Raw genomic sequence first — 57,671 nt, forward strand, 5'->3', positions numbered from 1 at the left:
CGTCTTTCTCGTCTTTCTTGTCCTTGTCATCTACTTCCTCGTCTTTCTCGTCTTTCTCGTCCTTGTCATCTACTTCCTCGTCTTTCTCATCTTTCTCGTCCTTGTCATCTACTTCCTCGTCTTTCTCATCTTTCTCGTCCTTGTCATCTACTTCCTCGTCTTTCTCATCTTTCTCGTCCTTGTCATCTTCTTCCTCGTCTTTCTCATCTTTCTCGTCCTTGTCATCTACTTCCTCGTCTTTCTCGTCCTTCTCGTCCTCTATGTCATCCGCTTTTGGTGCATCCTGTTTCTCATCTTCGTCGTCTTTCTCCTCGTCCTCAACGGCATCTTTGTCGTCTGCAACCACTTGCTTCGCGTCAGTCTCTGTCAGGTCCGCACTAGCATCAGAAACAACTTCCTCAGCAGCCTTCGGTTCGTCATCGTCCGCTGGCTCTTCGGGTTGCTCATCATCCTTTGGTGCCGTCTCCTCGTCTTCGCACTCGAGGGTGACTTCGGATTCGTTGAGCGGCACGTCGTAGTCGTACTCGTCCGTCGCGTTGAGCTCGTACGTGCCGTCTGCGAGCCCGAGCAGCGAGACGGTGTCAGTTGCCTCGATCGACGTCGAAAGCGTCGTGACAGTTTCGGTTTCGCCATCAGCTGTCGTCTCGACAGCGGTCGATGTCGAGAACTGCGTCTGTTGGGTCTGGGCGTCTCCGTCATCGCCGTGGGCTTCGATTTGGATCGAAGACTGCGCAATGTCATCGGTCCAGTTGAGCCCAAGGAAGACGGTCTCATCGTTTGGGTTCTCGACAGTAAGGACGTTTGTGTCGGCCTCACAGGTCGTCGAGACGAGCAGTTCCTCGTAGTCGTGTTCGTCGTGTGCGTCGTCCGGTCCAGTCACAGCGACTGCGCCCCCCGCGGCCGCAACGGTGAGCCCAATGGTAACCGCAAGCGCTACGAAAAGTATCAATCCCGATTTCGCTGACGGTACAGCGTCGGTACCCCGCATCGACGGTAGTATTCCCTGTTGTCTCATGGATAGTAAACTGCGATCGGTATCAAGCGGAGTCACGCCTTTGTTATGGGTTCCAGACATTCGGCACAGATCGAGCGGTATACTCGCAGAAACCATCGTTATATACGGGATAATCTAATTGTATAAAACAACAGCCAAATCTCGAGTTGTCCTGTCTGAAACAATGGTGACAACGATAGGAAACGACGGCTAATCGTGTCGTTCAACTGGTCAACGCACTGTTTGAACCACGAGAGTAGACCAATACTGGCCCGACCAGTGACGAGCCATGTAACAGACGATATTGATCATTACTCTACCATCATGAGAGTCGAACTGACACGAAACAGTGTGTCATCGCGCGAGTAGTGAACTCGAAGAGGGTTGCGATCGACTGACGGTTCAGTCGTCGTCTTCGTCGCCGAAGCTGAATATGCCCTCAAAGAACGAGCCGACCGGGTCGAAGAGGCCATCGTCATCGTCATCACCGTCCGCGGCCTCCTCATCGTCGGACTCTGGGGGAGCGTCTGTCTCGTCGGGTACCGTGTCGTCTGCGTCGCCGTCAGTATCGGTTGTGTCATCCGTCGCTACGTCGTCACTGTCGTCTGCGTCACCGTCCGTATTGCCGTCGTCATCCGACGTCGTCGCCGCTTCATCGTCGTCAGTTCCAGCGTCATCATCATCTGCCTCAGCATCGTCATCGGACCCCGAATCGTCATCATCCGCCGTGTCGACCTCACTCGCGGTTGTCGTCTCGTTATCCGACTCGAGCGCCTCATCGCTCGAATTGGACTCGTTCGAGATTGTTGTGTTCTCTGCTGTCGTCGCGTTATCTGCCTCGAGGGTTTCGTTCGCTTCGACCGAATCGTTCGCCGCGATATCATCGCTCGTGGTGTTATCCTCGAGCGATTCGTTTGTCGCTGTGCTCTCGTTTGCCGATTCGGAGACAGAGTCGTTCGAAGCGTTCAATTCGCTCGAGGCGTTGGCAGCCGATTCGTTTTCGAACACTGACTCGTTGAGGTCGGCTGATTCGTTCGAAGCGTTTTCTGCGACACGTTCGTTCTCGAGGGTGGTTTCGTTATCCTCGAGGATGTCTTCGGCGCTCTCGTTCACATGGTCGTCACTGCTTTCGTTTGTACTTTCGTTGTCGCTATCCGTCGTCTCATCGGTCGTGTTGCTCTCGTTGTCCGGTCCTGACTCGAGGACGGTATCATTACCGAGTGCGCCAGTGGTGTCGCTTTCGTCGGTTTCAGCCTCATCGTTCGGATCCAGTTCGTCGGTGACGAATTCGGAGCCGACGACGGCGACGGTCGTTCCAAACGCAACGAGGACGATTAGAATCGTCACGAGAAGGATGCCGACCGGGTCGCTGTTGTCGTCGGTTGTACCACTCATACACGGCGGTACCAAGTCTCCACGTTTTGTTAAGCGCAGCAATTGAGGTATTCGGCCCGGTACTGTCCGGGTACACGGGTACCGACAGGAGACGTCGGACTGAGTGAGCAGTCTGTACGGTCGACCTATATTGACAGAAATATATAAGACACTACAGAGATCAAAACTGACGGCACACCCCTGCTGTGTCCCTGTCCAATCCAGCCACAGACTGTCGCGGTGCACTGGAACTGGGTGCTACTGGTCTATCACCACCTCCGTGCTGGCCTCGAGTCCATCCAGTCACAATCACCTGCCTGCGTGCTGTTGGCACCCATTTACGCGTGAAACAATCGAGACATTCATACCGATCCGTTGGTCTCGCCTTGAGTGGCTCTCCGGAACCCAAACGCCTACCGCCTCGAATCGAGACAGGGCTCGTATGAGCTACGACATCGAACGCTATCTCAACATCCGAAGCGCCTACGGCGCGTCGTTCGGCCCCGACGGCGAACAGCTGGCGTTTCTGATGGATACAACCGGCACGGGACAGGTCTGGACGCTCGAAGAGCCCCAATCCTGGCCCGAGCAGCGAACGTTTTACGACGAACGGGTCACGTTCGCCTCGTGGTCGCCCGAACGGCCCGAACTGATCTTCGGGATGGACGAGGGTGGCAACGAACGCGCACAGCTGTTCCGACTCGAGACCGAGACGGGCGAAATCGAGAATCTCACTGCAAAGCCGGATGCCAAACACCGCTGGGGTGGCTGGAGCCACGACGGCGACCGGTTCGCGTTTGCCTCGAACCGTCGCGACGAGTCGGTTTTTGACATTTACGTTCAGGGACGAGAAGAGACGGGAGACGATGCAACCCTGGTCTACGAGGGCGACGGCTGGCTCTCACTGTCTGGCTGGAGTCCCGACGATTCTCGAGTGCTCGTCTCGCAAGCGTACTCCAACTTCGACCAGGACCTCTACGTGCTCGATCTCGAGGCAGAAGAGCCCGAACTCGAGCACCTCACACCCCACGAGGGCGACGTGCGCTACCAGAGCGCGAGTTGGGCACCTGATGGTGAGGGGATCTATCTCGTGACCGACGAGGGAGATGCAGACACGTTGTATCTGGCGTATCTCGATGTAGAGAGCCAGGAATTCGATCCCGTTGTCGACGGAGATGGATGGAACGTCGACGGCATCGCACTGGACGACGAAACGGGGCGGTTCGTCTACTCGCGTAATGTCGAGGGCTACACCGACCTAACGGTCGGCGAGTTCGATGCGGACGATCCGACGGCGTTCGAGACGTTCCCCGAACCCGACTTGCCGGGTGGAATCTCCGGCGGCGTGAGCTTCGACCCCGACGCAGAGCGGTTTGCGCTGTCGACCTCCGGAGACGCGGTCAATACGAACGTTTTCGTCGTCGACGTGAAAACCGGGGAGAGCGAACAGTGGACGAACGCACCCACAGCGGGTATTCCACGGGAGACGTTCGACGAATCTGACCTCGTCCACGTCGAGAGTTTCGACGGGTTGGAAGTCCCCGGTTTCCTCACCCTCCCGAGCGAGGACGAAATGAGCGCATCGGCGAGCAACGGCGGCGCACCCGTCATCGTCGACATCCACGGCGGCCCAGAGAGCCAGCGTCGGCCCTCGTTCTCGAGCGTGAAACAGTACTTCCTCGACCGAGGCTACGCCTACTTCGAGCCGAACGTCCGCGGGTCGGCGGGCTACGGTGCCGACTACGCCGCACTTGACGACGTGGAAAAGCGAATGGACTCCGTCGCCGATATCGAGGCCTGTGTCGAGTGGTTGCAGGACCACCCTGCAATCGATTCTGACCAAATCATCGCCAAGGGAGGCTCCTACGGCGGGTTCATGGTGCTCGCTGCACTGACCGAGTACCCCGACCTCTGGGCGGCCGGCATCGATATCGTCGGCATCGCGAACTTCGTCACCTTCCTCGAGAACACGGGCGACTGGCGTCGAGAGCTGCGAGAGGCCGAATACGGCTCACTCGCTGCGGATCGCGAGTTCTTAGAGGAAATTTCGCCGACGAACAACATCGAGCACATCGAGGCCCCACTGTTCGTCTTGCACGGCGAAAACGATCCTCGAGTGCCAGTCGGCGAAGCCGAACAGATCGCCGAGAAAGCCGAACAGCAGGGCGTTCCCGTCCGCAAACTCATCTTCGAGGACGAGGGGCATGGCTTCTCGAAACTCGAGAACCGCATCGAAGCCTACTCTGCGATTGCGGACTTCCTCGACGAGCACGTCTGAGGAGTCTGCAGACAGTGACGCAAGACGCTGACGCGATCAGGAGATGACGCCAGTCTTTTTCGCCACATCTCGAGCCGCCCGTTCGTTCATTCCGTCGCCGAGAATTGTATACCGGTCGCGGATCTCGTGGCAGGTTGTCAACGCCTCCACCACAGTCTCGTCGTCGATCCCGAGTTCGTCCGCCGTCGTTGGCGCGTCGATGCTCGAGAGCGCATCACGAATATCCGTCCAGAAGCCGCGGTCGCCGCCGTGGAGGTACGCCGTCATGATCGAGCCGACGCCGACCTGATGGCCGTGCAGTGCCGCGTCGGGTGCGAGCCGGTCGAGTTGGTGCGAAAAGAGGTGCTCGGCTCCACTGGCTGGGCGCGAGGAATCAGCGATACTCATCGCGACGCCCGAGGACATGAGCGCCTTGGTGACGACCCAGGCTGACTCCTCCAAGCCAGGGCGGATGAGATCGGCGTTATCGACGAGGATTTCGGCGGTCATCTCCGCGAGCGCGGCCGCGTATTCGGAGTACTCGACGTCTTTGAGTCGCTTTGCGAGTCGCCAATCCATCACCGCGGTGTAGTTCGAAATGATATCGGCACAGCCCGCGGTGGTCAGCTCCCACGGCGCTTCGGCGAGGATACCAGTGTCCGCGACGACTGCAAGCGGCGGTTCCGCGGCGACGCTGTGGCGCGTATCGCCGTCCGGAACCGAGCCACGATTGCTCACGATGCCATCGTGACTGGCCGCCGTCGGAACGGAGAGAAAGCCCATCTCGAGGTGGTCACTGGCCATTTTGGCAATATCGATGGCTTTGCCGCCGCCGATGCCGACGAGATAGGAGGCGTCGGCAGCGTTGGCGGTTTCAATGACCTCCTCAACAGCATCGAAACTCGCGGTATCGACGGAGACGATAGCGGGGTCGATATCGCGGGCTTCGAAATCCGCAGCGATTGGATCAGCAGCGACTTTCCGCGGTGTCGGACTGGTGACGAACAGCGGCCGCCCCTGAAGGTGAAGATCGTCGACGACCTCGACGACCGACGAGCGGACGTCGTGGCCGACGATGACGTTTCGCGGCAGTCGAATCCACGTCGACTTCTCGAACATATCTACCCAGTCACACCCATCGACCATACGTGTTGTTCCTCGAGTACGCACGCTCAATACACCAGCCCAAACAGCGCCAGTTGTAGCGGGAGCAAGAACACGATTGTCGCAAGCGAACACAGAATTAGGGCTTTGATCAACTCGCCGGCGTCGACGACGCCCTGTGCGAGGATCACGACGAGCACCGCCGACTGATACGGGAAGAAGAACGTGGTCAACGCCATCGTTTCGGTCAGCAACACGGGCTCGAGGGGCAGTCCGGCGGCCTCGGTATAGGAGATCAGGATGGGCGTAAAGACACTGGCGATGGCGAGTCCCTCCATCGAAACGGCAAGCAAGAGCGTACAGAGGAACACAAACGCAAGCATGATTGGAAGCGGTGCATCCATCGGGGCGAGTGCCAGCAGCGACTCGGCTGCGGTGTCCGTAAATCCTGTTTCCGCGAGGCCGTCACCAATCGCGAACACGGCTGCGATGAAAAACAGGATCGAGAAGTCCGTCTCGGTGCCGACGGTTTCGAAGTCGACGACGCCAATGCCTGGCAAGAACGCCAGCGCGACGACGGCAACCGCGCCGACGACTGGATGGAATCCGTGGACGAAATCGGTCGCCCAGACGAGTGCGCCAACGAGCAAGAACGCACCCATTCGGCGCTCGGCGCTGCCGGCAGTGTGTTCTCCACCGTCGAAGGCGATGGCAGACGCTGTCTGTCCAGTGGGTGGCCGAAACAGGAGATAGACGATACCAACGACGAGCAGGACCCGCGCCAGTCCCATGATCGGATACAGTTGCACCGCCCACTCGGCCCAGCCGATTCGGTGGCCTGCAATCGATTGGCCGAACTCCACGACGATGATGTTCGCCAGATCGGCCGTCAAAATGCCAGACGAGCCATAGAACGAGGCAAGCAGCGGCCCAAGAAAGAGTCCCGCCTGTGCCTCCCGCGAGTCGAATCGAGAGCCGATTTCGATCAGCACAGGAGCGAGAATCAGCACGCGAACGAGCGACGACGGAATAAACAGTGCGAGCGCGTGCGCACCGAGAGCAAGCGCAAGGAGAAGTCGGCGATACGCCTGCAGCGGCGACGCCTTGGACGCACTCGAGAGCGTCACGGCTGCGAGTCGGTGGCCGGCACAGATCGCCAGCCCGCTTCGTCGCGTAGCCTCACCCATCAACAGGCCAAAGCCGATGAGCCACGTTGCGGGCTGTTGAAAGCCGGTCAGCGCGGCCGCCGGTGAGAACACAACTGCGAGCAGCCCGATGCCGAGGACGCCAGTGTAGGCCGGTGGAATCGGCGTTAGAATCCAGAGCCCGATACAGAAGACCGTTATCGCGACCATCGCCGCCGTCTCGAGCGAGCCAGTTGCCGACTCGAGAGCGAGGCAGGTTGCGAGTGCAGCCACCAGCGAGAGGGGAAACGCGACGACAGGACTCTGTAGCCGCTCGAGGAGTCGTCGGTGGCCCATTGTGTCCCAGTCTCGAGTGTGGTGTTAAATCTGTCTCGGCTCCCGGCTCGAGTATCGCGGGGTGATGCCGGGACTCGACGGAGACGCTGCGCAGCGAGCAGTCAGTCCGACGTGCTCGCGGCGTCGGGGCGGTAGCCCTCGCTGATCTTCTTCCACTTGTTCGTTCGGAACCGCCAGTAGTTGATAGCCGCGGGAACGGACGTCTCGGCGACGAATGCGAGGTACAGTCCCCAGTAGCCAAGACTCGTCGTCGCGCCGAGGAACGCAAGCGGGATCGCGACGAAGAACATCCCGATCACCTGGCTGACGAACGGAATGCGCGTATCACCACTGGCATCTAACGGCCCTGCAGCAGCGCCGGAGACGCCCTGGAACAGCGTCGCGAAACAGGCGGCATAGACGAGGCTCACGGCAATCGGAATCACTGGCCCCGTCGGGTCTTCCGCGAACAGCATGACGATCTGTTCAGCGAAGATGGCGATGAGAACTGCAGAGACGGCGTACGTCGCGACAGCGAAGCGGATAATATCGCGACCATAGGCCTCCGCGACTCCCTCGTTGTTCTGCCCAAGCGACTGGCCGACCAGACTCGAGGATGCGAGTCCGAAGCCCCAGCCAGGCGTGTTCATCAGTCCCCAGATGCGCCGGGCGATGACGAACGCGGCGAGGGTCGTCTCGCCGAAGGAGCCAACGATCCAGAGCATTGGGAACTCGGCAACGGTCCAGACCAGGTTTCGTGCGCCGATTGGGGTGCCGATGCTCACGATGTCGGCGACCATGTTAGAATCGATGTATGTGCCGAACGGGTCGACCTTGACCGGGAACTCGCCGATACCGAAGACGCGGCCACGGGCGATCCCGAGAGCGAACACGGATGCAACGGCGAGGTTCGAAAAGACCGTCCCGAGTGCCGCGCCGGCGACGCCCCAGTCGAGGCCGAAAATGAAGACGGCATTGAGTCCGATGTTCATCACAGCGCCGCCAGCACGGACTTGCATCGCCGTGTAGGCGTCGTCAGCACCGACGAGCACTCGGCTGCCGACGAGATTCAGCGCCGCGAACGGAATGCCGAGTGCTACGACCTGGAGGTACGTCGCGCCGTGGTCGATCACCGGCGCTTCGTTGGTAAGCAACGAGACCAGTTCGACGGAGTACACCCAAAAAATGGCCGTCACCGGGAGCGTCAAGATAATGGCGAGCAGCGTGCTCGAGCGAACAGCTCGGCCGAGTTCCTCGTGGGCGCCAGCACCGAATCGCTGTGAGACGAGCGCAATCGTTCCGCCGGCGACACCGCCGCCGATAGCGAACGCGAGTCCCCAGTAGGGGCCAGCGAGACCGACACCCGCGATTGCCGATGAGCCGACGGCGACGCCAACCATTGCGACGTCGACGGCGTTTTTCGACATTCGGGCGATACCGGTTACGATACGCGGCCAGGCGAGATCCGTCGTCTCGATTGCACGGTCGCGGTCGATGAGACCGACCCGTGCGAGTAGGAGTCCGATCCAGAGTATTGTCAGGCGAAGGGGGTTTGGATACCGAGACACGTCGAAGTACGCGGGCACTTTCGATGCGACAAGTATGGCTGTTCGTTACCCGGCAAGGAATTCCGTTACGTTTCGAAACATTGCTTGCTCGCAGTGGACGAACGTGAACATCTGTCACGGCAGTTGCTCCCGCGGGACGACTCGACTAGATATATTTGTCTGCCCACCATATGCCAGCACAGATGACGGACCCAACACGCTACGAGGGGGCTGTCGACGACGGTACACTCTATCTCGTCGAGGGCGACCACTGGATCAAAATCGGACAGATGGACGCTGTCGTTGACCTCATCGGCGGCGAAACGTACACCCTCGAGTACGACGAGAAACAGAGTTCAGTCGCTTGGCTCTCGACGGACGACGATAACACAATCACGTTCGATGTCCGCGAGGAGTTAGTTGACTGGGTCTACACCGAGGATCTGGTTCGAAACGTCGCTGAGGCCTCTCTCGAGCAAACTGGCGACAGCGGTCACCCAATCCGAACCGAAGTATTTGTCGATATGGTCACCTCAATCTGGGACTCGAAAGGCAATCTCGAGGCGTAACTGGTAGATACCATCCCAACTGGGCCACTGTTGTCCTGATCGTCCAGTTTTCGTGTGAATCGAAATGTGCTGGCGTGTAGTGACAATATTCTGTGAATTCGATCTTGGGTACAGACTCGAGAAACGCCTGCTATCTGCTCACCTATATTTGACTTTTGCATGTTTGAAGGAAAGTCTATCGTCGGTAACCCATAGTACTGACAGCTACTATTGTAAATAGATCCAGTTCCGAAACGGTGTTTTCACCCCCAGTGGCTGCTATTCGCTTCTAATTACACAGTCAATTATAACGCACTCGACCAAGATAGAAAGCGTATATGATTTTCGAGTTATACGCTATTCTGAGAGGTCGACACGCTCGTCGCGGTCTGCGGCTTCGTGAATCGCTTCGATTGTTCGCAGATCTGCGAGTCCGTGGTGGCCATCAGGGAGAATTGCGTTGTCATTGAGGACACGATCTGCGAAGTAATCGAACTCCTCGCGCATCTCTTCGACGGCCGTGTACTCTGCATCCTCGATCGTCGCGCGCGTACTTCCTCGCGCCAGATGCAAAGTCGCCTCGCCGTGGAACGCTGGCTGGAGTTCAATAGTGCCCTCCGTGCCGATGATCTTGAGTTGGGTATCTTGCTGGGCGTGCTGGCTCGTCGTACAGACAAGCGGCAGGTCGCCCTCAAGCGTCAGCGTCACTGTTGCGTACTGGTCTGGCACGTCATCAAAGGCCTCGTCAGGCGAGGACATGCGCGCCTCCGCGGCAATCGGATCACGCTCGAGAAGGAAGCGAGCAGTGTTAATTGGGTAGATTCCCAGATCCATCACAGAGGTCCCGTAACCGGTTACATCGCTGTCAAGACGCCACTGATCAGGATCCGGGATCATCTCGAGAATTGGCTGGGTGTTGTTGCCGTAGACGTGGGTCGGCTCCCCGATGAAGCCGTCCTCGATGAGTTCTTTGGCACGCCGGACGGCTGGTTCGGTGTGCATCCGGTAGGCCGTCATCAGCGGAATGTCGGCCTCGTCGGCCGCTTCGACCAACTGCTCGGCGCGCTCGACGGTCGCCTCGAGTGGCTTCTCACAGAGAACCGCCTTCTCGAGGTCGGCGGCAGTCTCGACGTAATCGAGGTGGTAGGCGTTTGGCGTGCCGATGTAGACGGCATCGTACTTTTCGACCGCCGCACCGTCGTGGAATTCGTCGTAGGTAATGCCAGATTCGACGTTGTTCTCGTCGGCAAGTCGCTCAGCTTTTTCAGTCGAGGAACTGACCAGTACTGTCGTCTCACAGTAATCTGATTGCTCGATTGCGGGAACGACGACATCCATCGTCCACCAGCCAAGCCCAACTAATGCGAATCGAATGGAGCCATCGGTTTCGTCTGTTTCCCAGTCACGCTCTGTAAACCGCGTTATCATCGGGCGAGTGTCCATACGAACGATTACTGAGGGAAGTAAATAAAATCGTTCGGTCACGGGCGGCCACAATCGCCTGTGGACGTATACACTGCGGAGGAAGTTATGCTCGAGGTGAGTAGTGTTAGCCCGCAATTCACTCAGAACCTAGTTCTGAGTAAGAGAATATATCTAGTCCTTCAAAGAATGGAAAATGCCAGCTATCGGCCACGGACAGCGAGGGCGATTACCAACTCAATACAAGAGTACGACTGTAATTCGGTGTTTTGGTATTCGATCGGCAATTGCCGATCACAGCCAATGACCGCCGTAAACCACGGATTTGGGTGTGTTAGAAGGACGATCAGCAATCAGATTGTAGGTTGATGAGATGAGAGCAAATCATAAACCGTTCTCCAAGCGTATTCTGTAGAACTGAAGAGATACAGACCCTATTTCTCTATTATAGAACAAGATTCTGTAGAGTGAAATGGCGTTTTGCACGAGTTTGCAACCATCCTGCTTGGGACACATCCACCCCACTTGCGGAGTCAATCTGCCACCAGAAACACCAGAGCGCAAGGTGTTGGACGAGGATCGTATCGACAGATCGAGGGTGAAGAGAAAGGAAAGAGTCTGTTTGCATCTCGTCGAACAACTTGGAGCAAAGCTCCGTGAGTTCGACGTCGGCTTACGCCTCGTCGAACTTCGTGAATCAAAGATTCACGTGCTCGACGAAGCTTCACTTCGTTACGCTTCGTCGAACAACGCAGCGCAAGCGCTGCGAGTTTGACGTCAGCTTATGCTTCGTCAAACAACGTCTCGCCTTCGACCATGTGCTCTTCGACGGCGTCGAAGTTGAGCGTCAGGCCGAGGCCAGGCTTTTCTGGCACTTCCATGCGGCCGTTCTCGATGAGGTTGTCCTCTTCGACGAGGTCTTCCCACCAGCCCAGCTGGTAGCTGTGGTACTCAACAGCGAGCGAGTTCGGAATCGCAACGGCGGCCTGTGCGGAGGCCATGGTTCCGATTGGCGAGGAAACGTTGTGCATCGCGACTGGCGTGTAGTAGAGATCTGCGAGGTTCGCGATCTTGACGGTCTCGCGAATACCACCGACGCGGGGCAGGTCCGGTGCGATGATGTCGACAGCCTGGTTCTCGAGCAGGCGGCGCTGACCGTGGGTGCGGTAGACGTTCTCCCCGGTGGCGATTGGCGTCGTCGAGCGCTGGGTAACCTGCTGCTGGACATCGTGGTTCTCTGGCGGGACAGGGTCCTCGAGCCACCAGACGTCGTACTCCTCGAGTGCCTCTGCGAGGCGGTGAGCACTGCCGGCGCTGAAGGCCCAGTGGCAGTCGAATGCGACGTCGGCGCGGTCGCCGACGCGTTCGGTGACTTCCTTGACGATCTGGACCTTGTGGTCGATTTCAGGGTCGCGCAGGTGACGGTTTGCGCGGTCCTTTTCGTGACCGGATGGCACGTCGAGGTCGAACTTGATCGCGTCGTAGCCGAGGTCTTCGACGACGCGTTCACCTTCGTCGGCACACGCGGTTGGGTTGGCTTCGTCTTCAGTGTGCAGGTCGCAGTAAATCCGAGCCTCGTCGCGGTACTTGCCACCGACGAGCTGGTAGGCAGGCACGTCGAGGACCTTTCCAGCGATGTCGTGAAGCGCAATCTCGATACCCGAAATTGCGGAGATCGTCTTGCCCGAGATGGAGCCCTCACCGGACATCTTCTGGATCATGTGCTCGTAGAGTCGGTCGATGTCCAGTGGGTTTTCGCCGATGATGAACGGCGCCATCCGCTGCATGATTGCATCGTCACCGCCGCCCCAGTAACACTCACCGTTGCCGACGATGCCGGCGTCGGTGTAGACGCGCACGAGGATCCACGGGTAGTTGCCGTCGACCATCGTCGTCTGAACGTCCGTGATTTTGACGTCACGTGGCCCTCGGTCGGCGTTGAGGTTCATCGTCTCCGCGGAGAGGTCCCGCATCGTATACTCTGCGTTCGGATCGTGGAGTTTCCGATAGTTCGGCATACGATCAATGCAATGTTCGTCAGGGTATATCACGTTTGGCATGTCCGTCGGCCAAGCGGTGTTACCACACAACGAAATTACCATTCAGACACACCAGACTTCTCAATAGACGTGCACAATCGCGACAAACAAAAAAGCGAACAGCGGCCGGCGGCTTAGAAGCCGTCGTAGACGGTCTTCTCGATCGTGTAGAAGTCGATCCCTGCGTCACCCTGCTCTCGCCAGGTCTCGCTCGAGGACTGTTTGAAGCCACCGAACGGAACGTGCAGTTCGAGGCCGGTGGTCTTGTCGTTGACCTTCGCAACGCCGGATTCGACTTCGTCGATGAAGCGCTCTGCTTCCGTGTGGTCGTCCGTGACGATACTGGCCGACAGGCCGTAATCGATGTCGTTTGCGGCCTCGAGGCCTTCCTCGAAGTCCTCGACTTCGATGACAGCGAGGACTGGTCCGAAGACTTCCTCCTGTGCGATGCGGAAGTCGTTTTCAACATCGCTGAAGACGGTTGGCTCGACGTAGTAGCCCTCACCGAAGCGCTCACCCTCTGGCTGGCCGCCGCCAGTCTCGAGCGTTGCGCCCTCGTTCTCTGCGACGTCGATATAATCGAGGGTGCCCTCGAGTTCGCTTTCGGTTACCTGCGGGCCCATGTCGTACTCGTCGCCGGGGCCGATCTCGATAGATTCGGCCTGTGCGACGACGGCGTCGACGAACTCGTCGTAGAGGTCGGTGTGGACGATTGCGCGTGAGCAGGCGGTACAGGCCTGGCCAGTGACGCCGAATGCGCCGTTGGCGACGATTTCGGCGGCTTCTTCGACATCGGCGCTGTCGGAGACAACGGTTGGGTTCTTGCCACCGAGTTCAGTCTGGACGCGCTTGCCGTCGTTCGTGGCCTGATCGTAGACCATGTGGCCGACTTCGCCGGAGCCGGTAAAGGAGACGGCGTCGACGTCCTCGTGGTTGATGATCGCATCACCGACCGTGCTACCGGGACCAGTGACGACGTTTGCGACGCCGTCTGGGAGGCCGGCCTCGTCGAGCGCCTTGAAGATCTCGAGGGCGACGCCGGGAGCGACCGATGCCGGGTTGAGCACGAGCGTGTTGCCCGTCGCGAGCGCGGGCGCAATCTTCCATGCAGGGATCGCGATTGGGTAGTTCCACGGCGTGATCAGTGCGGCGACGCCGACTGGCTCATCTTTGATGTAGAGGTTCGTGCGCGGGCCGCTTGCGCTTTTGACCGAGCCACCGAGGTCACGGGTCTTCTCGGCGTAGTAGTAGAAGATATCGATCGCACGCTGGACCTCACCGCCGGCTTCGGCGTGGGTCTTGCCCTCTTCGCGGGTCAGCAACTCCGTCAGTTCTTCCTTGCGGTCGGCGAGGATGGTTGCCGTCTCGCGCAGGATGGCTCCACGAGCTGGTGCCGGGGTGTCAGCCCACTCGTCCTCGGCAGCCGCCGCAGCCTCAACAGCAGCGTTTGCGTCCTCAACACCCGACTCCTGATACTCCGCGATCGTCTCCGACGGGGCCGCCGGATCGGTCGTCTCGAGCGTGTCGCCTGTTTCCGCGTCCGTCCAGTTTCCGCCAACGTAGTTTTGGTAGCGTTCGGTCACATGCGTATCATCGCCATCCAGATATACGATTCTTATGGTCTTGCCCGCTGGCTCGAGTGCACTAACATCCCGTCGGTCAGGACAGTACTGAGAGCCTGCCGTGCTTGCGGCAATCGGGATGGCAGTCACGCGTTTACGGCCGAATTCCACCACTCTGGTCGTCGCTGTAAGTCAGTACACATCTGCCCGGCAGATTGATCGGTGATCAACGGTGAATCTGTGCAGTTGTTCGATAGTGTAACACCGATGAGCACCAGAGCTAATATGAACGAGCAGAAAAGTAGTAGCGACATGCGTTATTACCAGTTACGCGAGGACGGGACTCCCCGCCTCGCAGTGCAGACAACTGACGGATTGTACGATCTGACAGCCGCAAAAGATCGTCTCCAGACGCTCGAGGATCTCTTCTGTGCAGCCGATATCACTGATCGGTCAATTGATGCTGTCGCCGACGGCCTCCTCGAGGATGCAACACCCCTCGATTCAGACGTTGTTGAGAGCGACGCACTCGCAACACCAGTCTCGAGTGAGATCTGGGCGGCCGGTGTCACCTACCGTATCAGCGAAGAGGCCCGACAGGCTGAGAGCGATACGCCGGATATGTATATTGACGTCTACGAGAGCGACCGGCCGGAGGTCTTCTTTAAGGCTACTCCAGAGCGAACCGTCGATCCCGATGAGGCAGTCGGGATCCGCGCTGACTCAGAATGGGATGTCCCAGAGCCAGAGCTTGGTGTCGTCCTCTCGGACGGCGAAATCGTCGGCTACACCGTCGGAAACGACATGAGCAGTCGCTCGATTGAAGGTCGCAATCCGCTCTATCTCCCGCAGGCAAAAGTCTACGACAAGTGTTGTTCGATCGGCCCATGTGTCACGTCGGCGGACTCGATCGACGATCCACACGACCTCGAGATGTGGATGACGATCAGTCGCGACGGCGAGGTCCTGTATGACGACTCGACAAACACGGGCAAGATGGTCCGGTCGGTCGAGGAACTCGTTGAGTGCTATACAGCACACAATGCGATTCCCGACGTCGCAGTCTTGCTGACTGGGACCTCGCTTGTCCCCGACGAGGAGTTCACGCTCGAGGAAGGCGACGTCATTGAAATCGGACTCGAGGATATCGGGACGCTCACGAACACCGTCGTCGAAGTCTAGGCTCGAGACGTGGGGGATTGGGATCTGCGGACGTGCGTGTGCGACTATTATATAAAAGCGTGCGAGTCGCTCGCCAGTATTTACGTTTCTGAACAGATAGGCGGAGAGCTGTGAGCTTACGATCGAGGTACAGTCGTAACAACTGACGCGGTTGGTCAGTGCCTGTCAGTGTTATCACTGTTGCGTCGGGTTTCGACGCGACGATTGCCCTCCGCTACGGGGCCGTCGGCTGCTCCCCCAGCAAACGACGCCATCGACGCAGTCTGACTCGGGAAAGACTCTCTATGGTTGACGACTGAGACGACCCATCCTATGGGTGCGCCTCGGCCATTATCAATCAGATCGTTCCGGTATTATTTGCCAGTGGTAGTGGTCGATGGTAGACTCAGGCTTCAGCGATGGCCTCGGCAGCCAGAAATCGATACTGATGGTTTCAGACTCGAGACACAGTATCCAGTGTCGTCACTGGCGGAGTGTGAAAACAGGGCGACGCGAAAAGATGGTTCGAATCCGGCCGCCACTGAGATACCTATGATCGATCGGGTGGTGGGCCGCTTATTCTGGCTGCAGTCCGTTCTCGACCAGGTAGTGAGCGATACGGTTCGAGGTCAGCCAGTCGTCAGTCTCGAGGTCGAAGTCCCAGTCCTCAGCGTTGACGAAGTAGTGCTCACTCCATGGGAAGACGGTCACACCGGGAAGGAGCTGGTTGTGGACCCATGCGAGGTTCGACGAGTGCTCCATGAGTTCGTCTTCGTCGGCTGCAGTTGCGATGGCCTCGAGTTCCTCTTCGATGTTGAACGTGACCATGTCACCGTCTGGGTTGCCAACTTCAGGCACTTCGACTTCTTCGTCGACGATGCCGGTTCGCTCGGTGAACAGTCCACGGTCTGGGTTGTTGAACTCTTCATCGAGGTCAGCGTATGGGTGGTAGTCACGCGCCATCCCGTAGTTTAGGTGGACGGTCAGGTCGTAGTCGAGGTTGGCGTCGGTCTCGGATTCCCAGGTTGGGAATTCCTCGACGTAGTAGTCCATGTCGATACCGAACTCGGCGAGGTTGTTGGACATGACCTCTGAGTGGGTTTCGAACCAGTCACCGACTGGGAAGTTAAGCGTCCAGGTGTCGCCGTCAGGGGTGAGCCACTCGTCACCATCGTTCTCGAACCCGACATCCTCAAGCAGTTCAGCTGCCATGTCGGTGTCTTGTGGCGCGTAGTTTGGCATCGCATCGAGAACGTCCTCGTGGACGAAGTTCTCGACGTAGCCGTAGTCGATACCGGTCGAGTACTCGTCAACCGGGGTACCGGGTGCGGCGACCTCAACGAGGTTCTCCATGTCGATGGCGTAGGCGATTGCCTGACGCACTTCTGGGTACTCGCGGATGTACTCGTCTTCGATTCCGAAGATAATCGCGAACGACTGACCAGAGAACGACACCGGCGGTTCGTCGTAAATGTCTGGCAGGTCTTCGATGGTTGGGTCGTTGTGGACCCAGTCGACTTCGCCGGCCTGGGCACCTTCTTCGTCCGTGTAGACACCGTAGCGGAGGTAGAACTCCCAGTCCTGTGCGATTGGGTGCTCTGGGTTTGGAACCTGGTCGGCGTACTGTTCGTTGGCTTCGACGAACACGAACGGGCCGGAGAACAGTGCCTCGTCCCAGCTTGGTTCGAAGTTGAGCACGTCCTCACGAATGCTCTGCATTTCGTCTTCGTCTTCTGCCTCTTCGAACTGTTCGATGTAGGTGCCGTACTGTTCGTCGTTGACCTGCAGGATCGTCTCTGCCCAGTTGTTCATCCAGAGCTCTTCTTCGAGGTCAGTGTACTCGTCGCGAGGCTCGATAACGAGCGTGTAGTCGTCCTCGGCATAGATGCCTTCGTCAGGGTCGACGAAGTCCTGCATGCCCATCTCCATGTAGGCAGCAAGGCGCATCTCGGTCTCGAAGTCGTGAGCCGTAATGTCGTCGCCGTTGGACCAGCCGTACTCGTCGCTGATATCAATCGTGGTGGTCAGATCGTCGTCGATATCCCAGCCGTCGGCAATACGTTCAACGAACTCACCAGTTTCGGTGTTGTAGACGGAGAGATACTCGTTGGTGAACTCCTGGCCACCGTCGCCCGAGTCCCAGGCGGGAGTGTACGGGTTAAAGAGGTACTGGTCGTTGTACGGGTTGACGTCACCCGCGGGAACAGCTTCGTCCCACTCGTCTTCGTAGTTTTCGTTGTAGTCAACCTCAACAGTGTCGAGTTCCTGACCGGGAATAATGTCGCTAGCGTCGTCGTCGTCGCCACCGAAACAGCCTGCGAGTGCTGCTGCACCGGTTGCCCCCGAAAGGGCCAATAGCTTTCTGCGTGACAGATATTCCTTGCGGTGATTGTTTGCTGGCATCGGACTAATATGTAGTATTATGCATTATAAATGTTCCGGGAAGTGATTCGACCGATAGCTGAGCCCACGCTCGAGCGACAGGACGGACTATACTGCAGATCATGTGTCACGACAACATGGTACTGACCTGAGAGGTATAGCTGTTACGATTCACAGGGTAATGGTCTCCTCACGCTCCGCCGCGTCGTACACTGCCTCGATTGCTTGCATGTCTACGTAGCCGTGTTCTGGCGTGGCTTCCGGCTCGCGTCCATCGAGGACGCAATCGGCGAAATAGTCGAACTCTTCTTCCATCTGATCGACCTGTGGCGTGTCAATGCGGACGGTGGTATTCGCGCGCGTCAGTTCCAACTCGCTTTCGGAGTGGAATGCTGGATCAATGGAAATTGTCCCATCCGTTCCAACGATCCGCAAGAAACTATCGAGTTGGGAGTGTTGGCTTGCCGTACAACTGATACAGACGCCCCCCTCGAGCATGACAGTGAACGCGGCGACCTCATCGGGAACGTCTCCGAAGTACTCGTGACTCGAGTCCATCATCGCCTGAACGGCAACCGGATCGCGCTCGAGGATAAAGCGGGTTGTGTTGAGCGGGTAGATACCGAGGTCAGTCACACTGGCACCGCGACCGGCCATCTCGGGGTCCAGTCGCCACTGGTTTTCACCCCAGCCGACGATTGACTGGGACATGTTGCCGTGAACGTGGACCGGCTCACCGATTGCGCCCTCTCGAACGAGTTCTCGAGCGCGACGGACAGCAGGCTCGGTGTGCATCCGGTAGGCGATCATCGACGGGGCCTCGAGGTCGGCACAGTCATCGACGATTGCGTTGGCATCCTCGAGGGTCGCTTCCATCGGTTTCTCACAGAGGATGGCTTTCTCGTGGGCAACAGCACTTTCGACGAAGGTCTGGTGGCGTGCGTTTGGTGTACAGATGTAGACGGCATCGTAGGCATCGGTAGCGGCGCCATCCTGGAGTTCGTCGTACGTCAGTCCGTGTTCGATAGTTTCGTGATCGTCGACGAACCGTTCGGCCTTTTCTTTAGAGCTGCTCGCGGCGACGGTGGCTTCACAGAACGTTGAGTTGTTGATGGCTGGAATCGCCTTATCGGCCGTCCACCAGCCGAGACCGATCAGTGCAAATCGGACGGGACCGTCCCCGTCATCTGCTACCTGCCAGTCTCGATGTGTGAACGAATCTAGATACGTCTGGAACGCATTCGGATCCATGCGTGGGTGTTTACAATATGGAATAATAAATCGGTGCGGTTATGTGCGCCCCGGCCCCTCACCAGATACTGTGTGCCGGAGACGAATTATGATGATCGTTTCGCTCGCACGCGCGGGCGACAACAATCAATGCCCCGGTATGCAGCACCCGGCCGTGCCTGTTCAGGGGATGGAATGATATATATGAGAAAAGCCCGAACGTGATACCCAATGACATGTGCCAGTACTGCGTGGTATCTTACCATGTATGACAACAGAGTGACTACGTTGGACGGAGGTGACACAACCGATGTCAAGTGAACAAATCGGAACGGTAGAGACAGGAGCACGAGCAGCGGGGGATCCAGTACTTACGGTCCGAGACGCAAATGTCCGGTTTGACATGGACAAGGGAACCTCGAAGGTTCTCAACAACGTCACCATGGACATCCAGCGTGGCGAGACCCTCGGCGTTGTCGGCGAAAGTGGGTCCGGCAAATCGATGTTTGCCGATGCCCTACTCGACGCCGTCGTCGATCCCGGTATCTTGACCGGCGAGATTACCTACTACCCTGAAGACCGAGAACCAATCGACCTCCTCAACCTCGCCCCATGGGAACTGCGCGAGGTCCGCTGGGAAGACATCTCGATGGTGTTCCAGGGCGCAATGAGCGCGTTCAACCCGACGATGTCCATCGGGGAACACTTCGAAGAAACCCTCGAGGCCCACGGCTGGGACATCGAACCCGGCCTCGAGCGCGCACAAGAACTCTTCGAAGACTTACACCTCGAGCCAAACCGGATGCTCTCGTCGTTCCCACACGAACTCTCGGGTGGCCAGAAACAGCGCTGCCTGATCGCACTCAGTCTGATCCTCGAGCCCGAAGTTCTTGTCATGGACGAGCCGACGGCCGCGCTCGACCTCTTGATGCAGCGGTCGATTCTCAATCTGCTGTACGACATCAAAGACAAGTACGATCTCACGCTGGTGTTCATCAGTCATGACCTGCCGATTGTCTCCGGCTTCGCCGACCGGCTGGCCGTTCTCTATGCATTCGAATTCGTCGAGATCGGTGAGGCAAACGAAATCCTCGGCAACGCCGCACACCCATACACGCGGGCGCTGTTGAAGTCCACACCGAACCTCGAGATTCCGCTCGACGAAATGAAGCCGATCGAAGGAGAGAGTCCTGACCCAGTCAGCCATCCAGAGGGTTGTTCGTACCACCCACGATGTCCACTCGGCGACGAACGCTGTGAGGTAGACGACCCAGAGTTCAGTCCAGTTAACGACAAACACGACGTTCGCTGTCACTACTGGGAACGAGCGGACGAAGCGGTCCCACTCGCATTTGGCGGTGATTCCGATGAGTAATAGCAACAGTTCCAACGAGCCAGTGGTTTCGGTCCGCGACCTGCAAGTGCACTTCGAAGACTCGTCGATGCTCAACTCGATGACCCCCGAGTGGCTCAGCGACAAACTCGGGTTGCAAGAAGATCCCACAGTTCGAGCCGTCGACAATATCGACCTCGATCTCGGCGAAAACGACGTACTCGCACTGGTCGGCGAGAGTGGCAGCGGCAAGACCACACTCGGCAAAACGATGGTCGGCCTGACTCGCCCCTCCGGTGGGACCGTCCAGTACCGCGGCCACGACATCTGGGAAGTCCGTGACGGTGACGACGACGGCACCACGTTCGAAGAGATCCGTCGATCACTGCAGATCATCCATCAGGACCCGGGCGCTGCACTCAACCCCTACCGCTCCGTCCTCGAGAACCTCGAGGTCCCACTCAAGCGCTGGCATCCCCACCTCAACTTCGCCGAGCGCCGAAGCCGTATCCATCAGATGCTCGAGCGAACGGGAATTAGCCCACCAGAAGACTACGCCAACCGCTACGTCCACCAGCTGTCCGGTGGCGAACAACAGCGTGTTGCCCTGATTCGTGCCCTGCTGGTCGAACCGGAAGTCATCCTCGCAGACGAGGCCGTCTCCGCACTCGACGTGTCGCTTCGAATCGGTGTGATGGACCTGTTCCTCGAGATGCAGGATCTGTTCGACACCTCCTTTGTCTTCATCAGCCACGACCTCGCGAACGCGCGCTATCTCGCGGGCAAGTCGGGCGGCAAAATCGGTGTGATGTATCTCGGTGAACTCGTCGAAATCGGCACGGCAGAAGAGATCATCCAGAACCCACAGCATCCCTACACCAAGGTCCTGCAGTGGGCAACGCCGGAACTCGATCCGGAGCGAGCCGAGGAATCGATGCGTGAATCACCGCCGGTCCGCAAAATCGACATTCCGGACGCAACCAACCCGCCGTCTGGCTGTCGGTTCCACACGCGTTGTCCTGAAGCACGCGAAGCGTGTAAACAGGAAACCCCCGATCTCTACGAGAGCGGCGGCGAGCAACACCACCAGACGAAGTGTTTCCGCGAACTCGAGGACCACGAGTACTGGCAGAGCGAAGAACTCACTGACGATGGACTCGAGGAGACATCGGCGACGGACCAGACTGACGAAGCGTCGTCGTGACGTTCTCGCCGATTGGAATTGGAGTTACAGATATCGTTTTGTTCGGTAGTGGTTGTTCGACACGGTCAGAACGGTTTCCAACCAATATACAGCACGATCGCGGTACCGATGAGTGTACAGCCGAGGACGATTGCGCTGACTTGGCTGATGACGTATGATGGTGTCCCGGGCTCGAGATGGAGAAACGCCCACCCAAGTACCAGCAACATCGTCGCCGACAGTGTGAACATCCAGATCCAGATCTGTTGTCCGAAACTGGAGGGTCGATTTGCGGAAGGGTTCGGCATTTGTACGGGCGACTACTGGCTCAATATAGATAAACATCTGGGAGCGCGCTGCAGACGGACTGTTGTTCAGTAGTGTCGGTACAACCGAACTGTTCTGTGGATGGTCGAGCACAGAGACAGCGGATCTTCCGACTCGCCGAACACGAATATCGCACGACGGCATCGGACTCGAGACGGGCAACCAGTTTTCAGCCGTGGAAGACCGCATGATTGATATGGTGTGGTATCCTCTAGTACAAGTATGATAGACGTTTACATGGAGCGGTTCGAGCATCCGTACTTGTTCGCACTCATTCCAGCTGCAGGCGTCTTTTTCGCCGCTGCGGTGGGCGCCACAGCAATTGGATCTGACTTCGTCGCTGGATTCCTGAGCCTGTATGCTTCGGTCATGCTGGTTCTGTGTGCACTCGGCTATGGGACGATTGCGCTGTTTTCGTTCAGCACCAAGTACCTCCGACAGTGGCGGATTAACCGCTCTGGATTCGAGTAACGACAACCATTTTCCAACCGTATCACTACAGCTCACCCCAATAGCTGCGGTGCTTTCGGTCTCGGTTCCGTGAACCTGAAGCAGGTGACACAATAGTTAGCGACCTCGAGTCCGATACTCGAGCGAGTTAGAACGGTAACGATCGCTCCGAGAAGTCAGACGGGCGGGTTAGTCGTCGCTCGGGATGCGCCCGTGTGCGTCTGGAATATCAGACTTTTCGTAGAAGTACTCACACAGTGTCTCGCACCAGCGTTCTGCCTGCACGACGTGTTCGTCGAAGCGCTCGGCGACGTGGCGAGACCGGCGTTCGTCGACGGCGTCTTCGATGGACGTCCACTGTGTTCGCATCTCTCGAACGGCTTCGACGCCAGCGTGGCAGTTGTCATACAGCGTCTGGACGACGGTTCGCCCGTCCTCGAGTTCGTGGTCCCACTCGAGATGGTGGAAGAAGAGGAGGAGTTCTTTCGGACAGGACTCGAGGTCGTCGTAGCGCTCGGTGATCGGGTCGCGGTACTGGGCGGCGTAGCCGCTGCCCTTGGAGGTACGGTCGACGCCGATGCCGTCTTCGGTCGCGCCGATGTACTCTGGCCACTCCCACGGCGCAGCGTCGTAGTGGTTCTCCAACTTCTCCTCGCCGTTGTACATCATGTGCATCAGGCCGATACCGCCGGTGTGGTAGTCGATACAGGCCTGCCAAGAGTCGTGGAGAATCTCGCTGACGGCGTCGACGACGGCCTCGTCGTGGCCGAACGTCTGGCGGACCCACTCGTCGGTGATTTCCTCGGTCTCGAGGTCGGGGTTCCAGCAGAGTCGCCCGAAGCCGTAGAGATTCGACTGAAGAAGGTAGTTGCCGGTCCAACTGGGGTCTTCGCCGACGATACCGACGCCAGCGATGCCCTGTCCCTCGCGTTCGGCGAGCACGTCCTTGACGGGTGTTCCCTCGCCGTCGGCGTAAGTGTCGAACTCGAGGGCTTCTTTCCACATCGGGACGTGGTAGGTGGGGTGGACACCCTGGCCGGTGTACTCGCCGGTAATCTGGAGTTCACAGCCCAGATCGGTCTCAGGCATTGCACCGAACAGCGTCGAGATGGGCTCGCGCTGCTGGAAGTCGATCGGGCCGTTTTTGATCTGGACGGTGACGTTGTCGTGGAACTCGCCGTCAATATGGGAGAAAGCCTCGTAGGCCTGGACGGCGCGGTCGTCGTGCTCGGAGTAGACGAACGCACGCCACCAGACGCGGCCACTGTGGCCCTCGAAGGCCTCGCCGAGAACGTTCGCGCCTTCCGCGTGGCTCCGGTCGTAATCGTACGGACCCGGCTGCCCCTCGGAGTCGGCCTTGACGAGGAAGCCGCCGAAATCGGGGATAATTTCGTAGATTTCGTCGACCTTGTCCTGCCACCACTGTTGGACGTCGGGATCGTGTGGATCTGCCGTCTCGAGGCCGCCCAGTCGGATCGGCGCGGCGTAGTTGACTGAGAGATAGATCTGGATGCCGTACCGGCGGAAGACCGAGGCGAGTGCCTCGAGTTTCTCGAGGTTCTTCCGTTCTAAGAGCTGCCAGCCGGCGCGTTCGGCGACGGCGTCGTTGGCGGTTGGGCGGTCAGGAATGCCGGTGTTGACGTTGTTCGGGACGACGCCGTTGATGCCGACGGAGGAGAGCAGGCGCGCGTAGTCGAAGTACCGCTGTCGGGTGTCGGGCAGGCGCTCCCAGTCGAAGATGGACTGGCCCGCGTAGCCGCGTTCGACGGAGCGACGGAACGGGTTGTCCCAGTGGTTGATGATCCGGGAGTTGTTCGCCGGTTCAGAGACGATATCGAGATCGTCGACTGGCTCGCCGAGTGCGATGCGTCGCAGCAGGTCGAAGGTTCCGTAGACGAGACCCGCGTCGTTCGGGGCCGTAATGACGGTACACTCGTGGCCCTCCCACTCGACGGTCCGGATGACGTAGCTGTCCTCGGCGAGGTCCCAGACCTCGTCGGGGTCGATTGTCTGGTGAATCGGTTGCATCTCCTCGGGATGGCCGATGACAAGGAAGTTCTCGACTGATCGTGGCGGATGCTGCCAGAAGTGTGGTTCTTCGCCGAGCATGCCCTCGAGACCGAGTTGGAGTTCGGCGCGAACAGCCCCGAGTTCGGGTGCGCCTTCGGAGACGTAGGCGTGTGAGAGTCGCTCGCGATACGCGGCGAGGTCGGCATCGGCGACGGGCTCGTACTGGAGCCAACAGTCGTCGTAGGTGGTGTCGAACATTCGTCTCGAGATGAAGCGTGACCGCGGTAAAAACGTTCCTTGTTCCCTGATTGAGTCCACACTGTGTTGACACGCGTCGACTCGAGAGTAACACGTAATCGAAGTACGATTACAAATTACCGGGTGGCATTACTGGGATGAAAATCATTATAATTGGGTAGTCGCTAGGTCACGTGTAGCATGCCCAAACACGACGCGGATGATAGCGACAGCGACGACGCACTTACCTTCCGACGACGCCCGGTTTTGGGTTCGATCGGTGCTGCTGGCGTCGCTGGCGCGCTTGGACTTTCTATTGATACGGGACGCGCCGCATCGATTGCACAGGACGGCGACTGGGAAGCTGATGCTGAGGAACGCATCGAAGAACACCGGACTGCAGACCTCGAGGTGACGGTCACCGACGCTGATGGGGCTGAACTCGACGGGGCCGAGGTTGAGGTTGCGATGCAAGAGCACGAGTACGATTTCGGGACGATGATCCACGCGGAGTTCCTGACCGAGGGGACCGAGTGGGGCGGACCGATGACGGCCCCGGACGGCAGCGAGTACGACGAAGACGACCAACAGGAGTACGAAGAGACCGTCGAGGAGCTATTCAACATGGTCGTCTTCGAGAATCTCCACAAGTGGGGCCAGTGGGAAGATAACCAGGAAATTGCTGACAACGCTGTCGACTGGGCAGTCGACCACGACATGGACATCCGCGGTCACGTCGCCTTGTGGGGAAACATCGATGCGCACGCGATTCCTGCGGACGTCGTTGAGGCGATGGGCGTCGAGTGGGAAGACGGCGGCGCGACCGATCCCGACCACGACCCCGAGTACGTCGTCGAGCGGTCGATGGACCACATCGAGGACATCATCAGCCACTACGGCGACGACATCACCGAGTGGGAGATCAAAAACGAGGTCCTGCACGAGCCCGATATGATTCGGGCCGTCGAAGGCGACGGCGCTGACGACGACTCTGTCGATCACCTCGAGGCCGAGATTCTGGGCGACTGGTACGAGAAGGGCCAGGAAGTCGCTGATGAGTATGGCGTCGATATCGCGGTCAACGACTACAACACGCTCGAGGGAGGGTATCAGGACGAACAGGACGAGTACGAGCGCCAGATCGACTACCTGGTCAACGACCGTGATATTGATCTCGACGGGATCGGCTTCCAGTGTCACTTCGCTGCAAGCGAGATGCTCGAGCCGGACGAGATTATGGACAACCTCGAGCAGTTCGAGGACTACGGTGCGGGCTTCCGTGCGACGGAGTTCGACACGTTCCAGGAGTGGGACGAAGAGTGGGAGGATCCCGAAGAGCAAGGCGAATACCTCCACACGTTCTTGAAGACCTGGTTCAGCCATCCAAACACCGACTCGTTCCTTGTGTGGGGGCACTGGGACGGCGTCCACTGGGGGCCAGATCAGGGCCACGACCCAGACGGCGTGCTGTTCGATCACGACTGGAACCCCAAGCCGGCGTACGACTACTACACCGACCTTGTCTTCGATGAGTGGTGGACTGAGGAGTCCGGCGAAACCAATGGCGGATCCTACACGACGACTGGCTTCAAAGGCGAGTACGAAATTACCGCGAGCTACGACGGTGCGGAAACGACGACGACCGCGACGCTTTCCGACGATGGCGAGACCGTCGAACTCGAGATTGATGCGGACGGCATGGACGACTCAGAGCCAGCCGACGATTCGGCCGACGAACCAGCCGATGACAGTGACGATACGGGAGCGAGCGACGACGGTGACGACGGCGACGGCATCCCTGGCCTGGGAATCGTCTCCTCACTGGCCGCCCTTTCGGGGCTTGCCGGCTACGCGCTTCGACGCGGTGGTGAAGACGAGTCCTAACGCAAAATTATCATTAACATATAGAAACGTTATAGGAGGCTGAACCGAGACGACCCAGTAATGGGTGACGAAACCACAGCGGGCGATTCGTCGCGGCAACGTTCCATGCTCCGCCGGCCGTTTCTTGGCGCAGTTGGGGCGTGCAGCGGGCTCGGTATTGCTAGCGCACTTGGACTCTCTCGTACCGATTCAGTACGCGCGACACAGGACGACGACGAGGAAACGGACTGGGAAGCCGAAGCTGACGAACGCATCGAAGAGCATCGAACAACGGACCTCGAGGTGCGAGTCGTCGACCGCAACGGCGATCCGATCGACGGCGCGGACGTCGATATCACGATGTCCGAACACGAGTACGGCTTCGGGACCGCTGTCAACGCGGGCACGCTACTCGAGGAGACTGAACCCGGCGACGAGTACCACGAGCACATTCCCGAGTTGTTCAACAAGGCCGTCCTCGAGAACCAACACAAGTGGCGGTTTTTTGAGGATGATCAGGACCTAGCCGACGAGGCGACTGAGTGGATTCTCGAGCAGGATCTCGAACTGCGCGGCCACACCTGTCTGTGGGCGAGTGTCGACTCGGCTGCGGTTCCAGAGGACGTGGTTTCGGCGATGGGCCGGGAGTGGGATGAAGGCGATGTGACTGATCCCGAGGAAGATCCCGACCACGTCTTAGAGCGAGCAACCGAACACCTCGAGACGATCATGGAACACTACGGCGACGACATTACCGAGTGGGACGTGGTCAATGAGGCTGTCAACGAGCCGGGATTCATCCGCACAATCGACGGCGTCAACAGGGGCTTCGAAGGACCAACCCTCGCAGAGTGGTACCAGCGTGCGGCCGAAATCGGGGACGAATACGACGTCGGTGTCGACGTCAACGACTACAACGTCCTCGTCGGTCCAAACCAGGGCACGCGGGAGTTCTATCAGGACCAGATCGAGTTCCTGCGCGAGGAAGGCGTCGACCTCGACGGAATCGGACTACAGTGTCACTTTAGCGAGGGGAACACCTTGGACTCTGAGCAGGTCATGGACGGCATCGATCTGTATGCCGATTACGACGCGGACGTTCGAATCACGGAGTTCGACACCGAAGGCGGCTCGTGGGACGACAACGAAAAGGCCGACTATCTCCACATGTTCCTCAAAACGGTCTTCAGCCATCCCGCGACGACCGACTTCGTCATGTGGGGCTTCTGGGACGGCCGTCACTGGTACGACGACGCCCCCCTGTTCTACGAGGACTGGGAGCCAAAACCCGGCTACGACGCCTACACCAACCTCGTCTTCGACGAATGGTGGACCGACGAAGACGGCCAGACCGACAGCGGCGTCTACGAAACGCAGGCGTTCCACGGCGAGTACGAACTGAGCGCAAGCTATGAAGACGAGAGCGCCTCGACAACGACCACCATTACCGGCGAGGACGAAACCATCGAACTCGAGTTAGACAACGAGGCGGGCGAAGACAGTATCCCCGGCTTCGGCGTCGGTGCGGCACTTGCCGGCCTCGCCGGGCTTGCGGGCTATGCCTGGCTTCGCGACGGCGACGCAGAAACGGCGTAAGCACCATACTCGATCCGTCTCACATTTCGAGTCTTCTCAGCAACACTGCAAAAACGGCTGTTGATCGGCGGTATTAGTACTCCTCGAGGCCTTCTTTCACGGCGTCGTAGGCCGGCTTCTCGCCGTAGCGGCCATCGAACAGCAGCGGGTCGCCGGTGTAGCGCTGGCCGAAGTCCTTGAAGCCACGGATCCAGGAACTGCCGTCGTGGACGCCCCACGTGACGAGATTGTCACAGCCAACATCAAGACAGGTCTCGACGACCTCGCGATAGTATTCGGCTTGTTCCTCGAGTGGGTTTTCGGGTTCCTCGCCGTCGTGGAAGGCGACATCCATCTCGGTGATGTGGACCTCGAGGCCGAGCTCTTGGAAGCGCTGGATGTTCTCCGCGATGGATTCTGGATCTGGCCAGTCGCCCAGTGCGTGGAGTTGGAGCCCAACACCGTCGATTGGGACGTCATCCTCGAGCAGTCCTTCGACTAAGTCGTAGATCGCGTCGGATTTCTCATTGATCTCGTCTGCGCCGTAGTCGTTGTAGAAGAGGTCGGCGTCGGTGACCTCGTCGGCCCAACGGAAGGCATCGGCGATGTAGTCCTCACCGAGGCCGTCGGACCAGACCGTCCGGCGCATCGAACCGTCGTCGTCGACGGCCTCGTTGACGACATCCCAGGCGTCGATTTTCGCGCGATACCGCCCGGCGACGGTATGAATGTGATCTCGCAGGAACGTTCGGAGTTGCTCGTCCGTGTAGTCCCACGCCTGGAACCAGTCGGGTTTCTGGTTGTGCCAGACGAGCGTGTGCCCGCGCACGTACATGTCGTTTTCGACGCCGAAGTTGACGATAGCGTCGCCGTTCTTGAAGTCGTAGGTATGTCGCGACGGGCGCAGTCGCGTCATCTTCAGGGCGTTTTCAGGTGTTACGGCGTTGAACTCCTCTGCAACGGTTTTCCAGTAACTCGGGTCGACGCGGAGCGCGTTGGGGTCGAGCGCCGCACCGATAGTAAACTCCTGTGCATCAGCAGCATCACGAAGCGTTGCCTGCTCTGACATTGAGCGAACAGAGGGAACGGATCGCATAAAACGTAGGGGTCCCGGCAGAGCCCACCCGACAGGCACAAGGGTTGTATAGTTGCTTTTCAAATGGCCTGCCATGAGCACAACAGCGACACAGAAAAAGTTCGCCCGCGGGGCAATGTTGATCTCCGTGATCATTGGCATCATCGGATTGATGTATTTCACTACGCGTGGGGAGGTGGTGACCGGTCTCGTCGTCGGCACGCTGTTCGGAGTCGGCGGCTACTGGGAGTACAAACGACGCATTCGCGACCTCGAGCAAGCGGACATGGGTGGTGCCGAGCGCGATCCGTTCGAAGAGCGAGAGCGCCGCCGGTGACCGGCAAAAGCGCCATCGTCGCCGCTCGAACACGCCGATCCGCAGGATTATAGTCGCCCCCCAGCGAACCGGTGGCGTATGAGTTTCCTCGACGACGACTACCTCCTCGAGACCGATGCCGCACGCGAGTTGTACGCTGCAATCGAAGACCTGCCAATTATCGATCCCCACACCCACGCCGACGTTGCCGAAATCGTCGACAACGACGGCTGGGACGATATCTGGGAAGTCGAAGCCGCCACGGATCACTACGTCTGGGCGCTGATGCGAAACTGCGGCATCGACGAGGACCTGATCACCGGCGACGCCGACAACCGCGAGAAGTGGAACGTGCTCGCTGAAGTTTTCCCGCAGTTCGCTGGGAACCCGACGTATGAGTGGGTTCACCTTGACCTCAAACGTCGATTCGGCATCGACGAACAGATCTCCGCCGAGACGGCCGACGAGATCTGGGCGGAGACGAAATCCCAACTCGAGACCGACGACATGCGGCCCCAGCAACTCCTCGCGGAGATGGATGTCGAAGTCGTCGGCAGCACCGACGATCCGACGGACGACCTCGAATACCACGAGCGCGCCGCCGAAGAACTCGAGGGCGTCGACCTCGTCCCGACCTGGCGGGCCGACCGCGCCGTCAAAATCGACCAACCGGAGTGGACCGACTTCGTCGCCGAACTCGAGGACGCAACCGAGATCAGCACTGACGACTTCGACGGCTTTCTGGCTGCACTCGAGGCCTCTCACGACTATTTCGACGCCCGTGGCTGTCGGGCCTGCGATCTCGGCCTCGAACAGCCCGTTTCGCGACCCGTCAGCGACGAACGCGCACGCGAGGTGTACCAGCAGGCACTCGCCGGTGGCTCGCTTTCCGAGCGCGAAGTCGGTGACTTCATGGCCTACATTACGGCGTTCGTCGGCGAGTTAAACGCCGAGAAAAGCTGGGTCACCCAGTTGCACATCGGTCCCGTCCGCAACTACCGCAACTCGCTGTTCGAGCAGTTGGGCCCCGCGGCCGGCGGCGATATCTCCACGCAGGACGTCGATATCGTCAAGCCACTCGAGCACTTCGTCAATCGCTTCGACGACGAGATGGACATCATCCTCTACACAATCGATCCAACTCACTATCCGTCGATGGCGACGATGGCTCGCGTCTTCCCGAACGTAACCATCGGCCCCGCCTGGTGGTTCAACGACAGCCCGTTCGGCATGGAACAGCAACTCGAGTACGTCGGCACAGTTGAGTTGCTCTCCCAGCACGCCGGGATGGTCAGTGACTCGCGAAAACTGCTGTCGTATGGGTCGCGCTTCGAGATGTTCCGGCGCTCGCTTGCAAACGTCGTCGGGAAACAGGTCGAGCGCGGACAGGTGCCGATGGACGTGGCACAGGATCTGGTCGAACGACTGGCCTACGACCGGCCGAACGAACTGTACGAGCTCTAAGCGTCCGGACTCGAGGGCTGTTTCTGCCGTCTCGCCGGTGACCTGTTGCTGTTGGCCCCTTTTCCTCTGTACGTCGCTACGCAGGAACAGTGGGTTCCGGCGCTCGAGTCGCTGTTCGAACCGCAACGTGTGGCTCGCCTGATTACGCGACAAAAAAGCGGATTCTGTGATGCCAACAGACTGCGCTACACTTCGTCCCAGGGGCCCCACTCGTCTGCGCCCGGTTCCTGATTTTGCGTGTGCCACTGGGCTTCCCAATTGGTGCCGTCCCAACTTACTCGGTCGCCGTCTGTGTAGACCTCGTCTGCGTCCCACTCGGGGTAGTCTCCATCGTCGTTGTCGTCATCGTCGTCATCGCCGTTGTCGCCATTATCACCGTTCCCAGGATCATCGCCGTTCCCATCGCCTTCGACGGTGATTTCGACCGTCGTCGTTCCGTCGGCGTCAGTCACTGACACCGTCTCCGTCGTCGAATCGTCGTCGGTCGAGACGGTGACTTCGTGCTCGCCAAGGAACGCCGTCGTTTCGTAGACGCCGTCGTCGCTCGCCCCGGACTCGTCGGTCCACCATTCGTCGAAGACAAGGTCTGTGTAGGCGTCGTAGCCGGGCTTTTCGTTCCAGTCCTCGTCGAACAGTGGTGCATCTGCATCCGAGCCGTCGTACTCAGGACCCCAGTGAACGCCATCCCAGTGACCCCAGACGAGGAATGCGTCGGTGTTGGGGTGGCTGAACCACGTCTTCATGAACTCATAGAGGTACTCGCCCTGCTCATCAGGTGAGGACCAGTTGCCCTGGAACGTATCGAACTCGGTTGCGCGAAAACCCGCGCCGTAGCCTTCGAACTGCTCGAGGCCGTCCAGAACCTCGTCTGGCTCGAGTGTTTCGTCACTGGCGAAGTGACACTGGAAACCGATCCCGTCGAGATCGATGTCCCGGTCATTAACGAGGTAGTCGATCTGGCGCTCGTAGTCATCGCGCGTGTCCTGATACGGGCCGACGAGAACGTTGAAGTCGTTGACGGCAATGTCAACGCCGTACTCGTCGGCGACTTCTTCGGCGTATTCATACCAGTCGCCCAGAATCTCGGCTTCGACGGGATCTGCGTCTTCGCCTTCGACAGCCTCAATCATCGCTGTTTCGTGGATCACTTCGTTTTTGACCTCCCACTCGCTGACGTCGTCGCCATAGTGGCTGATGATGTCCTCGATGTGGTCCATCGCTTCGGAGACGACGTAGTCCGGATCGGGATCGGCATCACCCGCTTCGTCCCACTCGCTCGCCCACGGATCGCCCATCGCCTCGACGACTCGTGGCGGGACGGCGTAACCGTCGATGTTGCCCCACAACGCGACGTGGCCGCGAACGTCCATCTCTCGATCGATGGCCCAGTCGACGGCTGCGTCCGCGATATCGACGTTATCCTCCCAGAGATACCACTTATGTACGTTCTCGAGGACGACCATGTTGAACAGGTCCTCGACGGTCTCTTCGTACTCGGCTTGATCCTCGGGTGTGTGCATCTCCTCGCCCCACTCGGCCTGGTCGATGAGGAACTCCGCGTGGATCATCGTCCCGAAATCGTACTCGTGGTCTTGTTGTTCAATCTCGACAGTTGCTCCATCAACTGCTGATCCATCCGGATTGACGACATCGACCTCGAGATCGCCCGTTCGGTACTCCTCAATCCGATCCTCAGCTGCGTCCTCCCAGTCGCCCGCTTGCTGTGCGCCGACTGTTCCGGGGACGCCGGCACCGACGCCTAACCCGCCGAGCAATCCTGCGATACCGACCGACCGCAGGTAGTCTCGCCGCTCGAGTCGTCCGATGGTGTCGCCTGTGAGTTGATTCCCGCTCGAGTTGCTTCTCTGATTGCTATCATCATCGGTCATTGGTATGCCCCACAATCACACGCATCGTCAATTATAATAAATGTTATTTCGAGCAGATTATAATATTTGCTTGAATGTTGTTTGAGAAAATATCCGAGTGCAGACGACGAAAAAACGGTTCGCGGCGTTACAGACGGTCGAAACCGACGATAATGTCGCCGTCAGTCGTTCGACCGGTTACCATCGCAACGTCCTCGAGTTCGCTGCTCGGACCGTCGAAGTGAACCAGCTGTGAGCGGTTGCCGCGCCCGTTTCCACCACCGCCTGGCAGGTGCACGACATCGCTGCCATCGCCGGCTGTGACCAGGTCTGGATTGCCAAAGCGAACCGTATCGTAGTCGACATCGGCAGGATCGAATGCGTCACCGGCGTGGATATGTACCGGGACACGTCCGTTACCCTGTCCCGAGCCACGAACATCGATATCGACGAGGACGATTTCGATCGATTCGTCGGTTGGCTCCTCGAGCGAGAACGACGTCGCAATTTCGCCGTCACCGGTGTCGACGGTCAGTTCGTACTCGCCGAGGAACGCGGTCACGTCAAACGTGCCGTCGGCGTCCGTCTCGCCGGTTTCGTCGGTCCACCACTCCTCGAAGACGAGGTCCGTGTAAACATCGTGTGTCGGCTTGGGATTCCAATCGGCGTCGAACAGCGGCGCGTCGTCCTGCCAGTGTTCGTCGTCCCAAAAGCCCCACATGAGAAAGTCCGCTGCCTTGGGGTGGCTGAAGAATGTCTTAAGGAACCAGTGGAAGAAGTCGGCTTTGTCTTCTTCGAGCCAGTTTGGATCGGCCATGTCGAACTCAGTGATGCGAAGGGCGGCCCCGTCGCCAGCCTCAGCATAGCGGTCGAGTGCGTCCATGATCTCGCCCGGCGTGAGTTGCTCGCCACGGCTGAAGTGACTCTGCAGTCCGATGCCGCCAAGGTCGACTCCGTCTGCGTCGACAAGGAAGTCGATCTGGCGTTCGTAATCGTCGCGCGTCCCCTCATACGGGCCAGAGAGCACGTTGTAATCATTGACATCGATTGCAACGCCCTCGGGTGCGACCTCCGTGGCCGTCTCATACCACTCCTCGAGTATCGGGGCTTCGACGGGATCGACGTCTTCGCCGTCGATGAGCTGTGTCATCTCGGTTTCGTGGACCGCTTCGTTGACCACGTCCCAATGTTCGATGTCGTCGCCGTAGTGCTCGATAATCGTCTCGATATGCTCGAGTGAGCGCTCTGCGACATACTCGGCGTCGCCTTCGTCCATCGCGTCCTCGACATCTTCGGGGATGGAGTTCGAATCTCGACTCGACCACAGGCAAGCGTGACCGCGAATATCGAGATCCTGCTCGAGAATCCAGTCGGTCGCGTCGTCGGCTAGGTCCTGATTGTCCTCAAAGAAGCGCCACTTGTGTTGATTCTCGAGGACTGTCCCGTTGAACAACTCGGGAATGTGCTCGCGATACTGCTCGGCGTCCGAATCGTCTTCTTGCAGTCGAGGAGCATCAACAGCAGTCCCGAACGTGAACTCGTGGTCTTGCATCTCGAGAGCGACATCGGCGTCGACGGCGTCGCCGTCGGCGTCGGCAACCGAAACCGTGAGATCGGCTGTCCGATGCTCCTGAATGCGTGCGTCTGCATCTTCTTCCCAGCCGTCCTCGAGATCGATCTCGTCGTCCCAGGAGGGGAGTTCATTGGCATCGACATCCTGTCCAAAGTCAAGCAGGGCGAGGCCGCCGATGTCGACGGTCTGGCCCTCAATACCGACCCAGAATTCAGTCCACCACTCACCGGAGTCACCGCTGGTCTGGAAGTTGATCGGGAAGAAGTAGCGCTCCCACTCTTGGCCAGCGGCAACGCCACCGTTCAGGACGTAGTTCTCTGCCTCGTTGTCCGCGTCGGTCGTCTTGTACGTCACGTCGGCAGTCGAACCACCAGTGCCGGGATTCCGGAGATAGGCAACCCCAAGAAGCGTATCATCCACTGATACCCCACGGTCGTCGACGGTCGCCTGAAAGTTGACACCCCATGGATCGACTGATCCGTCCTCGAGTTCGCCAACCTCAATTCGGGTCGCTTCGGCGAACGGAACATCATCGTCGCTGACATCGAGTGATTCGCGGTCGGCAAGATCCTCGTGCTCTCCCGCGAGGTCGTAGGCCTCGTGGGTGTCGGCCTCGTTGTCTGCGTACACGAACTCGCCGGGTGCGATGTCGAGTTGTGAAAGTTCGTCGACTAACTCCCCGTAGTAGGAATCGTCCGGCGACGGCCACTCGGCGTCATCCGCGCCGACGCGGCCTGCCAACCCTGCCGCAAGGCCAAATGCGCCAACTGTTCCCAAGAAGGGACGGCGACGAATCGATCTATCCGACGATGGCTGCGGTCGCTCCTCCCGATTGGTTGGATCTGTCATGTCCACCGATAGCTATTCCCAAACGCGAATAAAAAGGTTTCCAATTATTGTCTGTTAAGATAAGGTCGTAACCACGGAGACAACAAGACCGCTCGAGACGATGTACAGCTCGATCACAACACCACGTTGCAATCGGGCATGCACTACGTTCTTAGTAGGGATGATTCCTATGCGAGTCCGAATTAGCTATCAAACGTCCAGCGCTGATGAGCGTCGCCAGACCACGACCCCTGCTGGACGTTTGCACCGTCGTCACTCGAGGCATTTTCGACCTCGAGTGCAGCGCCGGTGTGGACGGGTTCGATACGATACTCGCCGTTCCCTTCGTCGGAGAGATAGAACCGCTGGTTGTCGCCACCGTGATCCGCGTACTGCTGGACGTTTGCACCGGCCGAGTCGCCGCCGACATCGAGGACGCTGCCGCTGTTGACGTTCTCGATGCGATACACACCGCCGCCTGTGTCCTCGACGTGCCACTGCTGGTTGTCACCGCCCCAGTACTCGTACTGCTGGATGTTCGCGCCGTCGTCTGTCGACTCTCCCGACACGTCAAGGCCCTTACCGCTGTTGACGTTCTGGATGCCGTAAGTTCCGTCGGCGAGGTCGCCCGAGGAGCCGCCGTTGCCGTCATCGTCACCGGGATCGCCGCCAGGGTCACCACCTGGGTCACCACCGTTGCCACCGTCGGCTTCACTGAACGAGACGGAGGCACTGTTAGAGCCCTGATAGTCCCAGGCCTCGACAGCCATGATCTGGTAGTCGTGACTCCCTAACTCGAGGCCAGCGCTCTCCCAGGCGTCGAAGTGGTTGCCAATGTTGACGGTGCCGCTGGTTCGTGAATTATCCCGGATGCTCCAGTACTGGGTGAACGTTGCCGTCCCCTCGATCGACGGCTCCTCGATGCGTTCGGAGGTGTAGATATCGTAGGTACCGCCGTCACTCTCGTGACTGCCGTGTGCCTCGTCGCCAGGCCGGTACGTCCCGTAGTTCTCGATGATGTAATATTCTACGAGCGGATCCGTTGTCCATCCGTACACGCATAGATAGGAGTTCTCCGACGGGTTGTGCGTGGCATCGTACTCGATCGTCCGACTCGCACCAGGATCCCATCCCATGCCGACGACGAAGTTGCCGGTGTTTTGCCAATCGACGCTGTAACTACCGCCGTCCTCGAGCGTCATCGAAACCACGTCCTCGGTGTCGGTCCAGAACGACACGAACGAGCCATCGTAGCTGGTCTGTTGGTTTTCGGTGAGTGTTTCTTGGGCGGCAGCCGATGTTGCCATCGCTCCAACACCGAGCCCGGTTGCTGCCGCGGCCCCGACTGCTTGCAGGTATCCTCGGCGCGCAAGTTCACTCGAGTCTCCGTCAGAGTCGGTCGACTGCTGGCTGTCCCCTGAGAAATCGGTTACGCTCTTCCCCACCGAAGTACTATCAGTTCGCTTCCCCGCCGCCTTCTCACTGTTGTCATCTGTCATGCTGCGTCTGCAGCTATATCACCATTGTTAATAAAGGTTAGTATTAAATAATTTGGGTTATAAATTAATTTATTTCAGTAGTAAAAATACTGCGCAGGTGCTGGTACCTACCGAGTCCGCTGCTGATCCATCAACGGTGTTGCTGCAAGCCGAGTCAGCTAGGGAACTGATTACCAGCCGCCCCAGCCGCCACCGCCGTCGTCACCACCGTTGCCACCGTCATCGGCTTCACTGAACGAGACGGAGGCACTGTTCGAACCCTGGTAGTCCCAGGCCTCGACAGCCATGATCTGGTAGTCGTGACTCCCTAACTCGAGGCCAGCGCTCTCCCAAGCGTCGAAGTGATTCCCAACGTCGATGGTACCACTGGTTCGCGAATTATCGCGAATGCTCCAGTACTGGGTGAACGTCGCCGTCCCCTCGATGGATGGCTCTTCGATGCGCTCGGAGGTGTACATATCGTAGGTGCCGCCGTCGCTCTCGTGACTACCGTGTTCCTCGTCACCAGGTCGGTACGTCCCGTAGTTCTCGATGATGTAGTACTCCACAAGTGGATCCGTCGTCCACCCGTACAGACACAGGTAGGAGTTTTCTGATGGATTGTGCGTGGCATCGTACTCAATTGTCCGACTCGAGCCGGGATCCCAGCCCATGCCGACGACGAAGTTGCCAGTATTTTCCCAGTCGACGCTGTAACTGCCGCCGTCCTCGAGCGTCATCGAAACCGTATCGTCGGTGTCGGTCCAGAACGATACGAACGAGCCGTCGTGAGTGGTCTGTTGGTTCTCGGTGAGCGTTTCCTGGGCGGCAGCCGACGTCGCCATGGACCCAATTCCGAGACCAGCCACTGCGGTTGCTCCTGCCGCTTTCATGTAGTCGCGCCGGTCGATCAGTTTCGCTGCCGATTCGTCCACGTTGTGCGTCTCGTTGTCTGTCATCGTTCGATGATTGGATACGTCATTTGGTCGCCCGGTTCACGCCTGTCGTGTGGCATACTACCAAACATCATGGTACTCAACCACATCATAATGTCCAACGGCAATTATTGATAAATGTTTCTTATAGTTCTTTACTATAATTATAAAACACGTGCAGTGATAGACCAACCATCGCGTAGATTACTGTTACTCGAGACTGTACGAGAGAGACTGAGTCACCCGTCAACGAACAGGCCTAAAAGAAAAAACGCGCTGCTGTTATTCTACGTCGACTGCCGACTCGGTGTAGTACGTGCGAGCGGTCTTCGGTACCGTTTTCGTGTCCGTAACCTCGAGCTCTGCAACAGACTCGATATCCGTCGCGGAGCTTCCGATGCGGACCTCGTATGGTCCCTCTTCAACTGTGAGGTTCATATCGAGGTCGTGGAACGCAAGCTGGGTCGTGTTGAACTCGAAGGTGACGCGTTTGGACTCGCCAGCCTCGAGATCGACGCGTTCGAAGCCGAGCAGTTCCTGCACCGGACGGGCCTGGCTCGGGTTCGCTGCGTGCGTGTAGAGTTGGACGATCTCGGTACCGGCGCGGTCGCCGGTGTTCGTGACCGTCACGCTCGCAGAGACCGACTCGAGTGGCGTTGCGCTATCAGCCGACAGCGAGATGTCGCCGTACTCGAACTCGGTGTAGCTCAGGCCGTGACCGAACGGATACACTGGGTTGCTGTCAGTGTAGACGTAGTCCTTGTTCGCCGTGTTGGCTTTGCGGTTGTAGTAGACCGGGAGCTGGCCGACCGATTTCGGCAGCGAGACCGGGAGTTTTCCGGCAGGGTTGTACTCGCCGAACAGCGTTTCGGCGATTGCTGGCCCACCTTCGTCGCCTGGCAGCCAGGCGTAGAGAATCGCCGGGGCGTCCTCGGCGATGTCCTCGATTGCGTGTGGTCTCCCACTGACAACGACGACGATGACCGGGGTGTCCGTCTCGAGCAGTTCCGAAACGAGTTCCTCTTGCACGCCAGGGAGCCCGAGATGGGTCATGTCGCAGCCTTCGCCACTGGTTGGGACGCTTGGTTTCTCCTCTTTGTCGGCGTCCACATCGGAGAAGTCGACTGCGGAGCGAGCGCCGACGAACGCCAGCGCAATGTCTGCGTCGTCGGCAGCCTCGGTTGCCGCGTCGAAGCCGTCGGTCGACGGCCCAGAGATCGTACAGCCCTGCTCGTAGGAGACGTCGATTTCGTCTCGCTCCTCGAGGGCGGCAAGCGGCGTGATGGCGTCGGCTTCGTACTCCTCTTCGGGGTAGTGGGCTGCGTAGGCGTAGTCGCCCATGAGCTCTTTCGGATCGTCTGCCTTGGGACCGACAACGGCGACGGAGTCGGCCTCGAGTGGCAGCAGGTCGTCGTCGTTTTTGAGCAGCGTCATCGACTGACGGGCGGCCTCGAGCGTTACGTCGCGGGCTTCGTCGGTGTGGAACGCGTCTGGGGCCTCGTCGGGGTCGACTCGCTCGTTGTCGAAGACACCCTTGCGGAACTTCTCTCGGAGAACGCGACGGACTGCCTCGTTGAGCGTCGATTCCGAGAGGTCGCCATCTTCGACGGCGCTGACGAGATGTTCGCCGTAGTACTCGGTGTAGGGCAGTTCGACGTCGAGACCGGCCTCGATCGAGGCGACGGCACCCTCCTGTTTCGTGTTGATCGTGCCGTGTTCGGTCTCCAAGTGGCGAACGCTGTAGTAGTCCGAAACGACGGTGCCGTCGAAGCCGAACTCACCGCGCAGCAGATCGGTCAGGAGCCACTCGTTGGTCACACATGGAACGCCGTCGAGGTCGTGATAGGCGTTCATCACCGACTCGGCGTTCGACTCGCTGATGACGGCCTCGTAGGGGAACAGATGGGTTTCACGGAGTTCGCGCATGCCGACGTTGAACGACGAGCGGTTCTTCCCACCATCGGTCGCGCCGTGGCCGACGAAGTGTTTCAAGGTTGCGGAGATACCATCATCACGGCCCTCGCCTTGCAGTCCATCCACGTACGCGCGTGCCATCTCGGCGACCATGTACGGGTCCTCACCGAATGTCTCCTCAACACGGCCCCAGCGAAGGTCTCGAGCAACGTCGAGCACTGGCGACAACGCATGCACCGTCCCGATCGACTCGAGTTCGCCACGAATCGTCTCGGTGACGGTCTGGAGCAATGCTGGGTTCCAGGTGCTTGCCATCCCGAGCATCTGCGGGAAGGTCGTCGCTTCCGGACCCATGTACCCGCTAAGACACTCTTCGTGGGGAATCGCCGGAACACCGAGTCGTGTCTCGGTCTCGAGGTAGTCCTGGAGTTCGTTCGTGATGCGTGCAGCGTCGGCCGGTGCGAGGCCACCCTCGCCACCGATTCGGGTCAGGTGACCGATCCCGTCGCCGAGCCACTCCTCGACGGCTTCCTCGTCGAGTTCGTCGTCCGCAGTCAGAATACGCTCTGCGTTGACCGAACCCAACTGTGCGGCTTTCTCCTCGAGCGTCATCTGCTCGAGAAGATCCTCGACTCGAGCCGAGACGGACGCTGTTTCATCCCGATACGTCGCGGTAGGCTGTTCGTCTGTCACATATTGTCCGAGGTGATCGATCATCTTAGTCCTTCTGACAGTGGATTCGTCGGACCGATTGGACACTATTCTCCGATATACCTTCGGCAGCGATCGGGTTCTGTTATGCAGACATCGATCAACCAAACACAAACAGAGTTCCATACAAGATAATTGTGTTCTCCAAAACAGAATCAAAGTCAGTTTGAGACAGTAATACTGACCTGCTCAGAACGTATTTTTATTACACCTGTACTGCTGTAAATCGGTTCCGGCAAACTGTCGAGGGGGACCGCTATCTCTGGAATAGTATCACCAACCGTTTGATGAGATACAGAGTACGATGAGTTACATAGGGAGAAAACCATTCTCTACCAAAGAACACACCTGTATATTGGTCCCACGTCACATGGCTGACAGACACACAACACACGCGAAACAAAAATTAGCGCAAGACTCGAAGGAATCCCACCAAATCAGTGTGGTCAGTGCTCACAAGCACTGTGGTACACCCCATGGAGTATTCCGGGTGGTTACGCCGACCGTAATTTCATCTTTCATATGTATTATTCAACTCCACAGCATCTGAATATATCTTAGTATAATTGCGATAGACTGACAATCACTCCCAGAGACGGGAGTCCGCAGGCTGCTTGCGGTTCAACAGCGCCAGTGTTCTGCCAGACTCACCGAAACAGTAATTTTATTAGGGTAGGCAAGCAGTTCAACAGTATCAATAGACCATGAGTAATTGGCTCCTCAAGCGAATCGGGCAGAGCATCTTGACGGTTGTCGTGGTGTTCCATCTGACATTCGTCTTGGTTCGGCTCATGCCGTCGGACCCTGTTCAGGCGATGTTCACGCAGATGATGGCGGAGAATCCGGACAATCCGGAACAAGCTCGCCAGCTCGTCGAACTATATGTAAGTATCAACCCGCAAGACCCACTGTATATACAGTATATCGACTACATGGCTGCCCTCCTGCAGGGCGACCTCGGTTACTCGATGGCCGAGAACGCCTCGGTGAACCAGGTTCTCGCTGAGGCAGTCCCGTGGACGATTTTCTACATGTCCGTGGCGATGGCCATCACGTTCGTGACGAGTATCTGTATCGGTGCGATTATGGCCTACTACGAGGGAACGAAATTCGACACCGCGATGACCGTCGTCGCTGTCATCGAGAGCTCGACCCCGTACTACGTCGTTGCACTGCTGTTGTTGTTCGTCTTCTCCTACCAGCTCGGCTGGTTCCCAACGAGCGCCCGCTACCCTGGTGGAGCCGACATCGGTCTGAACGCCGAGTTCGTCCTCGGTGCGTTCTATCACGCAGCGCTTCCGATCTTCTCGATGGTCGTTACAGGGGCTGCAGCATCGCTCGAGATGCGTGGGAACTCGATCAGTGTCCTCGGCTCTGACCACATCCGAGTTGCACGCCTGCGTGGACTGCCGCCAATGCGTATCGCACTCCGATACGTCATGCGCAACGCATTGCTCCCGCTTTACACCGGCCTGTTGCTCCTCGTTGGCTTCATGATCGGTGGCTCGATCGTTCTCGAGGAGATCTTCAACTACCGCGGGATGGGGTGGTATATGTTCGAGGGGGTCAACAACCGTGACTACCCACTGATGGTTGGTGGCTTCATGGTGATCTGTTTCACCGTCGTCATCATGATGTTCATCGCTGACCTTACCTACAGCAAAATCGACCCGCGTGCGAAAACCAGCGGTGACAACATGGAAGTGTACGGCAGCTCGGCCGGTGTCCCACTTCGCACACAGCTCAAACGCTACATCCAGCGTCTCACCAGCAGCAACGAGCCTCGAGCCGACGGCGGAACGACTCCACACGCGTTGTTCGGTGACGATGATGCGGCGAGCGTGAGCCGCAAAGACGTCATGTATCGGAAGTTCGACCGCTCGGTGTACGCGCCGGCCAAGATCGTCCTGAGTGACTGGCGTGGTCTCGTCGGGACCGTGCTGACTATGTCGTTCATCTTCATGGGCGTCTTCGGTCCGCAGTTTACCCACAGTCCAACAGCAACGTTCGACTCGTGGGTCTCGCCACTGGATGGCAACCTCGCACACCCGCTTGGAACGAGTAACACCGGGATTGACATCCTGTCGCTCGTCGTCAATGGGACAACTCCGGTCCTCATCATGGTCGCAACTGGTGCGATTGTCACGGTGTCGCTCGGTGTCGCTGTCGGGACGGCAGCCGGCTTCCGTGGCGGTGCGCTCGACCGCGCGCTCATGACCATCTGTGACATCGTCGTCTCGATCCCTGGTCTGCCACTGATCATCGTCATTGCGGCGATCATTGAACCGCGCCATCCCGCACTGATCGGTATCGTCCTCTCCGTTGCCGCCTGGGGTGGCCTTGGACGGGCGATCCGGTCTGAAGTGCTGAAAGTCCGCAGTCAGGAGTACGTCGAGGCCTCCCGCGCAATGGGCGTCGGGACCTTCGCAATTGTCCTGAAGGACATCCTGCCAAACATCTGGCCATACGTCCTCATCAACCTCGCCAACCACGGACGGAACATCATCTTCTCGTCCGTCGCCCTGTACTACCTGGGCTTCCTGCCACGCAGCACCCAGAACTGGGGTGTCCTGCTCGATCAGGCAGAGTCGTCCAACGCGCTGTACTCCATAGGCCAGGTCCACTACATCCTGGCACCGATGCTGGTCATCATCCTGTTCTCGATGGGGCTGATCCTCATCGCACAGGCACTCGACCGCATCAGTAACCCACGGATCCGCGCCCGTCACGCCAAGTCCGTCGACGACGACGAACCACGATAACGGCTGACGGCGATACGATTACGGTTTCTTTTTTGCGCCGCGTACGTGAACAGCGACGGCCTCGAAACGACTCGCTTGTACTAGCCACTACAGACACGGTGAGTGCCAGCAAAAAAAGTGTGATCGACGCCTGCAGTACTGCCTTTCTATCCCTGATAGGCGTCTGATTCTTCGAGCACGGCCGATTCCGAAAGGTCCCAGTCTGCGAGATACGCTTCCTGTGCGTCGACGAGTTCGGCAAACAGTTCCCGCGCTTCCTCGGTCTGGAGCGTTCGAATCTGCTGGTCGATGAGGAAGCCTTCGAATGCGGCGTCGATGTCGCCCTCGCGGGAGGCCTCGATGACCGTCTCGATAGTATCGACGTGGCCCTGAATCAGCGCGCGAACGGGCCGTGGGAAGCCGCCAGCGGCCATCGGCTTGACCTCGTTCGCTCGAACCGTCGCGTTCGTCTCGACAACGGCGTGTTCCTCCAGGTCGGAGACCTGCCCGACGTTCGGGAGGTTGATGTTCGTCACGTAGGTGTCTTTGCCGACGAGCGCGCGAAGAATGTCCACGAAGACCTCGTCGGATTCCTCGAGTTCGAACTCCTTCTCACCGGAGAGCCAGGCTTCGACATCGGTGGTCTGGTCGGATTCGGCGGGCGTCCAGTGTTTGGCGCGGTAGTCGCTGCCGGTACGTTTGACGCCCCAGCGGTTGAGTCCTTCTTGGCCGTTCTGGATGAACGAGGTCGCATATTCGACGAGGTGGCGATCACCCGCGGCGGGCAAGACGTCGAATCGGCGGAACAGTTCCCAGGTTACCTGCCAGTTGTCCACGAAGACGCTTTCATCGGCGAGATCATCCCAGGTGAATTCCTGGTGGCCTTCCTCGCCCTCAACCAGGTCCTCGAGAACGGGCCAGAGGTCGACGCCCTTACAGCGGGCTTCATCGACCCACGTGAAGTGGTTGATCCCCTTGACGTTGACCGAGATGTCCGAGCGCTCGGCATCCATGTCGAGTTCCTCGCGGGCGTAGTGCGCGAGGCGATGGCGGGTGCCAAGCACTTCGTGACAGAGGCCGAGTGCGTTGATCTCGGGATACTCGTCATAGAGTGCGCGCGTGACGAAGTGGACCGGATTCGTGTAGTTGAACACCCATGCGTCGGGGCAGTGTTCGCGGATCGCAGCGGCGAACTTCCGATACTGTGGAACGGTCCGCATTGCCCGGAAGATGCCGCCGGGACCGATTGTCGCCGCAACGGCTCCGTAGATACCGTACTCCTTGGGAATGTCGAGGTCGTGAACGAACGTCTCTGCCGGATTGTACTGTGTCGAGAGAATGACGACGTCCGCGCCGGTGAGTGCCTCCTCGAGTGTCTCGACTGCTGCGTAGGACCACTCCGAGGTTGGCTCGACGTCGGCATCGCTGTGGACCCAATTGCCGAACTCGGCGTTTCGCTGTGCGCTCTCGTAGAACTCGTCATAGAGTCGCACCTCTCCGCTGAGATCAGACTGTGCGAGGTCGCGGATCAGATTCGGTGCCCACTGGCGGCTGCCACCGCCGAGATAGGCGATCGTAATGTCGTCGGGATCGATTGCTGTCTCCGCTGTGACTGCAGTGTCCAATTGTTGTGACATCGTACGGAGGGAGCGTGAGCCACGCTGATAAACATCATGGTACGAGTAACATCGCCCCATACCCGACTGTGGTGCTCTTTTCTTGCTGTCAAGTCCACGCCTGGATTTGCTCCTGTCTGCTGTATCCGATCAGTACGCTTATCAAATACTGGCTGTGAGAACCACGCATGCAGTACGAAAATCCGGTCCTTCCCGGGTTCCATCCAGACCCGAGCATCTGCCGCGTCGGCTCTGATTACTACCTCGCGACGAGTTCGTTCGAGTACACGCCAGGCATCCCACTGTATCACAGCGAGAACCTGGTCGACTGGGAGCCAATCGGTCACTGCCTCACCGCAGACCAACTCGACCTCGAGGATGCGGAACCCTCCCAAGGCATCTTCGCGCCGACGCTGCGCCATCACGAGGGCACGTTCTATCTGGTCACGACGAACGTCTCTGCAGGTGGGCACTTCGTCATCACGGCAGACGAGCCAACCGGCGAGTGGTCTGACCCGCTCTGGATCGACGCGCCGGGAATCGACCCCGACCTGTTCTGGGACGATGGGACAGCGTACTTCACGTACCGCAGCGGCCCGGACGGCATCGAACAGGCCGAAATCGATCTTGAGACGGGCGAACTCGGGGAGTCCACCCAACTCTGTCGGCGGCTTGTCTCGGACTACACCGAAGCGCCACACCTCTACGAGGTCGATGGCACCTACTACCTGATCGTCGCGGAAGGGGGCACCCACACCCGGCACATGGTCTGTGCGGCCCGCGCTGATGATCCGACGGGACCGTTCGAGCCCTGCCCCAACAATCCAATTTTAAGCCACCGCAGCGTCAGCGGTGCGTACAACCCGATTCAGGCCATCGGCCACGCTGACCTCGTCGAGGCCCACGACGGCTCGTGGTGGCTCGTCTGTCTCGGCATCCGCAAACACGGCGGCCACCCCGGCTGGCACCACCTCGGCCGCGAAACGTTCCTCGCCCCCGTCACCTGGGAGGACGGCTGGCCAGTCGTCAACGACGGTGAGCCACTCGAGGCCGAGATGACCGTCCCCGACACGGCCCTCGAGACGGGCGAGACCCAATCCTGGGAGACAACAGCGCCGTTCGACGGCGACGAACTTGGCCCACTGTGGAACTACCGATACCCACCCGAAACCGACCGGTACGTCCTCGAGGATGGAATCCTCACGCTCCATGGTGGCCCTGCAACGCTTGACGACCGCGACTCGACGTTCGTCGGCCGCCGCCAGCAACACTTTGACTGCAAAGTCGAGACAGAACTCGTATTCAACCCCGAAGCGGACGGCGAGGCCGGCCTGACAGCCCTCTACGACGAGTCACACCACTACGAGATCGGGCTCACGCGCGAGGACGGCAACCGAGTCGTCGTCGCTCGAGCCACGGTTGGTGACATCAGCGACCGTCTCGGCGAGGTTCGCGTCCCGGAGGGGCCGGTGACGCTCCGACTCGAGGCAACGCAGGACGAGTACGACTGGCGTGTCGAGACAACTGAAGGAACCGAACACCTTGCAACAGCGCCGACGAAGTACCTCGCGACGGAAGTTGCGGGCGGCTTTACTGGTGTCTATCTCGGCCCGTATGCGACCGGCAACGGCAACGAGTGCGACCAGCCCGCCCACTTCGAGTCGTTTGCATATCGCTCATCGGAGTAGCCGGTCGCAATCGTTCGAACCGCAAGAAAGAATTTTAGTCGGTAACGACCGAGACGATCCCATCGAAGTTGAGGATCACGCCCTGTGCCGTATCGCCGAAGATTGCTTTCCCGGTCGGCGAGCGCTGTCGACCAGCGATGAAGATGTGATCACAGTCGTGTTCGGTTGCCGAAGCGACAATCCGCTGGGCTTCCGGTTCGCCATCGAGAACGACACAAAGGGGCTCGTACTCGACCTCGAGACCATCGAGTTCTTCTCTGGCGATATCGCGTGCGAACTGGCGGCCGCTTTCGTTGATATCCGTCGACGGATAGGACGTGCCTTCCACGTCTGCAATCGTCGACATCGTCTCGAGGTCGGCCTCGTACTCGTCTTTGTCCATCGTTACGAGCAAGACGAGCGAGGCATCGACGCCGGCTGCAAGCGATCCGGCTTCTCGAACTAATCGTCTGGCGCCATCGGCTGAGTCGACTACAACGAGTGCGCGATCCATACCCACCCCGTCACACTCACTCGAAATAAATATTTGGCCGTCGGCACGCGAGTACGGTGAGTGTCCGAGTGTGGGAGACACCGTAGCGGTGCCTGTGTGAGCAGTGGACGTGAATGAATTTCGATACCTTGTACGTGAAAAGCGCAGAACGACGAAACGACAGAGTCGCGTTAGAAGCCGTCGTAGACGGTCTTTTCGATCGTGTAGAAGTCGATACCTGCGTCACCCTGTTCGCGCCAGGTCTCACTCGAGGACTGCTTGAAGCCGCCGAATGGGACGTGGAGTTCGAGGCCGGTTGTCTTGTCGTTGATCTTCGCAACGCCGGCTTCAATCTCGTCGACGAAGCGCTCGGCTTCCGTGTGGTCGTTCGTCACGATACTCGAGGAGAGCCCGTAGTCGACGTCGTTGGCCGTCTCGAGTGCCTCCTCGAAGTCGTCGACTTCGATCACGGCGAGGACTGGCCCGAAGACTTCCTCCTGGGCGATGCGGAATTCGTTGTCGACGTCGGTGAAGACGGTCGGTTCGACGAAGTGACCCTCGTCGAACTCGTCAGGCTGGCCGCCGCCGGTTGCGAGCGTTGCGCCTTCGTTTTCAGCCACTTCGATGTAGTCGAGGGTGCCCTCAAGTTCGCTTTCGTTGACTTGTGGACCCATATCGGACTCCTTGCCGGGACCGATCTTAATGGACTCGGCTTCTGCGACGATAGCGTCAACGAACTCGTCATAGACGTCCGTGTGGACGATTGCACGCGAGGTCGCGGTACAGGACTGGCCGGTGGTCCCGAATGCACCAGCGGCGATGATTGCTGCGGCTTCCTCGACATCGGCAGTGTCGCTGACGACCGTCGGGTTCTTGCCGCCGAGTTCGGTCTGGACGCGTTTGCCGTCGTCGGTCGCTTTGTCGTAGATCATGTGCCCGACCTGACCGGAGCCGGTAAAGGAGACGGCATCAACGTCCTCGTGGACAACGAGTTCGTTCCCAACGGTGCTGCCGGGGCCAACGACGACGTTTGCGACGCCATCTGGAAGGCCGGCCTCGTCGAGCGCCTTGAAGATCTCGAGGGCGACGCCGGGTGCGACCTTTGCGGGCTTGAGGACAAGCGTGTTGCCCGTCGCGAGCGCGGGCGCAATCTTCCATGCAGGGATCGCGATTGGGTAGTTCCATGGCGTGATCAGGGCGGCGACGCCGACTGGCTCGTTCTTCGTGTAGAGATTCGTTCGCGGGCTGCTTGCGCTTTTGACCGAGCCACCAAGGTCGCGAGTCTTCTCGGCATAGTAGTAGAAAATGTCGATCGCACGCTGGACTTCACCGCCGGCTTCAGCCTGTGTTTTGCCCTCCTCGGCGATCAACAGGTCGGTGATCTCAGCTTTCCGATCCGCGAGAATCGAGGCGGCCTCGCGCAAGATTGCACCGCGCTGTGGGGCTGGGGTGTTTGCCCACTCGTCTTCGGCGGCAGCAGCGGCCTCGACGGCGGCGGCAGCGTCCTCGACGGTTGCTTCCTGATACGTCGCAACCGTTTCGGACGGTACCGCTGGGTTCGCCGTTTCAAAGGTCGTTCCCGTTTGGATCCACTCCCCGTCAACGTAGTTCTGATAGTCCGCAGTCATGGCTACACAATTGCTCTGCGGGTATACGGGTCTTGCGATCAGGGTGAATATCGCTCCAGCGTTCTATTGTCATCATGTTACGGGTATGCCACCTTCCAATCTATTACTCATATCTGAATAGCGAATTATGAGGTCATAATCCGGCCGTCATTTCCAGAATGCGCGGGTAAAATGGATGTGTCAGGTAGCCTCTGGCTGTTGTCTCCCTCTTTCTACCAAAACAGCCGCTCCCAAACCCAATCATTTATAACCTATTATCTCATTTCTTCACGAGAATGTCTGTTAGTGACACCCAAGTATGGTACCTAGCGAATCGATACGGTGCAGATGATTCCAAGTACAATCAATATCTCTCTCGGCGACAGTTGTTAGCCGCGCAAGGTGCAGCCGGCGTGGCCGCCTTTGCAGGGTGTATGGGTGATGACGACGGCGAAGATATCCTTGGAGATACAACGCCAGAATCGGTGCTCGGTGATGTCGACTACAACGAGGACTACGAAGACGAGTTCAATGTTATCTACCCGTCGGCAGATCTCAACCCAGTCGACGATGACTACATTTTCAACCCATATCATTCCCAATGGAACGCCGGCGATCTGGGCCAGGAGTTCGGCTTCGAGTATCTAGCGGTGTTCCACACCGAACGTGGCGAGTATATCCCTCGAGTCGCCGAAGAGTGGTCGATTGACGAAGAGGGCCTCCGAACCGAAGTAACGCTCTCAGACGAGTACGCCTGGTCGACGGGTGAGCCGATCACGGCTCACGACTTCGTCACTGCCTACAAGCTAGACGGCTACATGGGTCTCGGCATGGAGGACTTCGTCGACATCGAAGAGGGAGTCTACGCTGAGGACGACTATACGATCGTGATCGAGCCTCGTGACGAGTACCGTGATATGGAAGAAGAACTCTGGATCGAAGAGTGGGCCGAGATGATCCTGCAGGTTTCCGACGAACAGTACGGTCACTTCGTCGAGGAGTTCGAAGAGGCAGAGACCGACGAGGAGATTGAGAGCGTTCAAGAAAGCATCCTCAACTATGACCTGAGCTGGGACGAAGTTATGTACTCAGGCCCCTGGATCTTTGTCGAGGCAAACGAAGAGTTCGCCGACCAGATCCCGAACCCAGAACACCCAATCGCACAGGAGTGGGACTTTTTCCAGCGGATCGGCGTCTATGTGGACGAAGAGGGTGTCCAATCCGGCGAGGTCGACTGGGGAGATGATAGCCCAGACCTCGATGACGTTCCAGACATGTACGGAGAAGGGCCATTGCCGTACGATGGGCAATCGTTTGCGATCATCTTTGGAACCGAAGACGAGTATATCCGCGACTACCCAGAGGTGCGCCAAGCAATCGCTTACGCCGTCGACGTTCCGTTCCTCACCGAGACCACCGCGACAGAAGGGACCGACTACGACGAGTACTCGACAGGGGTTGACTCGCTGTACGTCGAAGACTACGTCGAATCCGATGTTCTCGAGGCAATGGAAAATTACGGACCTGAGGACACCGACAGAGCCGCAGAACTGCTCGAGGACGTTGGGTTCGAGCAGGAAGATGGTGAGTGGCTCACCCCTGACGGCGAGACCTGGACGCTCAATTTCCCAGTCGGCGACTGGTTCGACATCCACTCGGAGATGATCTCGAACAACCTCGCCGAGTTCGGCATCGACATGGACTTTTACGTTGAAGAGATGCCGACGTGGCAGGCTGAGACCGAAGACAACCTCGACTACGACCTGACGGTCCAGTTGAACTATGGGATGGCTCGAGATTACCACCCATATGCAGACTTCGATGATGTGTTCAACAACAACACGATGGGGCTGTTTACTGAACGCACCGGCATGATCGATGAAGAGGTTGAAGTACCCGAAGTCGGCAACCCTGACGGGGACACGGTTACGATCGACATCGAAGAGGAACTCGATGAGATGTCGACAGCTGATTCCGAGGAAGACCTCATCGATCACGCAACGACGCTTGCCTGGGTCCACAATCAGACGCTGCCAGCGCTTGTCTGTTACCCATGGGGCGGTGGGCACTACTGGGTGAATACTGAAGACTGGGACTTCGACCTCGAGAGCGATGACTGGCTGACCTCGAACCGCATCACTCACTACCTGCTCGAGAACGGTCTCGAGCCGGTCTAGGTCGGTATCTAACACTCATTTTTCGCGAACGGTATTCGCTGACGGAAGCAAGTCGTGATCGTACCCTGACTCACCCTACTCGAGCCGTCCTGACAGATGCGTGTGGAGACGAGGTGTTCACGGAAAGCTAAAACTAAGGTGATTGATCAAGAAGGTAGCTATCAATACATGCGTTACTACCAACTTCGCGAGGAGGGAACTCCCCATCTTGTCGTTGAAACTGCAGATACTCTGTACGATCTCACAACTGCGCGACCACAACTCCAGACATTCGAGGAACTGCTTGAGGCCGCAACGATCACAACCGACTCGATCGATACGCTTGTCGAAGGACTGCTCGAGGATGCAACGACTCGATCGATGGACATCCTCGAGAACGGGGCCGTCGCTGCACCGATTTCCTCCGGCGAGATTTGGGCGGCTGGCGTTACCTACCAGATCAGTGAAGAGGCTCGACAAGCCGAGAGCGATACGCCGGATATGTACATCGACGTCTACGAAAGTGACCGGCCGGAAGTCTTCTTCAAGGCCACGCCAGAGCGAACCGTTGGACCGAAAGAAGCAGTCGGAATCCGGGCTGATTCCGAGTGGGACGTGCCAGAACCGGAATTGGGAGTCGTCCTCGCGGGCGAAGAAATCGTCGGTTACACGGTTGGGAACGATATGAGCAGTCGCTCGATCGAAGGACAAAATCCGCTCTATCTCCCGCAGGCAAAGGTCTACGACAAGTGTTGTTCGATCGGTCCTGGCATCCGCTCTGCGGACTCGATCGACGATCCACACGACCTCGAGATGTGGATGACGATCAGCCGAGACGGCGAGGTGCTGTACGACGACTCGACGAACACTGGGAAAATGGTCCGAACAGTTGAGGAACTCGTTGAGTGCTACACGTCACACAACGCCGTTCCGGATGTCTCGATTCTGCTGACCGGTACCTCACTTGTCCCCGACGAAGAGTTCACGCTCGAAGAAGGCGACGAGATCGAAATCGGGCTCGAAGAGATTGGAACGCTCACGAACACCGTTGTCGAAGTCTAAGCAGCCCACAAATAGTCCGTACTAGACACTCGGTTCGACACTCGCAGCCGCCGTTGTCTGTATGCAAGCCTGTTCTGCGCTGTAACGTGAGTGACTGGTGAAAGAAAACAGGGTTCGCCAGCACAGAACAATCTATATGTGTGTTCAAACCATGCATACGCATATGCCAGAACCAAAACACCCCGTTCGGACTGTCGACAGAACCTTCGAGATTCTCGAGATTATTCAGGAACTCGATGGGGCGGGCATTTCTGAGATTGCTGAGCAGGTCGATATCGGTAAAAGTGCGGTTCACAATCACCTGACGACGCTTGCCAATCGCGAGTACGTCGACAAGGACGGCGACGAGTACCACATTGGACTCTCGTTTCTAGGCCTCGGGGCGTACGCTCGCAACCGCACGCCAATCTACGATACGGCTCAGAAAGAAGTCGACAAACTCGCCGACGACACTGGCGAACTCGTCAATCTCCTCGTCGAGAAAAACGGCCGCGGCATCTACCTCTACCAGGCAAAAGGCGAGAACGCGGTCGAACTTGATACCCACGAAGGCAAACGCGTCCCGCTTCACTGTACCGGACTCGGCAAGGCAATTCTCGGATTCCGACCCGACGAACAAGTCGAACGCATCGTCGAGGAGTATGGCCTGCCATCCGTAACGAACAAGACGATCACCGACCGCGAGGAATTCTTCGCTGAACTCGAGGAGATTCACGAGCAACGCTTTGCCGTCGACCGCGAGGAGCGACTCAACGGCCTGCGGTGTATCGCCGCGCCGATCACAGACGATAACGATGAGAGTATCGCGGCGGTCAGCGTTTCCTGCCCCGTCCACCGCGTCGGCGACGAACGTTTCTACGAAGACCTTCCAGAGGCCGTCCTGGGGACGGCAAACGTCATCGAACTCGAGCATAATTATTCGTAATTCGAGTAAACAGAGAGAACAGTATTCGCTAGTGGTGAACAGTAGGTCGGTTACACACCATCATGAACTGATGTGAGACGTGATCGTCGACTACTGCGACAAACTACTCGTCAGTGACTGCTGGCCAGCCATCGAGTCGAATCCGGATGTATACACCCTGGTAGCAACTATTATGGGTTGTGTTGGCAATGGTCAAGTATGGTGAAAGTTGCGTTTATCGGCGCTGGCAGTCTCACGTTCACACAGACGCTCGTTCGGGATATTCTCTCGTTTGCAGAGTTACAGGAAACGACGTTCGCATTGATGGATATCGACGCCGAGCGTTTAGAGCGAATCGAAGCGGCGACGAACGCACTCATCGACGAACACGACCTTCCGGCGACCGTGGAGGCAACGACAGACCGGCGCGAAGCCCTCACCGATGCGGACTACGTCGTCACAACAATACAGGTCGGCGGCGTCGAGCCCGTCGAGAACGAAGTTGAAATCCCACAGCGCTATGGCATCAACCAATCCGTCGGTGACACGCTCGGACCGGGTGGTGTCTTCCGGGCACAGCGAACGATTCCGACGATGCTCGAGATTGCCCGCGATATGGAAGAGCTGTGTCCTGATGCGCCGCTGTTACAGCACACTAATCCGATGGCGATGGTCTGTTGGGCGCTCGAGCGCGAAACGGAGATCGACGTCTACGGAATTTGTCACAGTATCCGCGGGACGGCACACGACATTGCGAACTACGTCGACGTCCCCTTCGAGGACCTCGAGTACTGGGTTGCTGGCATCAACCACATGGCGTGGTTTCTCGACCTCGAGTGCGAGGGAGCAGACCTCTATCCCGACCTCTATGACGCGATGGGTGACGACGAATTCTACGCCAAAGACATCGTGCGATTCGACGTGATGGATCACTTCGGCGCGTTCATCACCGAATCAAGTCACCACCTGAGCGAGTATTTGCCGTACTTCCGACATACGCAAGACGAGATCGACAACCTCGTCGAGAAAAGTGCATACAAATCAGACGAGGACGCGTTTGAATATTCGCCTGTCTGCTGGATGCCCACTGGGGAGTATCTCAAACACTGGCGAGCCCGCGATCCAGCGGACGAGTTCGACCTCGACAATCTTGATCTCTCGCTCGAGCGCTCGGGCGAGTACGCCGCCCGCATTATCCACTCGATCGAGACGGACGAGACTCGTCGAATGAATCTCAACGTGCCGAACGACGGCCGATTGATCACGAACCTGCCCGACGACGCACTCGTCGAGGTGCCATGTCTCGTCGATGGAACCGGGGTTCGCCCGTGCAGCGTCGGCGACCTGCCACCGCAACTGGCCGCGCTCAACCGTACGAACGTCAACGTGCAGTCGCTGGCCGTCGACGCCGCGATTGACGGTGACGAGGCTGCACTGCGACGCGCGGTCAAACTCGATCCGTTGACCAGCGCCGTCTGTACGCTCGAGGAAATCGACGGCCTGGTCGATGAGTTGCTCGAGGCGAATGCCGCGTACCTGCCGGCGTTCGACTGATCGCGAAAAGGGGTTGACTGATACGCGAGACCTACTCGAGGCTGATACGCGAACGGAACTCGGGGACGCCGCTGGGGCCAACGTCTGAAACGCGGAACAAGGCACCTGCGCCGTCGCCTTCCTCGTCGCGGTCGTTGTCAGTGAGTGCAGTCGTCAGGTACAGGTCCTCGTATTCTGGTCCGCCAAAGGTCGCCGAGGAGACTTTCCGTGCTGGAAGTTCAATCTCCTCGAGGACTTCGCCGTCTGGACTGTAGCGGACGACGCGGCCGCCGTCCCAGCGAGCCGACCAGATATCACCGTTTTCGTCGATGGTCATCCCGTCTGGGATGCCATCGTCGGTTGGGACCTCAACGAACGTCCGCTGGTTCGACAGCTCGCCAGTCTCGCGGTCGTAGTCGAACGCGTAGATGACGTGGGCTTCGGATTCGGTGAAATAAAACGTCTCGAGGTCGTCGGTAAAGCCCATGCCGTTGGGGATGTCGACGTCCTCGACAACGAGCGTGACACTGCCGTCGGGGTCGACGCGATAGAGGTCGCCGAGTTCGTTTTCGCCGGGCATCGTCCCACAGAAAACACGGCCCTCGGGGTCGGCGATGACATCGTTGAACCGCGTCTCGGCATCGCTGACTTCGGCGATCGGCTCGGCCTTGTCCGCGCCGGGCTCGAGGCGACTGACGGTGCCGTGAGTGAACAGGAGCAACGCGCCGTCTTCTTCGATAGTGTAGCCACCGAGTGGGACGCCGTCGGTTTGATACACCAGGTCGTACTCGTCCGTCTCGGGGTCGTACGCGAAGAGCTTGCCGTTTGGAATGTCGACCCAGTAGACCAGTTCCTCCTCGGGGTGCCACAGCGGCCCTTCGCCGGTGTGAGCGGTCGTATCCGCGACGCGTTCGTACTGTGTCATACCAAACCGTACCGCCCGTTCATACTTGAATTGTGCCGTCTCGAGCGTGACTCGCGTCGCCAGCACGAGAGCGATACGGAGCGTCTGGCAGTAACGAGAGTAGATTTGTCGGATACCAGTGTATAATGCTGATAAACCATTAGTTAGATGAAATCTCTGGCAGCGATCCCAGCAATCCAGCTAAAACAACTGTATCTGGCACAGGAGCGACTAGTACCGACAGTCCAGTAAAAAGATAGCAACCGACACCTACACAACGACATTGCTGGAGATTCAAAGAAGTATAGTTTCGAGGAAGCCAGCTATGGGCTCGTGGTTCGTATAGTGATAGAAAAAGCGGTATCTGAGAAGGTACTATAATCAGAGTGAATTATTTGCGTATGTGTCGGTTATCCGAAAACCAGAAATCGATTCTCGAGGAAGAGCTCCTACAGCGTATCCAAAATTCCGAGAACACGCTCTTCTGTGGCTCGGTCCGGGCCGTTCTCGCGGCCGTCACGATCACTCTCGAGGTGGTCCTCGACGGCGCGGGCCATCGCCTCCTCGAGTGGCGTCGACTCCCAGCCGAGGGCGGCGAGTTTGGCGGTCGAAAGCAGATGTGGATACTCCCGGTAAAGAACGTAATCGTCCGGCGCGATGCCGCCGGCCTCGAGTTCGCGCGGGCCGGCGTGGACGACGTCGACGCTCGTGTCTAACTGCGAAGCGATCAGGTTGATCATCTCCTCAAGCGTAACAGCGCGTTGGTCGCCAACGTTGTAGGATTCGCCGGGCTCGCCGCGTTCGGCGACGATGCGCATCGCGCGTGCAACGTCCTCGACGTAGACGCGCTGCCAGAGGTTCGTGCCGTCGCCAGGGACGAGGACGCGGTCGAAGCGATTGACGCGGTCGATCCAGAAATCGAGGCGCTCGGTGTAGTCGTGCGGGCCGTAGACGATTGGCGGGCGCACGGACATCGCGTTGACGCCTGACTCCGCTGCGGCGACCACCGCGCGGTCGCCCTCGGCCTTTCGCTTGCCGTAGGTTTCCTGCGAGTCGTCGGTCGCTTCCTCGGCCGTACAGGACTCAAGTGGTGTCCTGTCTTCGCGTTTTGGAATGTCTTCGCGCCCGTAGGCTGCGCCACTCGAGATGTAGACGTAGGCGTCACAGTCGGCGAAGATGGTTGTCGCTGCGCGAACGTCACGCGGGTAGTAGGCCACGCAGTCGAAGACGGCGTCAGGATCGACCGTCATCGCAGCGGCCTCGAGTGCGGAATCGTTTGTCCGGTCGCCTTCGATGTGGTCGACGCGGTCGTCGTCGGCGAAGGGGTTGTCGTGGTTCCCACGGTTGAAAATCGTCACATCGTAGTCGTGTGCAAGCAGTTCGGAGACGAGATGGCGGCCAATAAAGCGCGTGCCGCCGATAACGAGTGCGCTGTCCATACTCGCTCGTCGTCACTGCGAGAGAAAACGGTGGCGATGACCGCTGTCACGACCGACTCGAGCGCGCCGTCTGCTCGACGGTTTCTCGAGGTCGAACACTAGTGACTCAGTCGAAAAACGAGACGCCGATCAGTCGTCGCTCGCGGCGTAACTGGTCGAGTCAGCCTCGACGACGGACTCTGGGACACCAGGCAGTTCCTCGCGAACGTCGTCGCTTCCCTGCTCGGTGATCGCCTCGTGGTATGCTTCGGGCATGATCTTCACGAACGCCTCGAGTGCCTGCTCCCAGTTTGCGAGCAGTTCCTCGCCGCGGTCGGAGTCCGTGTAGGCGACGTGGTTTTCGACGAGTCGGCGGACCATCGCCTCGTCTGCGTCCTCGAGATCGTCGTGCAGTGAGACCATTCCAGTGTTTGCCTTCGCTTTGAGTTCCTCGTCTGGGTCGTAGACGTAGGCGACACCGCCGGACATTCCGGCTGCGAAGTTCTTGCCAGTCTCTCCGAGGACGGCGACGACGCCGCCGGTCATGTACTCACAGCCGTGGTCGCCAACGCCTTCGACGACGGCTTTCGAACCGGAGTTTCGGACGGCGAATCGCTCGCCAGCAACGCCGTTGACGTACAGTTGGCCGTCGGTTGCACCGTAGAGTGCGACGTTCCCGATAGCGACGTTCTCGGTCGGATCGTAGGCTGCCGACTCGGGCGTGCGGATCGCGAGCTTTCCGCCCGAGAGGCCTTTCCCGACGTAGTCGTTCGCGCTGCCCTCGAGGTGCATCGAGACACCGCTTGCGAGGAACGCACCAAAGCTCTGTCCGGCAGTTCCCTCGAGGTCGACCGTGATCGTGTCCTCGGGAAGCCCGGGTTCGCCGTAACGGCTGGTGATGCGGTTCGAGAGCATCGCGCCGACGGTTCGGTCGACGTTCGAAATGTCGGCCTCGAGTGCGACTGGTTCTTCGGTCTCGATGGTGTCTGCTGCGGCCTCGATCAGGTCACGGTCGAGTTGCTCCTCGAGTTCGTGATCCTGGTCGCGAATTTTGCGCCGGACGTCGCTTCCGGGGTCGGCGATGACGGCAGAGAGGTCGACCGTACGCGCTTTCGGATGGTCGATATCGTCGCGCTGGTCCAGCACCTCGACGTGGCCGATCATCTCGTCGATGGTTGCAAAGCCGAGTTCGGCCATGATTTCGCGCAGTTCCTGTGCGATGAACGTCATGTAGTTGATGACGTGTTCTGGCTCGCCGGGGAACCGCTTCCGGAGGTCCTCGCGCTGGGTAGCGACCCCAACCGGGCAGGTGTTCTTGTGACACTGCCGGGCCATCACGCAGCCGGAGGT

At 58.6% G+C, this 57,671-nt stretch carries 39 protein-coding genes and 1 pseudogene (1 of these 40 running past the window's edge); 16 read left to right on the forward strand and 24 right to left on the reverse strand.

The genetic code is table 11. From position 1 onward, the window contains the following. Together G6M89_RS12355 and G6M89_RS12360 are read right to left on the reverse strand one after the other, a co-directional pair. Positions 1-880 (reverse strand): annotated as a pseudogene (locus G6M89_RS12355) (hypothetical protein); the annotation flags it as partial. 516 nt (positions 881-1,396) lie between these two features. Then, positions 1,397-2,389, reverse strand: a complete 993-nt coding sequence (locus G6M89_RS12360; RefSeq protein WP_165162155.1) for a hypothetical protein — start codon at positions 2,387-2,389, stop codon at positions 1,397-1,399. 421 nt (positions 2,390-2,810) lie between these two features. Between G6M89_RS12360 and G6M89_RS12365 the strand changes: the two genes are divergently transcribed. Beyond that, positions 2,811-4,646, forward strand: a complete 1,836-nt coding sequence (locus G6M89_RS12365; RefSeq protein WP_165162157.1) for a S9 family peptidase — start codon at positions 2,811-2,813, stop codon at positions 4,644-4,646. A gap of 36 nt (positions 4,647-4,682) precedes the next feature. On the opposite strand, the gene G6M89_RS12370 is transcribed toward G6M89_RS12365, so the two are convergent. The 3 genes from G6M89_RS12370 to G6M89_RS12380 form a co-directional block, all read right to left on the reverse strand. Further along, complete coding sequence (locus G6M89_RS12370) at positions 4,683-5,744, reverse strand: NAD(P)-dependent glycerol-1-phosphate dehydrogenase (RefSeq protein ID WP_165162158.1); 1,062 nt, start codon at positions 5,742-5,744, stop codon at positions 4,683-4,685. A 53-nt stretch (positions 5,745-5,797) separates the two neighbouring features. After that, positions 5,798-7,210, reverse strand: a complete 1,413-nt coding sequence (locus tag G6M89_RS12375) for an SLC13 family permease (protein ID WP_165162159.1) — start codon at positions 7,208-7,210, stop codon at positions 5,798-5,800. Between the two features lie 101 nt (positions 7,211-7,311). Continuing rightward, on the reverse strand, positions 7,312-8,757 hold the full coding sequence (locus G6M89_RS12380) for an MATE family efflux transporter (RefSeq protein ID WP_165162160.1): 1,446 nt from the start codon (positions 8,755-8,757) through the stop codon (positions 7,312-7,314). 182 nt (positions 8,758-8,939) lie between these two features. Between G6M89_RS12380 and G6M89_RS12385 the strand changes: the two genes are divergently transcribed. Beyond that, positions 8,940-9,305, forward strand: coding sequence for a hypothetical protein (locus G6M89_RS12385; protein WP_165162161.1), 366 nt, complete (start codon positions 8,940-8,942; stop codon positions 9,303-9,305). A 336-nt stretch (positions 9,306-9,641) separates the two neighbouring features. Here G6M89_RS12385 and gfo6 (G6M89_RS12390) read toward each other — a convergent pair whose 3' ends face one another. From gfo6 (G6M89_RS12390) to G6M89_RS12400, 3 genes are all read right to left on the reverse strand, one after another. Continuing rightward, the gene (gene gfo6 / locus G6M89_RS12390; protein ID WP_241175336.1) at positions 9,642-10,727 is read right to left on the reverse strand and encodes a D-xylose 1-dehydrogenase Gfo6; all 1,086 of its coding nucleotides are present in this window, start codon (positions 10,725-10,727) and stop codon (positions 9,642-9,644) included. Between the two features lie 761 nt (positions 10,728-11,488). Continuing rightward, positions 11,489-12,724, reverse strand: a complete 1,236-nt coding sequence (locus G6M89_RS12395) for a mandelate racemase/muconate lactonizing enzyme family protein (protein WP_165162162.1) — start codon at positions 12,722-12,724, stop codon at positions 11,489-11,491. Positions 12,725-12,879: 155 nt separating this feature from the next. Continuing rightward, the gene (locus tag G6M89_RS12400) at positions 12,880-14,328 is read right to left on the reverse strand and encodes an aldehyde dehydrogenase family protein (RefSeq protein WP_165162694.1); all 1,449 of its coding nucleotides are present in this window, start codon (positions 14,326-14,328) and stop codon (positions 12,880-12,882) included. A 291-nt stretch (positions 14,329-14,619) separates the two neighbouring features. Between G6M89_RS12400 and G6M89_RS12405 the strand changes: the two genes are divergently transcribed. Next, complete coding sequence (locus tag G6M89_RS12405) at positions 14,620-15,489, forward strand: fumarylacetoacetate hydrolase family protein (protein ID WP_165162163.1); 870 nt, start codon at positions 14,620-14,622, stop codon at positions 15,487-15,489. Positions 15,490-16,044: 555 nt separating this feature from the next. Here G6M89_RS12405 and G6M89_RS12410 read toward each other — a convergent pair. Then, positions 16,045-17,871 carry an ABC transporter substrate-binding protein gene (locus tag G6M89_RS12410; protein ID WP_165162164.1) on the reverse strand — a complete coding sequence of 609 codons (1,827 nt, stop codon included), beginning with the start codon at positions 17,869-17,871 and terminating at the stop codon, positions 16,045-16,047. Between the two features lie 150 nt (positions 17,872-18,021). After that, on the reverse strand, positions 18,022-19,101 hold the full coding sequence (gfo6, locus tag G6M89_RS12415) for a D-xylose 1-dehydrogenase Gfo6 (RefSeq protein ID WP_206335554.1): 1,080 nt from the start codon (positions 19,099-19,101) through the stop codon (positions 18,022-18,024). A 289-nt stretch (positions 19,102-19,390) separates the two neighbouring features. Here gfo6 (G6M89_RS12415) and G6M89_RS12420 point away from each other — a divergent pair, with 289 nt between their 5' ends. Continuing rightward, complete coding sequence (locus tag G6M89_RS12420) at positions 19,391-20,455, forward strand: ABC transporter ATP-binding protein (RefSeq protein ID WP_165162165.1); 1,065 nt, start codon at positions 19,391-19,393, stop codon at positions 20,453-20,455. Further along, a complete protein-coding gene (locus G6M89_RS12425; RefSeq protein WP_165162166.1) occupies positions 20,448-21,617 on the forward strand; it encodes an ABC transporter ATP-binding protein in 1,170 nt (389 codons plus the stop codon). Before G6M89_RS12420 ends, G6M89_RS12425 begins: the two co-directional genes overlap by 8 nt. Positions 21,618-21,682: 65 nt before the next feature. On the opposite strand, the gene G6M89_RS12430 is transcribed toward G6M89_RS12425, so the two are convergent. After that, positions 21,683-21,904, reverse strand: coding sequence for a hypothetical protein (locus G6M89_RS12430; protein WP_165162146.1), 222 nt, complete (start codon positions 21,902-21,904; stop codon positions 21,683-21,685). Between the two features lie 241 nt (positions 21,905-22,145). Here G6M89_RS12430 and G6M89_RS12435 point away from each other — a divergent pair, with 241 nt between their 5' ends. Continuing rightward, entirely contained in the window at positions 22,146-22,394 is a 249-nt protein-coding gene (locus G6M89_RS12435) for a hypothetical protein (RefSeq protein WP_165162167.1), read from the forward strand. 168 nt (positions 22,395-22,562) lie between these two features. On the opposite strand, the gene G6M89_RS12440 is transcribed toward G6M89_RS12435, so the two are convergent. After that, positions 22,563-24,641, reverse strand: coding sequence for an alpha-glucuronidase family glycosyl hydrolase (locus tag G6M89_RS12440; protein WP_165162168.1), 2,079 nt, complete (start codon positions 24,639-24,641; stop codon positions 22,563-22,565). A 180-nt stretch (positions 24,642-24,821) separates the two neighbouring features. Here G6M89_RS12440 and G6M89_RS12445 point away from each other — a divergent pair, with 180 nt between their 5' ends. Together G6M89_RS12445 and G6M89_RS12450 are read left to right on the forward strand one after the other, a co-directional pair. Next, positions 24,822-26,504, forward strand: coding sequence for an endo-1,4-beta-xylanase (locus tag G6M89_RS12445; protein ID WP_165162169.1), 1,683 nt, complete (start codon positions 24,822-24,824; stop codon positions 26,502-26,504). A gap of 60 nt (positions 26,505-26,564) precedes the next feature. Then, positions 26,565-28,079 (forward strand): endo-1,4-beta-xylanase, encoded by a 1,515-nt coding sequence (locus tag G6M89_RS12450; RefSeq protein WP_165162170.1) that lies wholly within the window; start codon positions 26,565-26,567, stop codon positions 28,077-28,079. Between the two features lie 73 nt (positions 28,080-28,152). Here G6M89_RS12450 and G6M89_RS12455 read toward each other — a convergent pair whose 3' ends face one another. After that, on the reverse strand, positions 28,153-29,127 hold the full coding sequence (locus G6M89_RS12455; RefSeq protein WP_165162171.1) for an endo-1,4-beta-xylanase: 975 nt from the start codon (positions 29,125-29,127) through the stop codon (positions 28,153-28,155). A gap of 100 nt (positions 29,128-29,227) precedes the next feature. Between G6M89_RS12455 and G6M89_RS12460 the strand changes: the two genes are divergently transcribed. Beyond that, positions 29,228-29,470 carry a DUF441 domain-containing protein gene (locus G6M89_RS12460; protein ID WP_165162172.1) on the forward strand — a complete coding sequence of 81 codons (243 nt, stop codon included), beginning with the start codon at positions 29,228-29,230 and terminating at the stop codon, positions 29,468-29,470. Positions 29,471-29,548: 78 nt separating this feature from the next. After that, positions 29,549-30,913, forward strand: coding sequence for a glucuronate isomerase (gene uxaC, locus G6M89_RS12465; RefSeq protein ID WP_165162173.1), 1,365 nt, complete (start codon positions 29,549-29,551; stop codon positions 30,911-30,913). Positions 30,914-31,098: 185 nt separating this feature from the next. On the opposite strand, the gene G6M89_RS12470 is transcribed toward uxaC, so the two are convergent. The 5 genes from G6M89_RS12470 to G6M89_RS12490 form a co-directional block, all read right to left on the reverse strand. Continuing rightward, positions 31,099-32,802, reverse strand: a complete 1,704-nt coding sequence (locus tag G6M89_RS12470; RefSeq protein ID WP_165162174.1) for an endo-1,4-beta-xylanase — start codon at positions 32,800-32,802, stop codon at positions 31,099-31,101. A gap of 127 nt (positions 32,803-32,929) precedes the next feature. Next, entirely contained in the window at positions 32,930-35,203 is a 2,274-nt protein-coding gene (locus G6M89_RS12475; RefSeq protein WP_165162175.1) for an endo-1,4-beta-xylanase, read from the reverse strand. A 182-nt stretch (positions 35,204-35,385) separates the two neighbouring features. Then, positions 35,386-36,681, reverse strand: a complete 1,296-nt coding sequence (locus tag G6M89_RS12480; protein WP_165162176.1) for a glycoside hydrolase family 11 protein — start codon at positions 36,679-36,681, stop codon at positions 35,386-35,388. A gap of 170 nt (positions 36,682-36,851) precedes the next feature. Continuing rightward, on the reverse strand, positions 36,852-37,619 hold the full coding sequence (locus G6M89_RS12485) for a glycoside hydrolase family 11 protein (RefSeq protein ID WP_165162177.1): 768 nt from the start codon (positions 37,617-37,619) through the stop codon (positions 36,852-36,854). A gap of 258 nt (positions 37,620-37,877) precedes the next feature. Continuing rightward, the gene (locus G6M89_RS12490; RefSeq protein ID WP_165162696.1) at positions 37,878-40,121 is read right to left on the reverse strand and encodes a glycoside hydrolase family 3 N-terminal domain-containing protein; all 2,244 of its coding nucleotides are present in this window, start codon (positions 40,119-40,121) and stop codon (positions 37,878-37,880) included. An 803-nt stretch (positions 40,122-40,924) separates the two neighbouring features. Between G6M89_RS12490 and G6M89_RS12495 the strand changes: the two genes are divergently transcribed. Beyond that, a complete protein-coding gene (locus tag G6M89_RS12495; protein ID WP_165162178.1) occupies positions 40,925-42,982 on the forward strand; it encodes an ABC transporter permease subunit in 2,058 nt (685 codons plus the stop codon). Positions 42,983-43,128: 146 nt separating this feature from the next. On the opposite strand, the gene G6M89_RS12500 is transcribed toward G6M89_RS12495, so the two are convergent. After that, positions 43,129-44,598: a glycoside hydrolase family 4 gene (locus tag G6M89_RS12500; protein WP_165162179.1), complete on the reverse strand. Its 1,470-nt coding sequence runs from the start codon at positions 44,596-44,598 to the stop codon at positions 43,129-43,131. A gap of 167 nt (positions 44,599-44,765) precedes the next feature. Between G6M89_RS12500 and G6M89_RS12505 the strand changes: the two genes are divergently transcribed. Next, complete coding sequence (locus tag G6M89_RS12505) at positions 44,766-46,265, forward strand: glycoside hydrolase family 43 protein (protein ID WP_165162180.1); 1,500 nt, start codon at positions 44,766-44,768, stop codon at positions 46,263-46,265. Between the two features lie 34 nt (positions 46,266-46,299). Here G6M89_RS12505 and G6M89_RS12510 read toward each other — a convergent pair whose 3' ends face one another. Then, entirely contained in the window at positions 46,300-46,758 is a 459-nt protein-coding gene (locus G6M89_RS12510; RefSeq protein ID WP_165162181.1) for a universal stress protein, read from the reverse strand. 170 nt (positions 46,759-46,928) lie between these two features. Then, positions 46,929-48,365 carry an aldehyde dehydrogenase family protein gene (locus G6M89_RS12515; protein WP_165162182.1) on the reverse strand — a complete coding sequence of 479 codons (1,437 nt, stop codon included), beginning with the start codon at positions 48,363-48,365 and terminating at the stop codon, positions 46,929-46,931. Between the two features lie 413 nt (positions 48,366-48,778). On the opposite strand from G6M89_RS12515, the gene G6M89_RS12520 reads away from it, so the two are divergent. The 4 genes from G6M89_RS12520 to melA all read left to right on the forward strand — a co-directional run bounded on the left by G6M89_RS12520 (position 48,779) and on the right by melA (position 54,020). After that, positions 48,779-50,521: an ABC transporter substrate-binding protein gene (locus G6M89_RS12520; protein ID WP_241175338.1), complete on the forward strand. Its 1,743-nt coding sequence runs from the start codon at positions 48,779-48,781 to the stop codon at positions 50,519-50,521. Positions 50,522-50,689: 168 nt separating this feature from the next. Continuing rightward, positions 50,690-51,562: a fumarylacetoacetate hydrolase family protein gene (locus G6M89_RS12525; protein WP_165162183.1), complete on the forward strand. Its 873-nt coding sequence runs from the start codon at positions 50,690-50,692 to the stop codon at positions 51,560-51,562. 163 nt (positions 51,563-51,725) lie between these two features. Continuing rightward, positions 51,726-52,487, forward strand: a complete 762-nt coding sequence (locus G6M89_RS12530; protein ID WP_165162184.1) for an IclR family transcriptional regulator — start codon at positions 51,726-51,728, stop codon at positions 52,485-52,487. Between the two features lie 198 nt (positions 52,488-52,685). After that, complete coding sequence (melA, locus tag G6M89_RS12535; protein ID WP_165162185.1) at positions 52,686-54,020, forward strand: alpha-galactosidase; 1,335 nt, start codon at positions 52,686-52,688, stop codon at positions 54,018-54,020. 31 nt (positions 54,021-54,051) lie between these two features. Here the strand turns inward: melA and G6M89_RS12540 are convergent, their stop codons facing one another. The 3 genes from G6M89_RS12540 to gltB all read right to left on the reverse strand — a co-directional run. After that, positions 54,052-54,924, reverse strand: coding sequence for an SMP-30/gluconolactonase/LRE family protein (locus G6M89_RS12540; protein ID WP_165162186.1), 873 nt, complete (start codon positions 54,922-54,924; stop codon positions 54,052-54,054). Between the two features lie 428 nt (positions 54,925-55,352). Continuing rightward, on the reverse strand, positions 55,353-56,342 hold the full coding sequence (locus G6M89_RS12545) for an NAD-dependent epimerase/dehydratase family protein (protein ID WP_165162187.1): 990 nt from the start codon (positions 56,340-56,342) through the stop codon (positions 55,353-55,355). A gap of 129 nt (positions 56,343-56,471) precedes the next feature. Further along, positions 56,472-57,671, reverse strand: the final stretch of a protein-coding gene (gltB, locus tag G6M89_RS12550; RefSeq protein WP_165162188.1) for a glutamate synthase large subunit. 3,366 nt of this gene lie beyond the right edge of the window; the window shows 1,200 of its 4,566 coding nt (coding positions 3,367-4,566); its start codon lies off the right edge, out of view; the stop codon is at positions 56,472-56,474.

Origin of the sequence: Natronolimnobius sp. AArcel1 (genome assembly GCF_011043775.1) — an archaeon.
Classification (GTDB): domain Archaea; phylum Halobacteriota; class Halobacteria; order Halobacteriales; family Natrialbaceae; genus Natronolimnobius.

Excerpts from the sequence above, each read along its gene's own strand:
- G6M89_RS12475 (WP_165162175.1), bottom strand. The coding sequence starts at position 35,203 with ATGACAGATCCAACCAATCGGGAGGAGCGACCGCAGCCATCGTCGGAT.
- gfo6 (WP_206335554.1), bottom strand. The coding sequence starts at position 19,101 with ATGGATCCGAATGCGTTCCAGACGTATCTAGATTCGTTCACACATCGA.
- G6M89_RS12360 (WP_165162155.1), bottom strand. The coding sequence starts at position 2,389 with ATGAGTGGTACAACCGACGACAACAGCGACCCGGTCGGCATCCTTCTC.
- G6M89_RS12420 (WP_165162165.1), top strand. The coding sequence starts at position 19,391 with ATGTCAAGTGAACAAATCGGAACGGTAGAGACAGGAGCACGAGCAGCG.
- gfo6 (WP_241175336.1), bottom strand. The coding sequence starts at position 10,727 with ATGGACACTCGCCCGATGATAACGCGGTTTACAGAGCGTGACTGGGAA.
- G6M89_RS12495 (WP_165162178.1), top strand. The coding sequence starts at position 40,925 with ATGAGTAATTGGCTCCTCAAGCGAATCGGGCAGAGCATCTTGACGGTT.
- G6M89_RS12525 (WP_165162183.1), top strand. The coding sequence starts at position 50,690 with ATGCGTTACTACCAACTTCGCGAGGAGGGAACTCCCCATCTTGTCGTT.
- G6M89_RS12425 (WP_165162166.1), top strand. The coding sequence starts at position 20,448 with ATGAGTAATAGCAACAGTTCCAACGAGCCAGTGGTTTCGGTCCGCGAC.
- G6M89_RS12500 (WP_165162179.1), bottom strand. The coding sequence starts at position 44,598 with ATGTCACAACAATTGGACACTGCAGTCACAGCGGAGACAGCAATCGAT.
- G6M89_RS12460 (WP_165162172.1), top strand. The coding sequence starts at position 29,228 with ATGAGCACAACAGCGACACAGAAAAAGTTCGCCCGCGGGGCAATGTTG.
- G6M89_RS12405 (WP_165162163.1), top strand. The coding sequence starts at position 14,620 with ATGCGTTATTACCAGTTACGCGAGGACGGGACTCCCCGCCTCGCAGTG.
- G6M89_RS12545 (WP_165162187.1), bottom strand. The coding sequence starts at position 56,342 with ATGGACAGCGCACTCGTTATCGGCGGCACGCGCTTTATTGGCCGCCAT.
- G6M89_RS12450 (WP_165162170.1), top strand. The coding sequence starts at position 26,565 with ATGGGTGACGAAACCACAGCGGGCGATTCGTCGCGGCAACGTTCCATG.
- G6M89_RS12515 (WP_165162182.1), bottom strand. The coding sequence starts at position 48,365 with ATGACTGCGGACTATCAGAACTACGTTGACGGGGAGTGGATCCAAACG.
- G6M89_RS12445 (WP_165162169.1), top strand. The coding sequence starts at position 24,822 with ATGCCCAAACACGACGCGGATGATAGCGACAGCGACGACGCACTTACC.
- G6M89_RS12395 (WP_165162162.1), bottom strand. The coding sequence starts at position 12,724 with ATGCCGAACTATCGGAAACTCCACGATCCGAACGCAGAGTATACGATG.
- G6M89_RS12410 (WP_165162164.1), bottom strand. The coding sequence starts at position 17,871 with ATGCCAGCAAACAATCACCGCAAGGAATATCTGTCACGCAGAAAGCTA.
- G6M89_RS12470 (WP_165162174.1), bottom strand. The coding sequence starts at position 32,802 with ATGACCGATGATGATAGCAATCAGAGAAGCAACTCGAGCGGGAATCAA.
- melA (WP_165162185.1), top strand. The coding sequence starts at position 52,686 with ATGGTGAAAGTTGCGTTTATCGGCGCTGGCAGTCTCACGTTCACACAG.
- G6M89_RS12520 (WP_241175338.1), top strand. The coding sequence starts at position 48,779 with ATGGGTGATGACGACGGCGAAGATATCCTTGGAGATACAACGCCAGAA.
- G6M89_RS12480 (WP_165162176.1), bottom strand. The coding sequence starts at position 36,681 with ATGACAGATGACAACAGTGAGAAGGCGGCGGGGAAGCGAACTGATAGT.
- G6M89_RS12365 (WP_165162157.1), top strand. The coding sequence starts at position 2,811 with ATGAGCTACGACATCGAACGCTATCTCAACATCCGAAGCGCCTACGGC.
- G6M89_RS12455 (WP_165162171.1), bottom strand. The coding sequence starts at position 29,127 with ATGTCAGAGCAGGCAACGCTTCGTGATGCTGCTGATGCACAGGAGTTT.
- G6M89_RS12510 (WP_165162181.1), bottom strand. The coding sequence starts at position 46,758 with ATGGATCGCGCACTCGTTGTAGTCGACTCAGCCGATGGCGCCAGACGA.
- G6M89_RS12490 (WP_165162696.1), bottom strand. The coding sequence starts at position 40,121 with ATGACGCTCGAGGAGAAAGCCGCACAGTTGGGTTCGGTCAACGCAGAG.
- G6M89_RS12435 (WP_165162167.1), top strand. The coding sequence starts at position 22,146 with ATGATAGACGTTTACATGGAGCGGTTCGAGCATCCGTACTTGTTCGCA.
- G6M89_RS12375 (WP_165162159.1), bottom strand. The coding sequence starts at position 7,210 with ATGGGCCACCGACGACTCCTCGAGCGGCTACAGAGTCCTGTCGTCGCG.
- G6M89_RS12440 (WP_165162168.1), bottom strand. The coding sequence starts at position 24,641 with ATGTTCGACACCACCTACGACGACTGTTGGCTCCAGTACGAGCCCGTC.
- uxaC (WP_165162173.1), top strand. The coding sequence starts at position 29,549 with ATGAGTTTCCTCGACGACGACTACCTCCTCGAGACCGATGCCGCACGC.
- G6M89_RS12370 (WP_165162158.1), bottom strand. The coding sequence starts at position 5,744 with ATGTTCGAGAAGTCGACGTGGATTCGACTGCCGCGAAACGTCATCGTC.
- G6M89_RS12505 (WP_165162180.1), top strand. The coding sequence starts at position 44,766 with ATGCAGTACGAAAATCCGGTCCTTCCCGGGTTCCATCCAGACCCGAGC.
- G6M89_RS12430 (WP_165162146.1), bottom strand. The coding sequence starts at position 21,904 with ATGCCGAACCCTTCCGCAAATCGACCCTCCAGTTTCGGACAACAGATC.
- G6M89_RS12530 (WP_165162184.1), top strand. The coding sequence starts at position 51,726 with ATGCCAGAACCAAAACACCCCGTTCGGACTGTCGACAGAACCTTCGAG.
- G6M89_RS12385 (WP_165162161.1), top strand. The coding sequence starts at position 8,940 with ATGACGGACCCAACACGCTACGAGGGGGCTGTCGACGACGGTACACTC.
- G6M89_RS12485 (WP_165162177.1), bottom strand. The coding sequence starts at position 37,619 with ATGACAGACAACGAGACGCACAACGTGGACGAATCGGCAGCGAAACTG.
- G6M89_RS12540 (WP_165162186.1), bottom strand. The coding sequence starts at position 54,924 with ATGACACAGTACGAACGCGTCGCGGATACGACCGCTCACACCGGCGAA.